This is a genomic window from Lysobacter sp. TY2-98 (assembly GCF_003367355.1).
Taxonomy (GTDB): Bacteria; Pseudomonadota; Gammaproteobacteria; order Xanthomonadales; family Xanthomonadaceae; genus Cognatilysobacter.
In genome coordinates, this window is record NZ_CP031413.1 from 114680 (window position 1) to 171348 (window position 56669).

55 protein-coding genes, 1 other RNA gene, 1 pseudogene and 1 riboswitch (2 of these 58 running past the window's edge) are annotated in these 56669 nt (G+C 68.3%); of the genes and pseudogenes, 43 read left to right on the top strand and 14 right to left on the bottom strand.

The features are described from left to right. The 12 genes and pseudogenes from DWG18_RS00575 to DWG18_RS00630 all read left to right on the top strand — a co-directional run. A protein-coding gene (locus DWG18_RS00575) for a type II secretion system F family protein (RefSeq protein WP_115644587.1) crosses the window boundary here: on the top strand, positions 1-1188 show its 3' portion. 30 nt of this gene lie to the left of the window's left edge; 1188 of the gene's 1218 nt are visible here — the last part of the coding sequence; the start codon falls outside the window, past its left edge; it ends in the stop codon at positions 1186-1188. A gap of 497 nt (positions 1189-1685) precedes the next feature. Further along, a complete protein-coding gene (gene gspG / locus DWG18_RS00580; protein WP_115644588.1) occupies positions 1686-2126 on the top strand; it encodes a type II secretion system major pseudopilin GspG in 441 nt (146 codons plus the stop codon). Further along, positions 2123-2611: a GspH/FimT family pseudopilin gene (locus DWG18_RS00585; RefSeq protein ID WP_115644589.1), complete on the top strand. Its 489-nt coding sequence runs from the start codon at positions 2123-2125 to the stop codon at positions 2609-2611. The genes gspG and DWG18_RS00585 overlap by 4 nt, the downstream gene beginning before the upstream one ends. Continuing rightward, on the top strand, positions 2611-3033 hold the full coding sequence (locus DWG18_RS15630; RefSeq protein ID WP_115644590.1) for a prepilin-type N-terminal cleavage/methylation domain-containing protein: 423 nt from the start codon (positions 2611-2613) through the stop codon (positions 3031-3033). Before DWG18_RS00585 ends, DWG18_RS15630 begins: the two co-directional genes overlap by 1 nt. Next, positions 3030-3668 (top strand): prepilin-type N-terminal cleavage/methylation domain-containing protein, encoded by a 639-nt coding sequence (locus DWG18_RS00595; protein WP_115644591.1) that lies wholly within the window; start codon positions 3030-3032, stop codon positions 3666-3668. The genes DWG18_RS15630 and DWG18_RS00595 overlap by 4 nt, the downstream gene beginning before the upstream one ends. Further along, positions 3665-4546, top strand: a complete 882-nt coding sequence (locus DWG18_RS00600; protein WP_115644592.1) for a type II secretion system protein GspK — start codon at positions 3665-3667, stop codon at positions 4544-4546. The genes DWG18_RS00595 and DWG18_RS00600 overlap by 4 nt, the downstream gene beginning before the upstream one ends. Then, positions 4543-5691, top strand: coding sequence for a PilN domain-containing protein (locus tag DWG18_RS00605; RefSeq protein ID WP_115644593.1), 1149 nt, complete (start codon positions 4543-4545; stop codon positions 5689-5691). Before DWG18_RS00600 ends, DWG18_RS00605 begins: the two co-directional genes overlap by 4 nt. Beyond that, positions 5688-6341: pseudogene (gene gspM / locus DWG18_RS00610) on the top strand (type II secretion system protein GspM); the annotation flags it as partial. The gene DWG18_RS00605 and the pseudogene gspM, both read left to right, overlap by 4 nt. A gap of 217 nt (positions 6342-6558) precedes the next feature. Beyond that, entirely contained in the window at positions 6559-7302 is a 744-nt protein-coding gene (locus DWG18_RS00615; protein WP_162823627.1) for a general secretion pathway protein GspN, read from the top strand. Positions 7303-7310: 8 nt separating this feature from the next. Beyond that, positions 7311-9593 (top strand): type II secretion system secretin GspD, encoded by a 2283-nt coding sequence (gene gspD, locus DWG18_RS00620; RefSeq protein ID WP_115644596.1) that lies wholly within the window; start codon positions 7311-7313, stop codon positions 9591-9593. A gap of 4 nt (positions 9594-9597) precedes the next feature. Continuing rightward, on the top strand, positions 9598-10467 hold the full coding sequence (locus DWG18_RS00625) for a glycosyltransferase (RefSeq protein ID WP_240318556.1): 870 nt from the start codon (positions 9598-9600) through the stop codon (positions 10465-10467). Continuing rightward, positions 10464-11300 (top strand): glycosyltransferase family 2 protein, encoded by an 837-nt coding sequence (locus DWG18_RS00630; protein WP_115644597.1) that lies wholly within the window; start codon positions 10464-10466, stop codon positions 11298-11300. Before DWG18_RS00625 ends, DWG18_RS00630 begins: the two co-directional genes overlap by 4 nt. Here the strand turns inward: DWG18_RS00630 and DWG18_RS00635 are convergent, their stop codons facing one another. From DWG18_RS00635 to ettA, 5 genes are all read right to left on the bottom strand, one after another. Further along, complete coding sequence (locus DWG18_RS00635) at positions 11301-11813, bottom strand: hypothetical protein (RefSeq protein WP_115644598.1); 513 nt, start codon at positions 11811-11813, stop codon at positions 11301-11303. Between the two features lie 76 nt (positions 11814-11889). After that, entirely contained in the window at positions 11890-12336 is a 447-nt protein-coding gene (locus tag DWG18_RS00640) for a GNAT family N-acetyltransferase (RefSeq protein ID WP_205289380.1), read from the bottom strand. Between the two features lies 1 nt (position 12337). Further along, complete coding sequence (gene pyrF, locus DWG18_RS00645) at positions 12338-13150, bottom strand: orotidine-5'-phosphate decarboxylase (RefSeq protein WP_115644600.1); 813 nt, start codon at positions 13148-13150, stop codon at positions 12338-12340. A gap of 22 nt (positions 13151-13172) precedes the next feature. After that, the gene (locus DWG18_RS00650) at positions 13173-13601 is read right to left on the bottom strand and encodes a hypothetical protein (protein ID WP_115644601.1); all 429 of its coding nucleotides are present in this window, start codon (positions 13599-13601) and stop codon (positions 13173-13175) included. Between the two features lie 53 nt (positions 13602-13654). Continuing rightward, the gene (gene ettA / locus DWG18_RS00655; protein ID WP_115644602.1) at positions 13655-15316 is read right to left on the bottom strand and encodes an energy-dependent translational throttle protein EttA; all 1662 of its coding nucleotides are present in this window, start codon (positions 15314-15316) and stop codon (positions 13655-13657) included. A 191-nt stretch (positions 15317-15507) separates the two neighbouring features. Between ettA and glyA the strand changes: the two genes are divergently transcribed. The 10 genes from glyA to thiL all read left to right on the top strand — a co-directional run bounded on the left by glyA (position 15508) and on the right by thiL (position 23901). Continuing rightward, complete coding sequence (gene glyA / locus DWG18_RS00660; RefSeq protein WP_115644603.1) at positions 15508-16770, top strand: serine hydroxymethyltransferase; 1263 nt, start codon at positions 15508-15510, stop codon at positions 16768-16770. Continuing rightward, positions 16767-17324 (top strand): energy transducer TonB, encoded by a 558-nt coding sequence (locus DWG18_RS00665; protein ID WP_115644604.1) that lies wholly within the window; start codon positions 16767-16769, stop codon positions 17322-17324. The genes glyA and DWG18_RS00665 overlap by 4 nt, the downstream gene beginning before the upstream one ends. Then, positions 17324-17848, top strand: coding sequence for a transcriptional regulator NrdR (gene nrdR, locus DWG18_RS00670; protein ID WP_115644605.1), 525 nt, complete (start codon positions 17324-17326; stop codon positions 17846-17848). Before DWG18_RS00665 ends, nrdR begins: the two co-directional genes overlap by 1 nt. A 121-nt stretch (positions 17849-17969) precedes the next feature. Beyond that, complete coding sequence (ribD, locus tag DWG18_RS00675; protein ID WP_115644606.1) at positions 17970-19064, top strand: bifunctional diaminohydroxyphosphoribosylaminopyrimidine deaminase/5-amino-6-(5-phosphoribosylamino)uracil reductase RibD; 1095 nt, start codon at positions 17970-17972, stop codon at positions 19062-19064. Beyond that, on the top strand, positions 19061-19819 hold the full coding sequence (locus DWG18_RS00680; protein WP_115644607.1) for a class I SAM-dependent methyltransferase: 759 nt from the start codon (positions 19061-19063) through the stop codon (positions 19817-19819). The genes ribD and DWG18_RS00680 overlap by 4 nt, the downstream gene beginning before the upstream one ends. Positions 19820-19895: 76 nt before the next feature. Continuing rightward, positions 19896-20040, top strand: a riboswitch (FMN riboswitch). Between the two features lie 136 nt (positions 20041-20176). Continuing rightward, on the top strand, positions 20177-20776 hold the full coding sequence (locus DWG18_RS00685; protein WP_115644608.1) for a riboflavin synthase: 600 nt from the start codon (positions 20177-20179) through the stop codon (positions 20774-20776). Further along, positions 20773-21873: a 3,4-dihydroxy-2-butanone-4-phosphate synthase gene (gene ribB, locus DWG18_RS00690; protein WP_115644609.1), complete on the top strand. Its 1101-nt coding sequence runs from the start codon at positions 20773-20775 to the stop codon at positions 21871-21873. The genes DWG18_RS00685 and ribB overlap by 4 nt, the downstream gene beginning before the upstream one ends. A 69-nt stretch (positions 21874-21942) precedes the next feature. Beyond that, positions 21943-22422: a 6,7-dimethyl-8-ribityllumazine synthase gene (ribH, locus tag DWG18_RS00695; protein ID WP_115644610.1), complete on the top strand. Its 480-nt coding sequence runs from the start codon at positions 21943-21945 to the stop codon at positions 22420-22422. Beyond that, positions 22419-22886 carry a transcription antitermination factor NusB gene (gene nusB, locus DWG18_RS00700; RefSeq protein WP_115644611.1) on the top strand — a complete coding sequence of 156 codons (468 nt, stop codon included), beginning with the start codon at positions 22419-22421 and terminating at the stop codon, positions 22884-22886. Before ribH ends, nusB begins: the two co-directional genes overlap by 4 nt. A gap of 22 nt (positions 22887-22908) precedes the next feature. Next, positions 22909-23901 carry a thiamine-phosphate kinase gene (gene thiL / locus DWG18_RS00705; RefSeq protein WP_115644612.1) on the top strand — a complete coding sequence of 331 codons (993 nt, stop codon included), beginning with the start codon at positions 22909-22911 and terminating at the stop codon, positions 23899-23901. A gap of 72 nt (positions 23902-23973) precedes the next feature. Here thiL and DWG18_RS00710 read toward each other — a convergent pair whose 3' ends face one another. From DWG18_RS00710 to DWG18_RS00730, 5 genes are read right to left on the bottom strand one after another with little or no spacing between them, the layout of a single operon-like run. After that, positions 23974-24579, bottom strand: coding sequence for a uracil-DNA glycosylase family protein (locus DWG18_RS00710; protein ID WP_115647955.1), 606 nt, complete (start codon positions 24577-24579; stop codon positions 23974-23976). Between the two features lie 47 nt (positions 24580-24626). Beyond that, complete coding sequence (locus DWG18_RS00715; protein WP_115644613.1) at positions 24627-26006, bottom strand: FAD-linked oxidase C-terminal domain-containing protein; 1380 nt, start codon at positions 26004-26006, stop codon at positions 24627-24629. Continuing rightward, positions 26003-26512: a metal-dependent hydrolase gene (locus DWG18_RS00720; RefSeq protein ID WP_115644614.1), complete on the bottom strand. Its 510-nt coding sequence runs from the start codon at positions 26510-26512 to the stop codon at positions 26003-26005. Before DWG18_RS00720 ends, DWG18_RS00715 begins: the two co-directional genes overlap by 4 nt. After that, a complete protein-coding gene (locus tag DWG18_RS00725) occupies positions 26512-26892 on the bottom strand; it encodes a YraN family protein (RefSeq protein ID WP_115644615.1) in 381 nt (126 codons plus the stop codon). Before DWG18_RS00725 ends, DWG18_RS00720 begins: the two co-directional genes overlap by 1 nt. Before the next feature lies 1 nt (position 26893). Beyond that, positions 26894-28285 (bottom strand): penicillin-binding protein activator, encoded by a 1392-nt coding sequence (locus tag DWG18_RS00730; protein ID WP_240318557.1) that lies wholly within the window; start codon positions 28283-28285, stop codon positions 26894-26896. A 61-nt stretch (positions 28286-28346) separates the two neighbouring features. Between DWG18_RS00730 and rsmI the strand changes: the two genes are divergently transcribed. The 17 genes from rsmI to lpxC all read left to right on the top strand — a co-directional run bounded on the left by rsmI (position 28347) and on the right by lpxC (position 47063). Further along, positions 28347-29174 (top strand): 16S rRNA (cytidine(1402)-2'-O)-methyltransferase, encoded by an 828-nt coding sequence (rsmI, locus tag DWG18_RS00735; RefSeq protein WP_115647956.1) that lies wholly within the window; start codon positions 28347-28349, stop codon positions 29172-29174. A gap of 56 nt (positions 29175-29230) precedes the next feature. Continuing rightward, positions 29231-29583, top strand: an RNA gene (rnpB, locus tag DWG18_RS00740) — RNase P RNA component class A. A gap of 354 nt (positions 29584-29937) precedes the next feature. After that, a complete protein-coding gene (locus DWG18_RS00745) occupies positions 29938-30384 on the top strand; it encodes a division/cell wall cluster transcriptional repressor MraZ (RefSeq protein ID WP_115644617.1) in 447 nt (148 codons plus the stop codon). 11 nt (positions 30385-30395) lie between these two features. Further along, the gene (gene rsmH, locus DWG18_RS00750) at positions 30396-31334 is read left to right on the top strand and encodes a 16S rRNA (cytosine(1402)-N(4))-methyltransferase RsmH (protein ID WP_115644618.1); all 939 of its coding nucleotides are present in this window, start codon (positions 30396-30398) and stop codon (positions 31332-31334) included. Next, a complete protein-coding gene (gene ftsL / locus DWG18_RS00755; protein ID WP_115647957.1) occupies positions 31334-31597 on the top strand; it encodes a cell division protein FtsL in 264 nt (87 codons plus the stop codon). The genes rsmH and ftsL overlap by 1 nt, the downstream gene beginning before the upstream one ends. A 113-nt stretch (positions 31598-31710) precedes the next feature. After that, entirely contained in the window at positions 31711-33504 is a 1794-nt protein-coding gene (locus tag DWG18_RS00760; protein WP_240318620.1) for a penicillin-binding protein 2, read from the top strand. After that, complete coding sequence (locus DWG18_RS00765; protein WP_115644620.1) at positions 33501-34970, top strand: UDP-N-acetylmuramoyl-L-alanyl-D-glutamate--2,6-diaminopimelate ligase; 1470 nt, start codon at positions 33501-33503, stop codon at positions 34968-34970. The genes DWG18_RS00760 and DWG18_RS00765 overlap by 4 nt, the downstream gene beginning before the upstream one ends. Continuing rightward, positions 34967-36343, top strand: a complete 1377-nt coding sequence (murF, locus tag DWG18_RS00770; RefSeq protein WP_115644621.1) for a UDP-N-acetylmuramoyl-tripeptide--D-alanyl-D-alanine ligase — start codon at positions 34967-34969, stop codon at positions 36341-36343. The genes DWG18_RS00765 and murF overlap by 4 nt, the downstream gene beginning before the upstream one ends. After that, positions 36333-37427, top strand: coding sequence for a phospho-N-acetylmuramoyl-pentapeptide-transferase (gene mraY, locus DWG18_RS00775; protein ID WP_115644622.1), 1095 nt, complete (start codon positions 36333-36335; stop codon positions 37425-37427). Before murF ends, mraY begins: the two co-directional genes overlap by 11 nt. Further along, the gene (gene ftsW, locus DWG18_RS00780; protein WP_115644623.1) at positions 37427-38743 is read left to right on the top strand and encodes a putative lipid II flippase FtsW; all 1317 of its coding nucleotides are present in this window, start codon (positions 37427-37429) and stop codon (positions 38741-38743) included. Before mraY ends, ftsW begins: the two co-directional genes overlap by 1 nt. Beyond that, positions 38740-39846, top strand: coding sequence for an undecaprenyldiphospho-muramoylpentapeptide beta-N-acetylglucosaminyltransferase (gene murG / locus DWG18_RS00785; RefSeq protein WP_240318558.1), 1107 nt, complete (start codon positions 38740-38742; stop codon positions 39844-39846). Before ftsW ends, murG begins: the two co-directional genes overlap by 4 nt. Continuing rightward, complete coding sequence (gene murC / locus DWG18_RS00790; RefSeq protein WP_115644624.1) at positions 39843-41282, top strand: UDP-N-acetylmuramate--L-alanine ligase; 1440 nt, start codon at positions 39843-39845, stop codon at positions 41280-41282. The genes murG and murC overlap by 4 nt, the downstream gene beginning before the upstream one ends. Beyond that, the gene (locus DWG18_RS00795) at positions 41279-42259 is read left to right on the top strand and encodes a D-alanine--D-alanine ligase (protein WP_115644625.1); all 981 of its coding nucleotides are present in this window, start codon (positions 41279-41281) and stop codon (positions 42257-42259) included. Before murC ends, DWG18_RS00795 begins: the two co-directional genes overlap by 4 nt. Further along, complete coding sequence (locus DWG18_RS00800; protein ID WP_115644626.1) at positions 42256-43128, top strand: cell division protein FtsQ/DivIB; 873 nt, start codon at positions 42256-42258, stop codon at positions 43126-43128. Before DWG18_RS00795 ends, DWG18_RS00800 begins: the two co-directional genes overlap by 4 nt. Next, a complete protein-coding gene (ftsA, locus tag DWG18_RS00805) occupies positions 43125-44363 on the top strand; it encodes a cell division protein FtsA (protein ID WP_115644627.1) in 1239 nt (412 codons plus the stop codon). Before DWG18_RS00800 ends, ftsA begins: the two co-directional genes overlap by 4 nt. A gap of 167 nt (positions 44364-44530) precedes the next feature. Next, entirely contained in the window at positions 44531-45760 is a 1230-nt protein-coding gene (ftsZ, locus tag DWG18_RS00810; protein WP_115644628.1) for a cell division protein FtsZ, read from the top strand. Positions 45761-46139: 379 nt separating this feature from the next. Further along, positions 46140-47063 carry a UDP-3-O-acyl-N-acetylglucosamine deacetylase gene (lpxC, locus tag DWG18_RS00815; protein WP_115644629.1) on the top strand — a complete coding sequence of 308 codons (924 nt, stop codon included), beginning with the start codon at positions 46140-46142 and terminating at the stop codon, positions 47061-47063. A gap of 259 nt (positions 47064-47322) precedes the next feature. Here lpxC and DWG18_RS00820 read toward each other — a convergent pair whose 3' ends face one another. After that, positions 47323-47769 carry a DUF721 domain-containing protein gene (locus DWG18_RS00820; RefSeq protein WP_240318559.1) on the bottom strand — a complete coding sequence of 149 codons (447 nt, stop codon included), beginning with the start codon at positions 47767-47769 and terminating at the stop codon, positions 47323-47325. Between DWG18_RS00820 and DWG18_RS00825 the strand changes: the two genes are divergently transcribed. The 4 genes from DWG18_RS00825 to coaE all read left to right on the top strand — a co-directional run bounded on the left by DWG18_RS00825 (position 47753) and on the right by coaE (position 53177). After that, positions 47753-48649: a M23 family metallopeptidase gene (locus tag DWG18_RS00825; protein WP_115644630.1), complete on the top strand. Its 897-nt coding sequence runs from the start codon at positions 47753-47755 to the stop codon at positions 48647-48649. The genes DWG18_RS00820 and DWG18_RS00825 overlap by 17 nt on opposite strands. 138 nt (positions 48650-48787) lie before the next feature. After that, positions 48788-51514: a preprotein translocase subunit SecA gene (secA, locus tag DWG18_RS00830; protein ID WP_115644631.1), complete on the top strand. Its 2727-nt coding sequence runs from the start codon at positions 48788-48790 to the stop codon at positions 51512-51514. 69 nt (positions 51515-51583) lie between these two features. After that, complete coding sequence (locus DWG18_RS00835; RefSeq protein ID WP_115644632.1) at positions 51584-52546, top strand: Nudix family hydrolase; 963 nt, start codon at positions 51584-51586, stop codon at positions 52544-52546. A 19-nt stretch (positions 52547-52565) separates the two neighbouring features. Continuing rightward, positions 52566-53177 carry a dephospho-CoA kinase gene (gene coaE, locus DWG18_RS00840; RefSeq protein ID WP_115647960.1) on the top strand — a complete coding sequence of 204 codons (612 nt, stop codon included), beginning with the start codon at positions 52566-52568 and terminating at the stop codon, positions 53175-53177. Positions 53178-53195: 18 nt separating this feature from the next. Here coaE and DWG18_RS00845 read toward each other — a convergent pair whose 3' ends face one another. The 3 genes in view from DWG18_RS00845 to pilB are tightly spaced (at most 11 nt apart) and all read right to left on the bottom strand, a layout consistent with a single transcriptional unit that may run on beyond the window. Further along, positions 53196-54059 carry an A24 family peptidase gene (locus DWG18_RS00845; RefSeq protein ID WP_115644633.1) on the bottom strand — a complete coding sequence of 288 codons (864 nt, stop codon included), beginning with the start codon at positions 54057-54059 and terminating at the stop codon, positions 53196-53198. Between the two features lie 3 nt (positions 54060-54062). Beyond that, a complete protein-coding gene (locus DWG18_RS00850; protein WP_115644634.1) occupies positions 54063-55316 on the bottom strand; it encodes a type II secretion system F family protein in 1254 nt (417 codons plus the stop codon). A gap of 11 nt (positions 55317-55327) precedes the next feature. Then, positions 55328-56669 carry the 3' portion of a type IV-A pilus assembly ATPase PilB gene (gene pilB, locus DWG18_RS00855; protein ID WP_115647961.1) on the bottom strand. It continues 359 nt past the right edge of the window, so the window shows 1342 of its 1701 coding nt (coding positions 360-1701); its start codon lies beyond the right edge, outside the window; its stop codon occupies positions 55328-55330.

Below are 56669 nucleotides of genomic sequence, written 5' to 3' on the forward strand. Positions count from 1 at the left end.
CCGCGCGGCGAAATGCTCGACGGCCAGATGGAGGCCGCGAGCGTCGACGAGGTCGCGCAGCGCCTGCAGTCGCAGGGGCATCTGCCGGTCGAAGCGAAGCTCGCGAGCGAAGGCGGCGGCCCGGCGTTCTGGAAGGGTCTGTTCAAGCCCAAGCCGTTCGCAGGCCCGCGCCTCGTGCAGTTCACGCAGCAGTTGTCGACACTGCTCGGCGCGGGTCAGCCGCTCGATCGCGCGCTGTCGATCCTGCTCGAACTGCCGGATGACGAAACCGCACGCCGCACCATTTCCGATATCCGCGAATCGGTGCGTGGCGGCACGGCGCTGTCGACCGCGCTGGATCGACAGCACGGCACGTTCTCGCGCCTCTACATCAACATGGTTCGTGCCGGCGAGGCAGGCGGCAACCTGCACGAAACGCTCGCGCGGTTGGCGGATTACCTCGAGCGCGCGCGTGCGCTACAGGGGCGCGTGGTCAACGCGCTGATCTATCCCGCGATCCTGATGGTGATGGTCACGCTGAGCATGCTGTTCCTGCTCGGCTACGTCGTGCCGCAGTTCGCGCAGATGTACGAGAGCCTCGGCGCGGAGCTGCCGGTCTTCACCAAGATCATTCTCGCGATCGGTAACTTCGTGCGCGATTTCTGGATCGTGATCGTGGCGGCGCCCGCGCTGGCGCTGTGGTGGGTTGAACGCAAGCGTCGTGACCCCGCGTTTCGCATGGCGTTCGACGCGTGGCTGCTGCGCCGCAAGTTCACCGGGCTGCTTGTCGCACGCATCGAGGTTGCGCGGCTTGCACGTACGCTGGGCACGCTGGTGCGCAATGGTGTTCCGCTGATCACCGCGCTCGGCATCGGCCGCAACGTGCTCGGCAACCGCATGCTTGCGGACGACGTCGAAAAGGCCGCGGACGAGGTGAAGAACGGCGTGGCGCTGTCGACTGCGCTGGGGCGCGGCAAGCGGTTCCCGCGTCTCGCGCTGCAGATGATCCAGGTGGGCGAGGAATCCGGCGCGCTCGACGTCATGCTGCTGCGCACGGCAGAAACGTTCGAACAGGAAACCGCGCTCGCGCTGGACCGCATGTTGGCCGCGCTGGTGCCGATCGTGACGATGGTGCTGGCGTTCGTGATCGGCACGGTGATCCTCGGCATCCTGGTGCCGATGTACGACCTCACGGGGCAGATTGGGTGAGGCTCGCCGCGCTTTGCGCGGCATTGCCGCGCAGGCGAGCCGAACGCCCGGCGTGCTAGGCGGGGCCGAGTTCGAGGAATCCCAGTCGCGATGCGATCCGTCGGCGCATCGCGGCAATGCGGCGTGGCCTGACGGAACGTCCGGCGCGCTACGCGGGGCGGGGTGAGGCGGCGTCGCCCACGCGGCGTGCAGCGTGACTCTGACGAACGCCGGCGTGCTACGCCCGCCGGAGCGCCATGGGGCGCAGCGCGACACCCGCGTCGGCATCGCCTCGCTTTGCTCCTCCAGCGCCGCGCGGGACTTCCACGCGACCGGATGCGGCCCACGCTCGTGTGATGAAAGTCGCGCGGCAGGCGCATGCTTCGGGAAACTTCGCCTCGATCGTCCGGTCCCACCCTCGGGCCCGCTACGAAAAAACCTGAACAGGCCGGCCAGAAATTTCCGCTTCACGTCACGAATTTGGTAAACAGTCGCCCTCTCCCCGGAAGCCGTCGCCCATGCGCAACCGTCGTGCACTGACCCGATCGCCTGCTCCCCGCGCGCTGCAGCGCGGCATGAGCCTCATCGAAATCATCATCGTCATCGTGCTGATCGGCATCGTGCTGACGTTCGTGGGCAACCGCATCCTCGGCGGCTCCGATCGCGCCAAGGCCAACCTCGCCAAGTCCGAGGTCACCACGCTCGCGCAGAAGATCGAGCAGTACAAGGAAGACGTGGGCAAGTACCCGACGACGCTGTCCGACCTCGCGACCGCGCCGCAGGGCGTGTCGGGCTGGCTCGGCCCGTATGCGAAGGAAGGCGAGCTCAAGGATCCGTGGGGCAACGCGATCGCGTACAAGGCACCTGGCGATGACGGCCATGCGTTCGACGTGATCATCCTCGGCAAGGACGGCAAGCCGGGCGGCACCAGCGTCGACGGCGACATCCGCAACGAATGATCCGCATCGCGCCACGACGGACGGCTGCACCCGCCGCCCGCCGTGCGCGCGGCGTCTCGCTGATCGAGATGATCATCGTGGTCGTGCTGATCGCGGTGATGAGCGTGCTCGCCGCCGGTGCGATGAGTGGCGGCTTCAAGGGCATGCAGCTGCGTTCCGCGGCGAAGGAAGTCGCGTCGCAGCTGCGCTTCACCCGCACGCGCGCGATCGCCACCGGACAGACGCAGCGCTTCGTGATCCAGCCACGCACGCACGCGTGGCAGGCGCCGGACGGTCGACATGGCTCGATTCCGGCGGAGATCGGCCTGTCCTTCATCGGCGCGCGACAAACGCGGCCGTCGCCTGACGAAGGAGCGATCCTGTTCTTCGCCGACGGCGCGTCTACAGGTGGGCGCGTGCGCCTGGTGCGTGACACGGCCGCGTTCAACATCGACGTCGCCTGGCTTACCGGTGAGGTCAAACTCGACCGCTCGGAGGCGCGCTGATGCGACGCCTTGCGCGCGGCTACACGCTGATCGAGGTGATCGTCGCGTTCGCGATCCTCGCGGTGGCGCTGACGCTCCTGCTCGGCACGCTCACCAATTCGACGAAACAGGTGCGCTGGTCGGCCGATGCCGGACGCGCGGCGATGCTCGCGCAGTCGGTGCTCGATCGCGTCGATACCGACGGCCCGCTGCGCGAGGGCGAACGCGACGGCGAGCTCGAGGACGGACGCTACCGCTGGCAGCTGCACGTCGCGCCGTATCGCACGAATGCACCGGCGAGTGCGCAACCGGTCGATCCGAACGCGCCGGTGCTTCTGTCGCTCGATCTGGTGATGCAGTGGGGCGAAGGCGGCCCGCGCGAGCGCCTGGAGCTGCATTCGCTGCGCCTGGTGCCGGCGAATCTTGGAGCGCCGCCGACGTGAGGCGCGCGCGCGGCTTCACGTTGATCGAAGTGCTGATCGCGACGGTGCTGCTCGCGGCCGGGCTCACGCTCGCGTTCGCGACGATCACCGGCGCCACCGGCGCGACGCGTCACGGCGAAGCGACCGCTGCAAGCAACGAACACATCCGCGCGGTCGAAGGCTTCCTGCGCCGACGACTCGCTGGCGCGCGCGCCGTGTCGTTCCAGATCGATCCGTCGACCGGGCAGGCGATGCGTTTCGCGGGTGACGCCGAGCGCATGCGCTTCGTGTCCGACCTGCCGGACTACATCGGGCGCGGCGGCCCGAGCGTGCATGACCTGCGCATCCAGCGCATGGCCTCGGGCGACGGTGTGCGCCTCACGCTCGGACTCGTCGCCGCGCAGCCGGGTGATGCGACGGCGGCGGTCGATCGCGAACCGGAGGTGCTGGCGGAGAACCTGCGCAGCGTCGAGTTCCACTACCGCGGCGTCGGCGAAGACGGCAAGCCGGCCGAGTGGCAGGACGACTGGACGACCACGGAACAACTTCCGTTGCTGGTCGAGATCCGCATCACCGGGGAAGACGGCAAGCCGTGGCCCGTGCTCGACGTCGCGCCGCGTCTTGCGGCGGCGTACGCCACGGGGATCACGCGATGACGCGTCGGACGCGCGGTGCCGCGCTGCTGATCGTGCTGTGGCTGATGGTGCTTCTGATCGCACTGGTCGGCGCGTTCTCGCTCACCGCGCGCACCGAAGGCATGCAGGGCCGCGCGCTGGTCGACGGCGTGCAGGCGATGCAGATCGCGCGTGCGGGCCTCGAGTATTCGCTGACGAAGGTCAATCAGCCGGATCCGCGCCAGCAATGGCGGCCGGACGGGCGCACGTACAAGTGGGCCTACGAGGATGCGAACGTCGAGATCCGCATCGTCGACGAGGACGGCAAGGTCGACCTCAACCACGCCGATCCGCCGTTGCTGATCGGGCTGTTCGACGCGGTCGGCATCGAGCATGCGCGCAGCGAAAAACTCGCGGGCGCGGTCATCGACTGGCGCGATGCGGACCAACTCACGCAGCCGTCGGGCGGCGCCGAGGACCAGGATTACGCCGCGGCCGGACTGACCTACGGCGCCAAGGACATGGACTTCGAGAGCAGCGCGGAGCTGCTGCAGATCCTCGGGTTCACGGCCGACGACTACAAACACCTCGCGCCTTACGTCACCGTGTTCAGCGGGCGCGGCCGGCCCGAGCCCGCATTCGCCGGCGCACCGGTGCTGACCGCGATGGGCATGGACGGCAAGGCGATCGTGCAGCAGCGCGATGCCTGGGATCCGTCGACCGGGCAACCGCTTCCCGGCATTCCCGGCGGCGAAAGCCAGCAGGCGTTCGGAAGCGGAACGTATAGTATCGAGAGCACGGCCCGGCTCCGTGGCGGACGCATCGCCACGCTCGGCGCCGTAGTACGCACCGGGGGCAGCGCCATTCCGGGGATGGCCTACACACCGTTGCGTTGGGAGGAGGGGGTTCCGTCACCATGACCTCGGTTCTCGAGGGCCGGACGCGCGGCCTCGCGCGGATCGCCGCCCGATTGGGCCCGCAGGCCACCAGTCTGCGCGGGCTGCTTGCCTGGTGGGGACGCGCGCTCGCCGCGTGGCTGCCGGTGCGCGTGCGCCGTGCGCTGGGTGTCGATCGCGGCCGCCTCTTGCTGATGCCGCTCGCCGACGGCGAGGTGCGCCTGCAACTGCAGCGCGACGGCGACATGCTCGATTTCGGCCGACTGCCCGTGTTGGTCGATGCACCGGGCGACGACCCGCTCGCCAACGTGCTCAGTTCCGCCGCGGTCGACCTGCCGCGCTGGCTGGTGCTGCCCGCCACCGCCACACTCGTGCGTCGCCTCGCGCTGCCGGGCGCTGCGGCCGATCGCTTGCGTGACGTCGTGCGGTTCGAACTCGATCGCCAGACGCCGTTCGCGGCCGACGAGGTGATCTACGACGCGCGCCTGGTCGGGCGTCGTCCTGATGGTCAGCTCGATGTCGAGCTCGTCGCTGCGCCGCGCGTACGCGCCGAACCTCTGCTGGCCGCGCTTGGTCCGTTGGCCGGGCGCCTTGCGGGCGTCGACGTGCTCGATGTCGACGGCACGCCGCGTGGTGTCAACCTGCTCGACCCCGCAGCGCGTCGTCACCAGCGCGATCCCTGGCAGGTGTGGAACCGCGTGCTCGCCGGCGTCGGCGTCATCGCGGTCGGCTTCGCACTGGTCACCATTCTGGACAACCGCCGCCAGGCCGCCGACGACCTCGAGCGGAAGGTGCGTGCGCGCAGCGGCCCGGCAAAGATCGCCGCGCAGCAGCGCGAGGCGCTGAACGAACTCGTCGCCGGGCAGGCGTTCCTCGACAAGCGTCGTGCCGAACAGCCGACCGCGATCGAAGTGCTGGACGAGGTCAGTCGTCGCCTGCCGGATGGCACCTACCTCGAGAAGCTGGCCATGGAAGGCGATCGCCTGACGCTGCTGGGACTCAGCAACGAAGCGCCGTCGCTGGTGAACCGCCTCGAGGGTTCGCCGCTGTGGCAGTCGCCGGCGCTCGCCGGTGCGTTGCAGCCGGATCCCGCTACCAATCGTGATCGCTTTACGTTGACCGCCGAACTCGGCCGCACGCCGGCCGCGAAGAAGGGGGCGTCGCGATGACGCCGGTCGTGACCGATCGCGAGCGCTGGATCGCGCTGGGCCTGCTCGTCGCCGTGCTGCTGATCGCGTACGGCGTGCTGATCCATCCATGGTGGACGGTGCCGATGCGCGAGGTGAGCGCGCGCATCGACCTGCTGCAGGAGCGCAATGCGCGCCTGCAGGCCGAACTCGCGCAGGCGCCGGCGGTGCAGCGTCGTCTGCAGGAAGCACAGCAGCGCCTCGCCACGCGGCCGGGCTTCCTGCCCGAGGCGACCGCCGAACTCGCCGTCGCGGGACTCGTGCAGCGCCTCGAAACCGTGGTCGCGCAGGCGAGCCCGGGCAATCGCAGCTGCCAGATCCAGAACCGGTCGCCGTTGCAGAACGAATCGGGCGAGGCGTACACGCGCGTCGCCGTGCAGGTGCGCCTGCGCTGCGGCACGCCGGAACTCGCGGCGGTGCTGCATGCGCTCGAAGCCGGCACGCCGCGCCTGTTCGTCGAGAACCTCAACATCCTCGCGCAGCGCTTCTTTGGTGGCATGGAGCCGAACGCGTCCAGCGGTGGTCTGGACGTGAGCTTCGATCTGGTCGGCTACCTGCGCCCAGCGGGCGCGATCGTCGACGGTGCGACGGTGGCACCCGCGATGTCGGCGGCGCCGATGCAGTCAGCGCCGCCGATCTCGGCCGCGCCGCCCGCGCCCGTCCCGACGGCGGTCCCGGGCCCAGGGCCGGCCGTGATGCCGGGTTCGGACGTGAACCCCGCCGCGCCGCCGCCGCCCTCGGGCATCACCGGACCCAAGATGCCGCCGCCGGGCCCGCTGCCGACGCCCGCGCCGTCCGCGACGCCGCAGGGCACGTCGGAGCCCGCGACCCCGCCTTCGGGAGGTCCCGGTGCGCCCTGACCACGTCGCCCCGCGCACTTTGTTGCTCGGCGCATTCGCCGGCTGGGCGCTGCTCGCCTGGGTGCTGGCCCTCGCCGGCATGGGCAGCCACATCACCGAGGGCAAGGGCGGTGCGATCACCGACAGCCGCCTTCCGACGCTGCCGGCCAGCGATGCCGCGGCGACGCTGGGCCCGATCGGCCAGTACGGCGAGATCGCGGCACGTCCGCTGTTCGCGACCGACCGCCGCCCGCATCCCTTCTCGCTGGTCACCGACAACGACCAGGCGGGCGCCACGTCCGAATTCGATCTCGTACTGACCAGCGTGCTCATCACGCCGCAGGCCAGCATCGCGATCCTGCAGAAGCCCGATGGTAGCGAGTCGTGGCGCGTGAAGATCGGCGACGCACCGGATTCTTTCCCCGCGTGGCGACTCGTGTCGCTGCAGCCGCGCAGCGCGGTGTTCGAAGGCCCCGAGGGCCAAAAGGAACTCACCCTGCGCGTGTACGACGGCAAGGGCGGCGCGGCGCCGACAGCGATGACGAGCGCGCCTTCCGTGCCGCCGTCGCCCGTGCCGATGCCGACCGGCGTCGCCGCCGCCGCACCACCGCCCACCGACGCCACGTCCGCGCCCGACCCGGCGCAGATCGAACAGATCCGCCAGCGCATCGAAGCCCGCCGCGAGGAAATGCGCCGGCGTGCCCAGAACGCCAACCCGCCTGCGACCGCCGTGCCGCGGCCGACGACCCGCTGAGTCCCGCGATGACCTTCTCTCCGAACGCCACCGTCTTCCGTCCGGCCCTGCGCCTGTCGACCACCGCCCTCGCGATCGCGTCGATCCTCGCCGGCTGCACCACGGTCACGCCGCCCGTCGTGCGTCGCGATGGACGCCTCGACGGCCCCGTTGCCGGCACCTCGTCTGCGCCAACCACCACTTCGACCATCAGCGACGGCGTCACCACCGCGCCGCTGGAAGCGCATGACGAAGGCCCTCGCGCGCAGATCCGTCGTGGCACCGGCACGGTCATCAACAACCGGGTCGCCAGCGCGCCGCCGTCGCGTCTGGGCGGCAGCTCCGGCGCGGCGACCTTCAACTTCGAAGGCGAATCGCTGCAGGCGGTGGTGAAAGCCATCCTCGGCGACATGCTCGGCCAGAACTACGTGATCGCGCCCAACGTGCAGGGCACGGTGACCCTCGCGACGCCGAAGCCGGTCAGCCCGGCCGAAGCGCTGAACCTGCTGGAGATGGTGCTGGGCTGGAACAACGCGCGCATGGTCTACAGCGGCGGGCGCTACAACATCGTGCCGGCCGATCAGGCGCTTGCCGGCACCGTCGCACCGCGCACCGGCCCCGCGTCGAGCGCGCGCGGTTTCGAAGCGCGCACGGTGCCGCTGAAGTTCGTGTCGGCCACGGAGATGGAGAAGATCCTCAAGCCGTACGCGCGACCGAACGCGATCGTCACCGTCGACAACGCGCGCAACGTCATCACCGTCGCCGGTACGCGCGCGGAACTCGAGAACTACCTGCGCACGATTGAAACATTCGACGTCGACTGGCTCGCGGGCATGTCGGTCGGCGTATTCCCGCTGCAGTCGGGCCGCGCGAGCCGCGTCGTCGCCGATCTGGAAAAGGTGTTCGGCGAACAGAGCAAGTCGCCGGTCGCCGGCATGTTCCGTTTCATGCCGCTGGAAGGCGCGAACGCGATCCTGGTGATCACGCCGCAGGCTGCGTACCTCGACGACATCCAGCAGTGGCTGGAGCGCATCGACGGCGCCGGCAGCGAGCCGCGCCTGTATTCGTACGAGTTGAAGTACATCAAGGCGAAGGATCTCGCGGATCGGTTGTCGGAAGTTTTCGGTGGCGGCCGCGGCGGCAGCGGTGGCACGAACGGACAGCCGTCGCTGATGCCGGGGCTGGATTCGACGGAGATTCGCGACACCGATAACGGGTCGACCGCGGCCATCGGCCAGACGCCGACCTCGGGGGACACCGGCACGGGCTCGACGGGCGGTGGCATGTCGTCGTCGCTCTCGCTGGATCCGCGCCCGAATGGCAACGGCTCGGTGACGTTCGATGTCGACGGCCAGCACGTCGGCGTGTCCGCGGTCGACGAGACCAACTCGCTGTTGGTGCGCGCTACGCCGCAGGCGTGGGCGTCGATGCGCGATGTCATCGAACGCCTCGACGTCATGCCGATGCAGGTGCAGATCGAAGCGCAGGTCGTCGAAGTGCAGCTGAGCGGCGCGCTGCAGTACGGCGTCAACTGGTTCTTCGAACAGGCGGTGAGCGATCCGGTGTCGTCCGGCGGCGCCGGTCTTCCGAACGCGGCGGGCCGCAATATCTGGGGCGATCTGAAGGGCAGCATCCGTCCCGCCGACGTCACCAACCCCGGTCTGGCGTGGACGTTCCTCGGCAAGAACGCTGCGGCTGTCATCAACGCACTCGACCAGGTCACCGACCTGCAGCTGCTGCAGACACCGTCGGTGTTCGTGCGCAACAACGCGGAAGCCACCCTCAACGTCGGCAGCCGCATTCCGATCTCGTCGGTCACGGTGGATCCGGGCACCGGTACGGGCGGCGTGACCTACAGCCAGGTGCAGTACCTCGACACCGGCATCATCCTCAAGGTGCGCCCGCGCATCACGCGCGACGGCATGGTGTTCCTCGACATCGTGCAGGAAGTGAGTTCGCCCGGCACCGTCGCCGACCGCAACGGCAACGTGCGCATCGACACACGCAAGGTGAAGACCGAAACCGCCGTGCAGAGCGGCGACACCGTGATGCTCGCCGGCCTCATCAGCGATGGCGTGCAGCGCGGTTCGTCGGGCTTCCCGGGGCTGAGCCGCATTCCGGTCGTCGGCGGCCTGTTCGGCCGGCAGAACTCGCGCACCGATCGCAACGAAGTCATCGTGCTGCTCACGCCCACCGTGGTGCGCAACCCGCAGGAAGTGCGCGACCTCACCGACGACTACACCCGCCGTTTCCGCGCGATGGAGCCGCTGCACCGCAAGCAGAAGGTGCGTGGCGGCATCGAGGTGCGCTGACACAGTGACGGACGTGGCCGAGGCGGCGCCAGGCGACGCCCTGCCCATCGTGGTGATCCCGGTGGGCGTCGACGACGTCGCGCTCGACGGTTGTCTTGCTGCACTGGAGGCGACCACGCCGGCCGGCACGCGCGTTTGGCTGGCGGACGACGCGCGCGGCGGCCCGCGCGTGCGCGCGGTCGTCGACGCATGGCTTGCGGCGACGCGCATGAGCGCCGACTACAGCCGTCGCACCCGTGCACTCGGCGAAACCGCGCATCTCGCCGAAGTGCTGCGAGCCTGCGGTGACGCCGATGTCGTGATTCTTGCGGACGATGCGCGCCCCGCATCGGGCTGGCTGGTTCGCATGGCGCGTTGCCTGCGCGAATCTCCGGATGCCACCACCATCACGCCGTGGAGCAATGCCGGCGAGACCGCAGCGTGGCCGCGCCTCGGCGATGTCGCGCCGCTGCCGGACGATCCCGCGCGCATCGCCGACGTGCTCGCCGACGTCGCGCTACCCGCCGAGCCGCTTCCCGCGGCGGTGGGACATGCCGTGCTGCTGCGCGGCGCCGCATGCCGTCGCGTCGGCGGCATCGATGCGACGAGCTACGCCTCGTGGTACGCCGCGCTCATCGATCTCTGCCTGCGCATGCAGGCGTTCGGCGGCGTCGACCTGCTGTGCATGCAGGCCTACGTCGGGCGTGTCGACGAAGGCCGACCGGCCGACGGCGATCTCGATCGCGTCGCCGCGCGCTGGCCGCACTGGAACGCGCGTCTCGCCGAATTCCTGATGGACGACCCGCTGCGCGCGCAGCGCGAACACATCTCGCGCGCCATGGCGCAGCGCGACGCCAGCGACGCGCAGGCCGACCTGTTCGGAGCGACTCCGTGAGCGACGACGGCATCGCGGTCGTCATCGTCACCCATCGCAGCGCGGAGACGATCGAACTCTGCCTGAAATGCGTGCGTGCGGCCGACGGCGTCGTGCAAATCCGCGTGGTCGACAACGCGTCGGACGACGGCACGCTCGGCGTCGTGCAGCGCATCGCCGCGGGCGAGCCGCGGCTGAAGTTCGTCGCCAACCCCGACAACCCGGGCTTCGCCGTCGCCTGCAACCAGGGCGCGCAGGACAGCGATGCACCGTGGATCGCGTTCGTGAATCCCGACTGCCTGATCGAACGGGACACGCTCGCGCGGCTCCGCGCGCGCGCGGAGCAGGTCGCTCCCGCGCTGATCGGTTCCGAACTCATCGATGAAGACGGTGTGCTCGATCCCGCAGCGCGACGTCGCGATCCCGACTTCGCCCGCATGCTGGCGGGCGAGGGTACCGACCTGTCGATCCCCTCGAACGGCGATGCCGTGCAGCGCGTGGATGCGATCTCCGGTGCGCTCATGCTGATGCCGCGCACGCTGTTCGATGCGGTGCACGGCTTCGACGAAGGCTACCGCCTGCATGCGGAGGACCTTGACCTCTGTCGCCGCGTACGCGAAGCGGGCGGCACCGTCGCGATCGCGAACGCCGTGCGCGTCGTGCACATCCGGGGCGTGTCCAGCCGCTCGCGGCCGTTCTTCGTCGAATGGCACAAGCACCGCGGCCTGTGGCGCTACTTCTCGCGCTTCGAGGCGCCGCATCGCAGCGCGCCGCTACGTGCGGTGGTGGCGATGGTCATCGCGATGCGTTTCGTCGTCGCCTCGATGCGCGCCTGGTGGCGCAGCGTCAACTGATCATCGACCGAGGCGGAACTTGAGCTGCAGGCCGAGCGTGTTCGGCGTGGAGCCGGGAATGCGGGGCAGGTAGATCAGGTTCATGCCGACGCGACGGTATTCCACCTTCGCGACGAGTCCACCGCCCGGCGCCGCATTGCCGTGGTTGTAGCCCGGGTAGCCGCTGACCAGTCCGACCATGGCGCCAAGCCGCACGTGCTCGCCCAGCGGCAGCGGCGTGTAGTGATACAGCGCGTACCACGAGTCCTCGTACACCGAATTGCGGTAGTAGCCCACGGAGGCACCGTGGCGCGGCTGCCACTGCAGTTCGACGCCGCCGCCGTAATTGTTCTGGTTGAAGTGCTCGCCAGGACCCAGGTACTCGTCGGCATCCTCGAAGTGATGCGATGCGACGTTCACGTCCACCCACCACTCGGGCGGGGGCCTCGCGGGCGACATCGCCTCCTGCGCGAGTGCGGGGAGCGCGACGGCGAACAGCAGCGGCGACATCCAGCGTGCGATGCGATGCGACATGGCGGGCTCCGTCGTTTCGACGCACGCTAGCAGCCGCCACCGCGCGGTCGCCTCACACGGAGACGGCGAAGCTGAATCAGGCGAGCGGGTAGTCGTAGCGGATGAAACCGCGGTGCACCGCGACGCGGTCGTACAACGCGCGTGCGGTGGCGTTGTGCGCCTGCGTCAGCCAGTACATGCGTGTCGCTTCGCGTTCGCTTGCCTCGTGCGCGACGGCTTCGATCAGCGCACGGGCAACGCCGCGTCCGCGCGCTGCCTCGTCGGTGAACAGGTCCTGGAGGTAACAGGTACGCTCGGCCCAGACCGTCGCGTGGAACAGGAAGTGGACGATGCCGACCAGCCGCCCATCGACCTTTGCACCGAGGCCATGCACGGCCTCGTCGTCGAGCAGGCGCGCCCACGCCGCGTCGTATTCGGCCGATGCGGTCGGCGTCGCATAGAACGCCTTGTAGCCCTCCGCGAGGCGCTGCCAGTCGTCGCGATCGCCCGGAGCGAATGGCACGATGACGATCGCGTCGGCCACGTCAGCGACTTGCGTTGATGATGTCGCGCAGCGCGCGCGCCGCGTTGGCGGCGGCGATCGCGAAGTCATCCCCATCCGATGCGTAGAGCACGGCGCGCGACGAGCTGATCATCAGACCGGTGCCGTCGGGCGTCTTCGCGTTGGAGACGACGGCCGCGGCATCGCCGCCCTGCGCACCGACACCGGGCACCAGCAGCGGAACGTCCTTCACGAGCGCACGCACTTCGGCGAGCTGTTCGGGCCACGTCGCGCCGACGACGAGCGCAACGTTGCCGTTCGCATTCCACTCGATGGCCGCCTTTTCGGCGACGTGCTGATACAGCGGGCGACCACCGACCAGCATGTCCTGCAATTCACCCGCGCCCGGATTCGAGGTGCGGCAGAGGATGATCACGCCCTTGTCGGCGCGGTCGAGGAAGGGCTGCAGCGCGTCGCGGCCCAGATACGGGTTCACCGTCACCGCGTCCGCGCCGTAGCGATCGAACGCTTCGCTCGCGTAGTGCTGCGCCGTGCTGCCGATGTCGCCGCGCTTGCTGTCGAGAATGACCGGCACGTGCGGATGCGCGGACTTGAGATGCGCGATCAGGCGTTCGAGCGCGCCCTCCGCACGCAGCGCCGCGAAGTGCGCGATCTGCGGCTTGAACGCACAGGCGTAGTCGGCGGTGGCGTCGGCGATGTCGCGGCAGAACGCGAAGACCGCGTCGGGATCGTTCGCGAATCGCGCGGGGAACTTCGCGGGTTCCGGATCCAGGCCCACGCACACCAGCGTGTTCGCGGCTTTCCAGCGGGCGCGCAGGGTGGTCATGAAGCTCATCGGTGATCTCCCGTAGTCCGAATCAGAGTCGCTTCCACACCTGCCACAGGCCGACGGCGTGCACGACGCCGATCGCGAGGCAGATGGCGGAACTCCAGAGGTTGAACGGCGTCCGCAGGGCGGGCATCGCCGCCGCGGGCAGGACGGCGAGGCCGCGCAGTACGTACACGCCGGTGATGGCAACGAGCGCAGCCGCTGTCAGCGGTAGCGGCCGAATCAGGCCTGCCGCGGATGCCGCGTACGTTGCCCACACCGCGAGCACCAGCGCGATACCCAACGTCACGACTGTCGGCACCGGGCTACGCGCCTCGGCCAGCCGCGCCATGCGTTCGCCCGCACCGAAGAACCGATACCAGTCCGGCCCACCCGCGATCACCGCGACATGCAGCACCGCCGCCAGCGCGCTGAGCGCTGCGGCCAGAACGAGCATTCGATTGACGTCCGCTGCCATGTCGAACTCCGCATGCGAGACGCCCGCCGTGAAGGCGGGCGTCGGTGTCGCGATTACTTGAGCGCCTTGAAACGCAGGCGGTGCGGCTGCGCACCTTCCGCGCCCATGCGGCGCTTTTTGTCTTCCTCGTACTCGCGGTAGTTGCCCTGGAAGAACTCGACGTGCGAGTCGCCTTCGAACGCGAGGATGTGCGTGGCGATGCGGTCGAGGAACCAGCGATCGTGCGAGATCACGAACGTGTTGCCCGGGAACTCGAGCAGCGCGTCTTCGAGCGCACGCAGCGTTTCGATGTCGAGATCGTTCGACGGTTCGTCGAGCAGCAGCACGTTGCCGCCCTGCAGCAGCGTCTTCGCCATGTGCAGGCGGCCGCGTTCACCGCCCGAGAGCTGGCTGACGATCTTCTGCTGGTCCTGGCCCTTGAAGTTGAAGCGCCCGATGTACGCGCGCGACTGGATCTCGATGCCGTTGATGTTGAGGATGTCGAGGCCGCCCGACACCTCCTGGAACACGTTGTGGTTGCCTTCCAGCGCGTCGCGGCTCTGGTCGACGTAGGCGAGCTTCACCGTCTGGCCGATGTCGATCTCGCCGGAATCCGGCTTTTCCTTGCCGATGATCATCTTGAACAGCGTCGACTTGCCGGCGCCGTTCGGGCCGATGATGCCGACGATCGCGCCTGGCGGCACCGAGAACGAGAGGTCGTCGATCAGCAGGCGATCGCCGAACTTCTTCGAGACGTTCTTGAACTCGATCACCTTGTTGCCCAGGCGCTCGCCCGGCGGAATGAAGATCTCGTTCGTTTCCTGGCGGCGCTGGTAGTCGACCGACTGCAGCTCCTCGATGCGCGCAAGACGCGCCTTGCCCTTCGAACGGCCGCCCTTGGCATTGCTGCGCGCCCATTCCAGTTCCTTCTGGATGGCCTTCTGGCGCGACTTTTCCTGGTTCTCTTCCTGCTTGAGGCGCTCGTCCTTCTGCACGAGCCACTCGGTGTAGTTGCCCTTCCACGGAATGCCGCGGCCGCGGTCGAGTTCGAGGATCCACTCGGCGGCGTTGTCGAGGAAGTAGCGATCGTGCGTCACCGCGACCACGGTGCCGGTGTAGCGCGCGAGGAACTGCTCCAGCCACTCGACCGACTCGGCGTCGAGGTGGTTGGTCGGTTCGTCGAGCAGCAGCATGTCCGGCTTCTGCAGCAGCAGGCGGCACAGCGCGACGCGGCGCTTCTCGCCGCCCGACAGCTTGCCGACGATGGCGTCCCACGGCGGCAGGCGCAGCGCATCGGCCGCCACTTCGAGCTGGTTCTCGAGCGTGTGCGCGTCACCGGCGGCGAGGATCGCTTCGAGGCGCTCCTGCTCCTTGGCGAGCGCGTCGAAATCCGCGCCTTCCTCGGCGTAGGCGGCATACACCGCTTCCAGCGCGGCCTGCGCGTTGATGATGTCGCCCAGACCTTCCTCGACGGCCTGACGCACGGTGTGCTCCGGGTTGAGCTCCGGCTCCTGCGCGAGGTAGCCGACCTTGATGCCCGGTTGCGGACGCGCCTCACCCGAGAAATCGGTGTCGACGCCCGCCATGATCTTGAGCACCGTCGACTTGCCGGCGCCGTTCAGGCCGAGCAGGCCGATCTTCGCGCCGGGGAAGAACGACAGCGAGATGTCCTTGATGATCTGGCGCTTCGGAGGAACGGTCTTGCTGACGCCGTTCATCGTGTAGATGTACTGCATGGGGCTCGGAGCTCCGGTCGAACGCGGGCGCGCGGCGCCGCGTGGGGCAGGCGACGGCCGCCTGCGCAGGGCAGGGGCCGCAAGGGATTCGGAATAGCCCGAAATTATAAGGCCCGCGGGCCCCGGGCGGACCCGGCCGGGCAGCCCGGCGGGCTAGAATTCACGTCTACCCGCACCCCTCCGGAGTCCCGATGTTCCCGCGCGATGCCCGTATCGAAGGATTCGACCCCGAACTGGCCCAGGCGATCGCGGACGAGCGCCGCCGGCAGGAGGACCACGTCGAACTGATCGCGTCCGAGAACTACGCGTCGCCGCGCGTGCTGGAAGCGCAGGGGTCGGTGCTGACCAACAAGTACGCCGAGGGTTACCCCGGGAAGCGTTATTACGGCGGCTGCGAGTACGTCGACGTCGCTGAGCAGCTCGCGATCGACCGCTGCAAGCAGCTGTTCGACGCGGACTACGCGAACGTGCAGCCGCACTCGGGCAGCCAGGCGAACCAGGCGGTCTACTTCGCGCTGTTGAATCCGGGCGACACGATCCTCGGCATGTCGCTCGCGCACGGCGGCCACCTCACGCACGGCGCGAAGGTGAACCTGTCCGGCAAGATCTACAACGCCGTGCAGTACGGCGTCGACGAGAACGGCCTGATCGACTACGCCGAGGTCGAGCGCCTCGCGCAGGAACACAAGCCGAAGATGCTGGTCGCCGGCTTCTCCGCGTATTCGCAGGTCGTCGACTGGGCGCGCATGCGCCAGATCGCCGATTCGGTCGGCGCGCTGTTCTTCGTCGACATGGCGCACATCGCAGGCCTCGTCGCCGCGGGTGTGTACCCGTCGCCGCTGCCGCACGCGCACGTCGTGACGTCGACCACGCACAAGACCTTGCGCGGTCCGCGCGGCGGCATCATCGTCGCGAAGAATCCGTCGGAAGAGCTGACGAAGAAGCTGCAGAGCATCGTCTTCCCGGGCATCCAGGGCGGCCCGCTGATGCACGTGATCGCGGCCAAGGCCGTTGCGTTCAAGGAAGCGCTGGGCGAGGAGTTCCAGGCCTACCAGGCGCAGGTCGTGAAGAACGCGCAGGCGATGGCGGACACGCTCATCAAGCGCGGCTACAAGATCGTTTCGGGCGGCACGCAGAACCACCTGATGCTGGTCGACATGATTGGCCGCGACGTCAGCGGCAAGGACGCGGAAGCCGCGCTCGGCCGCGCGCACATCACCGTGAACAAGAACTCGGTGCCGAACGATCCGCGCTCGCCGTTCGTGACCTCGGGCCTGCGCCTCGGTACGCCGGCCGTCACCACGCGTGGTTATCGCGAAGCCGAGTGCATCGCGCTCGCGAACTGGATCGCCGACGTGCTCGACAATCCGAAGGACGAGGCAGTGATCGCGCGCGTCGCGGACGCGGTGCAGTCGCAGTGCGCGCAGTTCCCGGTGTACGGGGCGCTCGCATGATGCGCGTCGCGCTGCTTTCGCTCGCCCTCCTGCCGCTCTCCGCGTTCGCGCAGGCTGCACCCGATGCCGGCACGCCGGACACCAGCGCGCCCGACGCGACGGCGCCGGGCGACGATCTGTCGTCGGGTCTGGACTACACCGATCCCGCGCTGCACCACCAGCCGATCACCTGCCGTGAAGGCGACATCGAGCGTCACGCGGGCCAGTCGCTGGGCCAGCTGTTCGGCGACGCCTGGCCGACGCCGCCGGCCGCCGCGACGAAACGCGAGCATGCTGCGATCGATCACTGGGCGAAGGTGGTGATGCCGAATGGCCTAGCGCCGAAGGACGTCACCGTCGTGGTCGCGGCGCTGGTCGGTGCGGACGGCAAGCCGCAGCGTGCGGAAGCGATCTGCGCGTCCACGGCCGGCTTCGACACGTCGGCCGTGCGTACCGTCATGCAGAGCCGCTTTACGCCGACGATGTACGACGGCGTGGCGTCGGTCGGTGCAGCGGTTGTCGTGGTCCGCTATTCGCGCGGCGCATCGGGCATGAGAACCGGTCGCCGTCCCTGATGCATTGCCCGTTCTGCCAGCACCAGGACACCCGCGTGATCGACTCGCGCGTGTCCGAAGACGGCGCGACGATCCGTCGCCGCCGCGTCTGCGAGGCCTGCGGCGAACGGTTCTCCACGCTCGAAACCATCGAGCTCAAGCTGCCGACCATCGTGAAAAGCGACGGCCGGCGCGAAGCGTTCGATGCGCGCAAGCTACGCTTCGGCTTCGATCGCGCGCTGCAGAAGCGCCCGGTCGCGGAAGAGCAGATCGAAGCCGCGGTGCGATCGGTCGTGCACCAGCTGCGGATGACCACGGAACGCGAAGTCCCGTCGCGCCGCATCGGCGAATTCGTGATGGGTGAGCTGCGCAAGCTCGACCACGTCGCCTACGTGCGATTTGCGTCGGTGTATCGCGCGTTCGAGGACGTTGCCGATTTCCGCGAGGAACTCGATCGTCTCGAGCGTGACGTCGCACCGACCGAGGGCCAGTTGCCGTTGCTCGCCGAAGACGAGCCCAAGCCCGAAAAGGGGCGCCGGCGTTGAGCCTGCGCGGACGTCGCTACGGTTTCCGGGCGTATCCCGCGCCTCCACTTCGCAAGTTCCATCGCAGGCGTGACGTTCGTGGCGCCGCGCGTTCCATTGATTTCGACAGCAGGCCCGCCGCATGACCGACGCGTTCTCCGCCCTCGACCACGCGATGATGGCGCGCGCGTTGCGCCTCGCCGAACGCGGCGCGTACACCACCAAGCCGAACCCGATGGTCGGCAGCGTGCTGGTGCGCGATGGAGAGGTGGTGGGCGAGGGCTTCCACGAACGCGCAGGTGGCCCGCATGCGGAAGTGTTCGCGCTGCGCGAGGCGGGTGATCGCGCACGCGGCGCGACGGCGTACGTCACGCTCGAACCCTGCGCGCACATGGGACGCACCGCACCGTGTGCGGATTCGCTGATCGAAGCCGGCGTCGTTCGCGTCGTCGCGGCGATGCGCGATCCGTTCCCGAAAGTGGACGGTGCGGGTTTCGAGAAGCTGCGCGCGGCCGGCATCAAGGTGCAGGCCGGCCTGATGGAAGCGCAGGCGCGCGAACTCAATCGCGGGTTCCTCTCGCGCGTCGAACGCGGACGGCCGTGGCTGCGCGTGAAGCTCGCGACGAGTCTCGACGGACGCACTGCGCTCGCCAGCGGGGATTCGAAGTGGATCAGTGGCGAGGCCTCGCGTCTCGACGTGCAGCGCTGGCGCGCACGCGCATCGGCGCTGATGACCGGTGCCGGCACCGTGCTTGCCGACGATCCGCAGCTCACCGTGCGCCTGGGCGACGACACGCCGTTCGTCGCGCCGCTGCGCGTCGTGCTCGATCCGGGTCTCGCGACGATCCATCGCGGCCACGTGCGCGACGGCGATGCACCGACGCTCTACATTCACGCGCCCGACGCGCGTCTGCCGAAGGTGAGCGGCGCGCAGATGGCGGCTGCGCCGGTGCACGAGGGGCGCTTCGATCTCGACGCCGTGCTGCGCCTGCTCGGCGAGCGCGGCATCAACGAAGTGCAGCTGGAAGCGGGTGCGACGCTCGCGGGTGCGTTCCTCGCCGCCGGGCTCGTCGACGAACTGCTGCTCTACGTCGCACCGGTACTGCTCGGCGCCGGCGCGCGTCCGCTGTTCGATGGTCTCGACGTGCAGCAGATGAGCGAACGCCTGGCACTGCGCATCGTCGACACGCGCCGCGTGGGTGACGACCTGCGGTTGCTGATGCGGCCTGCCGCGTGAGTGTGCAGGATCATTTCTCCGGCGTGGCGCAGGCCTACGCGGTGGCGCGCCCGGACTATCCGGCCGCGTTGTTCGATGCGCTTGCGGCGCACGTGCCGGCCAGTGCGCATGTATGGGAGCCGGGCTGCGGCAGCGGGCAGGCGACGCGCGATCTCGCGGCGCGCTTCGCGCACGTGCATGCGACGGATCCGAGCGCGAAGCAACTCGCGCAGCATTGGGCGAGCGATGCGCGCGTGGACAACGCCACGCTGACCGTCGAACCCGGCGAACGCACGTGGCTGATCGATGCATCGGTCGACCTGGTCGCCGTCGCGCAGGCGCTGCACTGGTTCGACGTGCCGGCGTTCTTCACCGAATGCGATCGCGTGCTGCGCCCCGGTGGCGTGCTCGCAGCGTGGGGCTATGACGATTTCGACGTGTCGCCCGACATGGCGGATGCAGTCGCATCATTTCGCGACCGCATCGAGGCGGACTGGCCGCCCGAACGTGCGTTCATCAAGCGTCACTACGCCGACTTCGACTGGCCGTTCGAGCGCATCGACGCGCCGCCGCTGACGCTGGCCGTCGACTGGAATTTCGAACGCTTCATCGGATACCTGTCGAGCTTTTCCGCCGGCGTCCAGCACCGTGCACGCACCGGGGAAGACGCCGTGGAACTTCATCGCGACGCGCTGCGCGAGGCCTGGGGCGATCCGGTCAGAGTCCGCCGCATCACCTGGCCGCTGTTCCTGCACCTGCGTCACAAGCCGGCCTGAGCCGCGGAACGCTGCGTCCGCCGGGGCGCGGGAAAACCCGGTGATAAACTGCGCGTGCCGGCTCGCCGGCTTCCATTGACGTCTTCAGGGCGGGGCGAAACTCCCCACCGGCGGTAGGCGCGATCAGCGCGAGCCCGCGAGCGCTTCCGTGACACGGAAGGTCAGCAGATCCGGTCGAATGCCGGAGCCGACGGTCACAGTCCGGATGAAAGAAGACGGCGCCTGCAAGCAGGGCTTCGGCCGTGCGTGCGTTCGCCTCGTGCCTTGGGGCGTTTTTCGCTTCGTCATCCTGCGAGAAACGTTTTCCATGTCCAATTCCATCCGCTCCATCGCCGTCTTCGTCTCGGAGGCGTGCTGATGTTCACCGGCATCATCGAAGGCGTCGGCGCAATTGCCGCCGTCGAACCGCGCGGCGGCGACGTCCGCCTGCGCGTGGCTACCGGCACGCTCCCATTCGACGACGTGCGCCTCGGTGAGAGCATCGCCGTCAACGGCGTCTGTCTCACGGTGGTCGCGTTCGACGCGGCGTCGTTCGAGGCCGATGCATCGACCGAAACGCTGTCGCTCACCACGCTCGGCCGCCTCGGCATCGGTGCGACGGTGAACCTCGAACGCGCGATGCGTCCGAACGATCGCCTCGGCGGGCATCTCGTCAGCGGCCACGTCGACGGCGTGGGCACCGTCGTGTCCGTGCATGACGACGCGCGTGCGCAGCGCTGGCGCTTTTCCGCGCCGGCCGCACTGCTGCGCTACATCGCGAAGAAGGGTTCGATCTGCGTCGACGGCGTCAGTCTGACCGTCAACGAAGTCGATGCCGACGGCTTCGAGGTGGCGCTGGTGCCGCACACCGTGTCGCATACCGCGTTCGCATCCACGCAGGCCGGTGATGCGGTGAACCTCGAGATCGACCTCGTCGCTCGTTACGTCGAGCGCCTGCTGACCGGAGAGCGCGCATGAGCTTCGCACCGATTCCCGAGCTGCTCGAAGAGATCCGCGCCGGGCGCATGGTCGTCATAGTCGACGACGAGGATCGCGAGAACGAAGGCGACCTGATCATGGCCGCGGAGCTGGTGCGGCCGCAGGACATCAACTTCATGGTCACGCATGCGCGCGGCCTGGTCTGCCTGTCGCTGACGCGCGAGCGCTGCCGCCAGCTCGGCCTGCCGCCGATGGTGCGCGACAACACCTCGCCGCACCACACCAACTTCACCGTCTCGATCGAGGCAGCGGAAGGCGTAACGACCGGTATTTCTGCGTACGACCGCGCACACACCGTGCGCACCGCCGTGCGCCCCGACGCAAGCGCCGATGATCTCAGCCAGCCCGGCCACATCTTCCCGTTGATGGCGCAACCGGGCGGCGTGCTGAGCCGCGCCGGTCACACAGAAGCGGCGAGCGATCTCGCGTTGCTCGCCGGCATGGAGCCGGCCGGCGTGCTCGTCGAAATCCTCAATCCCGATGGTTCGATGGCGCGACGCCCGGAGCTCGAGGCGTTCGCGCGCGAGCACGGTCTGAAGATGGGCTCGATCGAAGAGCTGATCCGCTACCGCCTCGAGAACGAACACACCGTCGAACGCGTGGAGACGCGCGCCATCGATACCGAGCACGGCCCGTTCACGCTTGCCGTCTACCGCGACCGCGTCAGCCATGCGCTGCACTACGCGCTCGTGCGCGGCGACGTCGATCCGGCGACGCCGACGCTGGTGCGTGTGCACATGCTCAATCCGCTCGCCGACGCGCTGCACTGGCGTCGCGCCGACTTCGGGCCGGCGGTCGGCGACGTGCTCGCGCGCATCGCCGACGAAGGCCGCGGCGCGCTGGTGCTGCTGTCGGAGTCGTCGAGCGCCGACGCGCTGCTCGCGCGTATCCGCGAACAACCGCTGGAGGACGCCGAGCGTGGCGGCCTCGCCGAATGGCGTCGCAACGGGGCCGGTGCGCAGATCCTCGCGGACCTCGGCCTGGGCCGGCTGCGGGTGATCGGCACGCCGCGCAAGCAGATCGGCCTGGCCGGCTTCGGTCTGGAAGTCGTGGAATACGTCGATCCGGCGCGCTGAGGCGCGTCTCACCGGCCGCCCGCGGCGCACCCGTTAGAATTGCCGACCCTTTCCGCGAGCCCCCGGCCCATGCCGCACCTCGAAGGCGACCTGCGCAGCCCCGCGGGCGCGCGCTACGCCATCATCGCCAGCCGCTGGAACCCGCGCATCACCGACACGCTGGTCGCCGGCGCGCGCAAGACGTTCGTCGACCACGGCGTCGACGATGCGGCGGTCGACGTGATCCGCGTGCCCGGCGCGTGGGAGATTCCGGTCGCGGCCGCGCGGGTCGCGCATGCGGGTGCGCACGTCGCGATCGTCGCGCTCGGCTGCGTGGTGCGCGGTGATACGCGCCATTACGAGCAGGTGGCGGACGGCTGTTCCGACGGCCTCATGCGCGTGTCGCTCGACCACCGGGTGCCGGTCGCCAACGGCGTGCTCGCGGTGGAGCGGTTCGAGGATGCCGAGGCGCGTGCCGGCGGCAGCCACGGCAACAAGGGCGAAGAAGCGGCGCTGGTCGCCATTGAAATGGCGCACCTGCTGACGCAGCTGCCCGGAGCGAACGAATGAACAAGCATCCCCGCCGCGACGGCATCGATCCCGTGCTCCGCTCCCGCGCGCGCCGTCGCGCGCTGCAGGCCGTCTACGCCTGGCAGCTGTCGGGCGCGCCGGTGCGCGACGTGATCGCGCAGTTCGCGCACGAGCAGGCACGCGAGATCGCCGACCTCGAGTACTTCGAAGACCTCGTGCGTGGTGTCGACGCCCATCGCGACGCACTCGACGAAGCACTCGCGCCCTTCCTCGACCGCGACATCGACCAGGTCGATCCGGTCGAGCGCGCCGTGCTGCGCATCGCCGCCTATGAACTGCGCATGCGTGTCGACGTGCCGTATCGCGTCGTCATCAACGAGGCGATCGAAACCGCCAAGCGTTTCGGCGCCGAGCACGGCCACACCTATGTCAACGGCGTGCTCGACCACGCCGCGGCGGAGTGGCGCGCGCCGGAAGTGCAAGCCCCGCGCCGGCCGCGCTGACGGTCGGCGGTCCCGCGTCCGCATGCGCACGCCGGGCGAATTCGACCTGATCGAACGGATCCGCCGTCGCGTCGTCGCGCGTGGCGACGTCGTGCTGGGTATCGGCGACGACGCCGCATTACTCGCGGTGCCGGCGGATCGACAGCTTGTCATCGCGATGGACACGCTCAATGCCGGCGTGCATTTCCCGCACGACACGCGCGCCGCGGACATTGGCTGGAAGGCGCTGGCGGTGAACCTTTCCGACCTCGCCGCGATGGGCGCGGAGCCGGCGTGGTGCACGCTGTCGCTGTCGCTTCCCGAAGCGGACGATGCGTGGCTCGACGCATTCCTCGACGGCTTCAGTGAGCTCGCAGCGATGCACCACGTGGCGTTGGTCGGCGGCGATACCACGCGCGGGCCGCTGTCGATCTGCGTCACCGTGCATGGCTTCGTCGAACCGGGGCGCGCGCTGCGACGCGATGGCGCGCAGGCAGGCGACGACGTGTGGGTGAGTGGCACGCTGGGCGATGCCGCGGCGTCGCTGGCGCTGCGCGGCATCGGTTCGGTCAACGCTCCGCGCGATGTGTCGCCGGAAGTCGCTGCAGCATTGGCTGTGCGGCTCGATCGCCCAGCGCCGCGCATCGCGCTCGGTCGCGCGCTCGCCGGTCTCGCGACGGCATGCATCGATGTCTCGGATGGTTTACTGGCTGATGCAGGCCATATCTCGCATGCGAGCGGCGTAGCGCTGGCGATCGATATCGATGCGCTTCCGGCGTCCGACACACTGCGCGATGTGTTTGAAGGCGAAGCGCGCCGTCGTCTCCAGGCGGCAGGTGGCGATGACTACGAGCTCTGCTTCACCGCACCTGCGGACGCCACGGAGCGCGTGAAAACGCTTGCACGGGAAATCGGTGTGGGTGTCGCACGCGTCGGCCGCGTTGGAGTCGGTGCGGGTGTCGTAGCGTCGACATCGGATGGACGCGCATGGTCGATCGCGCGAACGGGCTTCGACCATTTCATGCCGAGCGCGTAGATGTTGCCGCGCCAGTGGCCTGCGGGCGACGAGGAGTTCCGGAACGGCTGCGAGCGATGTCGTGTTACGACGTCAACCGGTCGGCGTCAGTAGCGCTGGGGCGCCGAGCAACCCGTGCACACGCTCCCGCAGCATCGGCAGCACGTCCGCATCGAACCACGGGTTGGCCTTGAACCACGCGACGTTGCGCGGGCTCGGATGCGGCAGCGGGACCAGGGAAGGCGCGTACTCGCGCCACGCGCGCACCGTCTCGGTCAGGGTTTGCTTGCGTCGATCGCCAAGGAAGTAGGCCTGCGCGTACTGGCCGATGAGCAGGGTGAGGCCGACATTGGGCAACAGCGGCAGCAGCTGCGGATGCCACGTCGTCCGGCATTCGCTGCGCGGTGGTGCGTCGCCGCTGCCGGCGCGACCGGGATAGCAGAAACCCATAGGCACGATGGCGATGCGTGATTCGTCGTAGAAGGCCGCGGTGTCGACCTGCAGCCAGTCGCGCAGGCGTCGGCCGCTGGCGTCGTCCCACGGCACGCCGCTGGCGTGCACGCGCGTACCCGGTGCCTGCCCGACGATGAGCAGACTCGCGCTGGTCGATGCCCGCAGCACCGGGCGCGGGCCGAGCGGCAGATGCGCTTCGCACAGGCGGCAGGCACGGATGGAGTCCAGCAGGGCGTCGAGGGCCATGTCGCTGCGATGCACGACGTCGGCGGAACTCGCGCTTTACATGCGATTCAAGGCAACAACTTGCCGGGATTGAGGATGCCGTCGGGATCGAAGGTCGCCTTGACCGCGCGCATCAGCGCGAGCGTCGCCGGGGTCACCGCCTGCGGCATGAAATCGCGCTTGGCGAGGCCGATGCCGTGCTCGCCCGACAGCGTGCCGCCCACCGCCACAGTGAGGGCGAACACCTTCGACAGCGCAGCGTCCGCGCGCATGCACTGCGACGCGTCGTCCGCCCCGTAGAGGATATTGACGTGCAGGTTGCCGTTGCCGGCGTGGCCGAAGCACACGATCGGAAGATCGGCGTCGCGCGCGATGGCCTGCACGCCGTCGACGAGGGCGGGAATGCGCGACACCGGCACCACGACATCTTCGTTGATCTTGCCGGCGGCGAGCGTGCGCAACGACGGGGAGAGCGCCTTGCGTGCGGCCCAGAGCTTCTCGCGAGCCGCCTCATCCGCTGCGCTATCGATCGAGAGCAGTCCGTCACCCGCGGCGGCTGCCGAGAGTGCCGTGACATCCGCATCGAGTCGTGACGCATCGCCGTCCGCTTCGATCATCAGCAATGCGCCGGCATCCGTCGGAAGGTCCGCACCGCCGACGTCGCGCGCGAGTCGCACGGCGTGCGCGTCGATGAACTCGAGCATCGAGGGTGTCACGGGTTGCGCCATCAATCGTGCAACCGCTGCGGCCGCGCTGGCGACGTCGCGATACACCGCGCGCAACGCGCGGCGTGCCGGCGGCGTCGGCACCAGGCGCAACGTCGCCTCGACGATCAGCGCGAGCGTGCCCTCGCTGCCGACGAGCAGGCGCTGCAGGTCGTAGCCGGTCGCCCCCTTGGTGGTCGCGCTGCCACAGACGACGAGTTCGCCGGTGCCCGTCACCGCGGTAAGTGCGAGCACGTTGTCGCGACTCGCGCCGTACTTCACCGCGCGCGGGCCGCCGGCATTGCAGGCGAGGTTGCCACCGACGGTACTGAACGCGGCGCTGGTCGGATCCGGTGGCCAGAACAGCGCGTGCGGCGCGAGCGCGGCCTGCAGGTCGCCGTTGAGCACGCCGGGTTCGACCACGGCGCAACGATCGCCCGGACGGATGTCGATGATGCGATCCATGCGTTCGAACGAGACCACGACACCACCGGCGATCGGCACTGCTGCACCGGTCGTGTTGGTTCCACGCCCGCGCGCGACGATCGGTACGCGATGCGCGCGGCAGGCGCGCACGAGCGCGACGACTTGGTCGCGCGCGCGTGGCAACGCGACGCCGTCGGGCATCGCTTCGCGGCGCGAGTTGTCGTAGCCGTAGGTCAATCGTTCCGCCGGATCGGTGCGCCAGCCGTCGCCGAGAAGGGCGGCGAGTTGTCCGTCGAGCGCGGCGGGGAGGGCGCTCATTTTCGATGTGCCCGACGTGCAGCGAGCGCGACCATGAGCGCAGGTGCGACCACCCACACCAGCTCGGACGCCACCACCGTCAGCCCGCGAGCGCTGAGGAATGCTGCACCGATGGGCGAAACCTCGATCGGCCGCCATGGCGCGAACACGCGCGCATCGCTCAGCGGCCAGCCGATCATCACGCCCGGGCCGCCATTGGTGAGAAGGTCGAGCAAGGGATGCGACAGCGCGCAGGCCAGCACGAACAGGCCCGCGCGTGCCGCACGCACCTGCAACCAGCGCGAACCCAGCACCGCGATGCCGGCGACGACCAGCGCGAACGCGAGCGAATGCGTGACGCCGCGGTGCGCCAACAACGTGCCGCGCTCGATGCCGAACAGCGCGCCGATCGTGTCGGCGTCGGGCAGCATCGAGGCGATCAGCCCCGTGACGAGCAGGCGCGGCGGAAATGCACGCGGAATGCGCGAGGCGAGCGGAATGGCGAAGTGGCCGACGACGCTCGGCATCAGCAGTCGTCGGCGCGGAATGCGTCGCGCAACCACGACAGCACGGGACGCTCGATGTCGCCGCTCGCTTCGACCACATCGAAGCGGCACGGCGCGTCCGCCCAGCGCGGGTGTGCGGCGAGGAACGCGCTCGCGGCCCGGACGAGCTTGCGACGCTTGGCGTGCGTGATGGATTGCGCGCCACCGCCGAAGCGGTCATCGGCACGGAAGCGCACTTCGACGAACACCAGCGTCGCGCCGTCGCGCATCACCAGGTCCAGTTCGCCGAAGCGGTAGTTCGCATTCGCAGCGACCGGTGAAAGTCCTGCACGAACCAGATGGTCGCGGGCCGCGGCTTCCACGCGCGCGCCGCGCGAGCGCGTGGAGGCGACCGGGGTCACGTCAGCGCGCGGCGTCGGCCAGCGGCGCGGGGTCGCCGTTCGCGAAGGTCGACCACGCCGGCGTGCGCTGCACGTTGCCGAAGCCGTCGAGATGCAGCACGCCGGTCGCGCCTTCGACCGCGGCGCCGGCGTCGCGACCCAGCGAGTCGAGATACGCGGTGAGCAGCCAGGCGTCGAAGCCGAACGCGAACAGTCGGCCGGCCGGTCCCTTCGCGCTGGGCAAGCGGGCGCCGGTGGCTTCGGCGGTGCCGAGGCCGCGCACGCTGCGCGTCACCCACGACTCGCTGGGGAACGCGATGCCGTCGAGCACGCGGTCGTCTTCCGCCTTGCCGGTGCCCGACAGGATCTGTGACGTCGCCGCGCGCGGCTTGTCGCCGATGCCCGCGGCCTGCAGGCGCGGCACGATCGCGCGCGCGACGTTGCCCTTGGTCGCGATGAACACCGCATCGATCTGCTTGCCGGCGACGACGGGCGCGAAGTCGGTCGCATCGTCATCGGCGACTGCGACGACGCTGCCGCCACGCGCCGCGAGGCGTTCGCGGAAGCTGGCGACGGCGCGACGCTGCGTGTCATCGCCCGCGGCGATCACCAGCACATTGCGTGCATTGCGATGCAACAGATAGTCGGCCGCAGCAAGACCTTCGTCTTCCGGCGACAGCGAGAAGCTCGACTGGCCCTTCGGCGTCGACTGCGTGCCGCGATTGAGCGCGAGCATCGGTACGCCGAGCTCCGCGCGACCGAACAGCGCGCTCACTTCGTCGCGGCCAAGCGGACCGACGACGAAGTCGTTGCCGTCGGCGGTCGCGCGGTCGTAGGCGGACATCGCGCCCGCTGCGCTACCGGCCGTGTCGTAGAAGCGCACCTCCGGACGACGACGCGTTTCGCCGTAGTAGCCGGCGAGGAAACCGTCGCGCACTGGGCGCGCGGCCACCGACAGCGAGCCCGACAGCGGCAACAGCACCGCGAGCTTCACCGGGGGGCGGTAACCGTCGCGTTCGGCGGGCGGGCGATTGTCGAAATTCCACCCGCGGGCGAATGCGTGCGGCAGCGGCAGGCCGCGACGCAGCAGGGCGCGGCCCGCGTAGCCGTAGAGCGGGTCGTCGGCGGCGAGGCGCGCGGCTTCGCGCTGCAGCGTCGCGTCATCGAGTTGTGCGAGCAGGCGATCGATCTGCGCGTCGGTGTCGTGGCGCTGCGTGCCGGTCTGCGTCGACGCCGCGATGGCGAGCTGTGACGCCTGCAGCATGGCGTCGCGGGTCGCGGCATTCGTGGTGTCGGTCGGCGCCGTGGAGCGCGTGGGCGTCGGCACGCAACCGACGGCGAGCGCGGTCGCGAGCAGCAGCGTGGCGATACGGGGGATCGAGCGGAACGTGACGCGGGGGACGGCGTTGGGCATGCGCGCGGGCATCGACGTGGACCGGGTTACGATTCTACTCGCGCCCCTGTGCAGGACCACGATGCAGACCCCAGGCACGCTCCACGTCGTCGCCACCCCGATCGGCAACCTCGGCGACTTCGGTGCCCGCGCGCAGGACGTGCTCCGCTCCGTCGACGCCATCTGCGCCGAGGACACGCGGCATACGCGCCAGCTTCTCGCGCACTTCGGCATCGAAAAGGCATTGATCGCGCTGCACCAGCACAACGAGGAGGCGCAGGTCGCCCAGCTGGTCGGCCGCCTACGCGAGGGCCAGTCGCTGGCCTTGGTCAGCGACGCAGGCACCCCGCTCGTGAGTGACCCCGGCTTTCGGCTGGTGCGTGCGGTGCGCGAGGCGGGGCTGCGCGTGTCCCCGGTCCCGGGCGCGTGTGCGGCGATCGCGGCGCTGAGCGTGGCGGGCATCGCGTCCGACCGCTTCGCCTTCGAGGGTTTCCTGCCAGCCAAGGCGGGAGCGCGCCGCGAGCGTCTGTCAGCGCTGCTGGCCGAGCCGCGCACGCTGATCTTCTACGAGGCCTCGCATCGCATCGAGGAGACGCTGGCGGATTTCGCCGCGGTGTTCGGGTCGCGCCGCGCGGTGATCGCGCGGGAGCTGACCAAGCTGTTCGAGACCGTGCTCGACGGCGACCTCGCGCAGCTGCACGCGGTTGTCGCGGCCGATCCCAACCAGCGGAAGGGGGAGTTCGTGCTGATCGTCGAGGGCGCGCCGGAAGACGAGGACGCCACGCTGGCCGAAGGTCGCCGGGTCTACGCCAAGCTTTGCGACCACATGAAGCCCTCGCAGGCGGCGAAGGTCGCGGCCGAGATCACCGGCGCGCCGCGCAAGGCCCTCTACGGCGGCGAAACGGCCTGATCGCGACGCGCGGATTCAGGCCGCCCGTTCGCGACGCCGCTAAACTTCGCCACGGCGGAGTCGGCCAGGCAGTCGCGTCATCTTCGGATGCCGAGGAAAGTCCGGGCTCCACAGGGTACGGTGCCAGGTAACGCCTGGGCGGCGCGAGCCGACGGAAAGTGCAACAGAGAGCAGACCGCCGAACGGCGCCGAAAGGCGTGCGTGGTAAGGGTGAAACGGTGCGGTAAGAGCGCACCGCGAGTCCGGCAACGGACCGGCACGGCAAACCCCACCGGGAGCAAGACCAAATAGGGAGGCGATGCCGCGACCCGCGGTGCCTCCGGGTAGGTTGCTTGAGCGCAGGCGGTGACGCCTCGCCGAGAGGAATGACTGTCCACGACAGAACCCGGCTTACCGGCCGGCTCCGCCACTTTCCTTTTCCATCAACGACTTGCCACAAGCGACGCTAGCCGCGTGCGCCGACGAATGGTCGCGTCCGTGAAGCCGGCTGTGGCGCCTGTGGACACTCGGTGACGATCCCGAGCCAAGTGCCTGTTGTCTCAGGATTTGAGACAAAACAGCAGCTTGTGGATAAAGCTTGAACAAGTCTCTCAAGTTCGCCGCAAGTCGTTGACTTCACTTAGGAAAATGACCGCGCCGGATTGTTGACAACCCCCAAGGTGGGGCATAAGGTGGCTCTCCGTGGGGAAACCGGGTTTTTCGTGGTTTTCCTTAGCCATCAAGCCCGCGTGAAGACGGGTGACGACCGGAAGGGGACAGGTCCGTGTTTCAGGGCGAATCCGCCATCACCATCGATGACAAAGGCCGGCTGGCGGTTCCTACCGCGTACCGCGACGTCATCGCGCGTGAGTGCGGCGGTCGCCTGGTCGTGACCTACAACCCGTTCGAAGCGGGCTCGCTCTACCTCTATCCGCAGGCCGTCTGGGAGCGCGTGCGCGACCAGGTCAACGCGTTGCCGCGGACCAAGCGTCAGAACCGTTTCCTGCAGCTGAAGCTCGTCGGCGCCGCCGCTTTCGTCGAGCCCGACGCCAACGGCCGCATTTCCCTACCGGCCAGTCAGCGTGCTGCCGTCGGCATCGAAAAGCGCGCCGTGCTGCTGGGCATGGGCGACAAGTTCGAACTGTGGAGCGAGCAGGCCCACCTCGCGCAGATCCGTCAGACGTTGTCCGACGACGATCTGGGCGACGACCTGCTGGGTCTCGAGTTGTGACCGCGGGTGGCATGGAGCGCGGTGCGCTCGCAGGCCACCTCCCGGTGATGTACGCGCAGGTCCTGGACGGCCTGCGTGTCGTTGGGGATGGAACGTATCTGGACGGCACGTTCGGTCGCGGCGGGCATGCCCGCGGCGTACTGGAACAACTGGGCCCGGAAGGTCGCCTGCTCGTGATGGACAAGGATCCCGACGCGATCGCCGTCGCCGAACGTGAGTTCGGTGGCGATCCGCGCGTGTCCATATTCCGCGGCAGCTTCGCGCAGCTCGCGCAGTGGGATGCCACCGCAGCGGGACTCGACGGCGTGCTGTTCGATCTCGGCGTGTCGTCGCCGCAGCTCGACGTCGCCGAGCGCGGCTTCTCGTTCGGCAAGGACGGCCCGCTCGACATGCGCATGGATCCCGAGTCGGGCATCAGCGCGGCCGAATGGCTCAACACCGCGTCGGACAGGGAAATCGCCGACGTCCTGTACACCTTCGGCGAGGAGCGCCAGAGCCGACGCATCGCCCGCGCGATCGTCGCGCGTCGTGCGCAGGCGCCATTCGCGCGAACCGCCGAACTCGCGGAACTCATCGCGTCGGTGATTCCGCGCGGTGATTCGAAGATCCATCCGGCGACGCGTTCGTTCCAGGCGATCCGCATCTTCATCAATCGTGAACTCGGCGATCTGGAAGACGGTCTCGACGCCGCGATGGCGCGTCTGAAGCCTGGCGGTCGCCTCGCGGTGATCAGCTTCCACTCGCTGGAAGATCGCATCGTCAAGCAGTTCATCGCCAAGCACGCGAAGGCGCCGGCGGGCAATCGCCGCATGCCGGTCGAAGTCGCATTCACGCCGACGCTGCGCGATGTCGGCGGTGCGATCAAGGCGGACGACGCGGAGCTCGCGGTGAATCCGCGTGCGCGCAGTGCCGTTCTGCGCGTCGCTGAAAAGATCGGGGAGGCTGCATGATCCTGCGCGTCCTCCTCGCCGTGCTCGTGGTCGCCAACGTCGTGACCGCGCTGGCGATCGTCGAGACGCGCCAGCGTCATCGCCAGCTGTTCGTACAGGTCTCCAAGCTCGAGCGCGCGCGTGACGAGCTCAACATCGAGTTCGGCCGCCTGCAGCTCGAGCAGGCGACGTGGGCCGAGTCCAATCGCATCGACCAGGTTGCGCGTGATCGGCTCGGCATGAAGTTCCCCGAAGGCAACGACATCGTGGTGATCCGCCCATGAGTATTCCGGGCGACCGCCGCCGCGATCGCAACGCCAACAGCCGCGGCAGCGATGTCGCGCGCCGGTTGCGCGCACTGCTCGGTGGGGCGGGTGGCGCGCGCGGTCGTTCGCGCATGGACGTGCGCATGCGCCTGCTGTGCATCGCCGCGGCGATGGGGCTGTGCTCGTTCGCGCTGGTCGCCCGCGCGTTCTACATCCAGGTGCTCGATCGCGACTTCTACGTCGCGCAGGGCGAGGCGCGTTCGTTGCGCGAGATCCCGATCGCGACGTCGCGCGGCATGATCACCGACCGCAACGGCGAGCCGCTCGCGGTATCGACGCCGGTCGAATCGGTCTGGGGCAATCCGCAGGAACTGCTGAAGAATCCCGATCGCCTGCCGCAGCTCGCCGATGCGCTGGGTGTGCCGGTCGACGTGCTGCAGCGCAAGCTCAGCCAGAAGGCCGGCAAGGAATTCCTCTACCTCAAGCGCCGCATCAATCCGGACGAGGCGAAGAAGATCCTCGCGCTCGGCGTTCCGGGTGTGGCCAGCCAGCGCGAATACCGTCGCTTCTACCCGCAGGGTGAAGCGATGGCGCACGTGCTGGGCTTCACGAATGTCGACGACGAAGGCCAGGAGGGCCTCGAGCTCGCGTTCGATGAATGGCTGCGCGGCAAGCCCGGCGCGAAGCGCGTGCTGCGCGATGGCCACGGTCGCATCATCGAGAACGTCGATCTGGTGCGCGCGGCCGAGCCCGGTCGCGATCTCACGCTGACCATCGACCGTCGCATGCAGTTCCTCGCCTACCGCGAACTGCGCAAGGCGTTGATGGAGCATGGCGCATCAAGTGGTTCGATCGTCACCCTCGACGTCACCACCGGCGAAGTGCTGGCGATGGCGAACCTGCCGACGTTCAATCCGAATGCCGTGTCGACGTCCGACCGCGAGGCCCATCGCAACCGCGCGATCACCGACGTGTTCGAACCCGGCTCGACGATGAAGCCGATCACCATTGCTGCCGCGCTCACCGCCGGCGTAGTGACGCCGACGACGCCGATCGATCTCTCGCCGGGCTGGATGAAGCTCGGCAAGTACACGATCCGCGATCACAGCAACTACGGCCTGCAGACCGTCACGGGCGTCATCACCAAGAGCTCGAACATCGGCGCGTCGAAGATCTCGGCCAAGCTACAGGATCGCTACTTCTACGAGTTCATCAAGCGCTTCGGCTATGGCAGCAAGCCGGGCAGTGGCTTCCCAGGCGAAGTGTCGGGTGTGCTCGCGCCGCCGTCGCGCTGGAATGGTCTGCAGAAGGCGACGATCTCGTACGGCTACGGCCTGTCGGCGACGCCGCTGCAGATCGCCGTCGCCTACGCCGCGATCGCGAATCACGGTGTATTGACCACGCCGACCTTCGTGAAGGGCGAACACGGCCAGACGCGTCAGGTGCTCGATCCGAAGGTCGCGCATGAAGTCATCAAGATGATGCAGACGGTGACGGAGCCGGGCGGCACCGCGACGCAGGGCGCGATCCTCGGTTATCACGTCGCCGGCAAGACCGGCACGGCGCGCAAGTTCAATGGTCGCGGCGGTTACTCGCAGCGCTATCTCTCGTACTTCGCCGGCATTGTGCCGGTCGACAACCCGCGCTTCGCGACCGTCGTCGTCGTCAACGATCCGGACCCGAGCAAGGGCTACTTCGGCGGCCTCGTCTCCGCGCCGGTGTTCAAGTCGGTGATGGAAGGCTCGCTGCGCCTGATGGACGTGCCGCCGGACGACATCGAGACCTGGCTCGCCGCGCAGGACAAGCTCACGCACGGAAACAGCGTCGCCACCGCGCCAGCGCCGACCCCGGCGCCGATGCCGGCACCCGTCGCATCGGACGACGATGTCGACATCCCCTTCGAAGCCGCACCGGTGACGCCATGACGCGCACGATGCGACTCGCCGAACTGCTTCCCGACGTCGACGGCATCCCCGTCGACTTGGTCGTTTCCGGTCTCGTGCAGGACAGCCGCGAAGTCACGCCGGGCGATGCGTTCGTCGCGATCGGTGGCTTTGGCGCGCACGGCCTCGGTTTCGTGGATGCGGCGAAGGCGCGCGGCGCGTCCGCGGTGCTGTTCGAGCCGCCGGCGCCGGCCGAGGTTCCCGCTCCGGTCGACGCCATCGCGGTACCCGACCTGCGCACGCGTCTCGGCGAAATGGCACACCGTTTCCACGGTCGCGCCACCGAATCGATGACCGTCGTCGGCGTCACCGGTACCAACGGCAAGACCTCGACGGTGCAGCTGATCGCGCAGGCGTGGACTCTTCGCGGCGTCACCGCTGGCACCGTCGGCACGCTGGGCGCGGGCCTCTACGGCCGCACCGAACCGACCGGTTTCACTACGCCGCTGGTGTTGAAGCTGCACCAGCTGATCGGCGCGATGCGTGACGAAGGCGCGGACGCGCTCGCGATGGAAGTCAGCTCGCATGCGCTCGACCAGGGCCGTGTCGACGGCGTGCGTTTCGACGTTGCGGTGTTCACCAACCTCACCCGGGACCACCTCGACTACCACGGCACCATGGCGGCGTACGGCGCGGCAAAAGCGCGCCTTTTCGGCTGGTCGGGTCTCGCGTCGGCGGTGGTCAATCTCGACGACGACTACGGCCGCCAGCTGTTCGATGCGCTTCCGTCGACGGTGCGCGGTGTCGGCGTGAGTTCGCGCGCGGCGGCCGGTGCGACGCTTCGCGCGGCCGACGTCTCACTCGACGCCACTGGCATCACGTTCGAGCTCGTTGGCGGCGATGCGAGGGCGCCCGTGCATTCGCCGCTCCTCGGCCGCTTCAATGTCGACAACCTGCTCGCGGTCGCTGGCGTCCTGCACGCACTAGGCGCGGATGTCGCCGATGTCGCCGGGACGCTGTCGCGTCTCCAGCCGATCCACGGCCGCATGAACCGCCTCGGCGCCGCCGGCCAGCCGCTGGTGGTCATCGACTACGCACACACGCCGGACGCGCTCGAACAGGCGCTGTCGACACTCCGCGCGCACACGCGCGGTCGTCTCATCTGCGTGTTCGGGTGCGGTGGCGAACGCGACACCGGCAAGCGTCCGCAGATGGGCGCGATCGCCGAGCGTCTGGCCGACGTCGCGATCGTCACCGACGACAACCCGCGCGGCGAGGACGGCGATGCGATCGTCGCCGGCATCCTCGACGGTTTTTCCGATCGCGCGCGCGCCATCGTGCTGCGCGATCGCCGCGTCGCCATCCAGCGCGCGATTGGTGACGCGAACGCCGACGACGTCGTGCTCGTCGCCGGCAAGGGCCACGAGCCCTACCAGGAAGTCGCGGGCGTGAAGCATCCGTTCGACGACACCGAAGTGGCGCGCGAAGCGCTGGAGGTGCACGCATGAGGCCGCTGCGTCTATCCGATATCGCCGCGATGACCGCGGGCCGTGTCGTCGGCGAGGACATCGTCGTCGACCGTCTGCTCACCGATACCCGGGGGCTCAGCTCCGTCGAGCCGTCGGTATGCGCGTCCAGCCTGTTCGTCGCGCTGAAGGGCGCGAATTTCGATGGGCACGACCATGTGTCCGCTGCGGCAGACGCCGGCATCGGCGCCGCGCTGGTGTCGCGCATCACCGGCGACCTGCCGCAGGTGCTGGTCGGTGATACGCAGCTCGCGCTTGCCGATCTCGCGCGCGGCGTGCAGGCGTCGCGTTCGACGAAGGTGGTCGCGATCACCGGCAGCAACGGCAAGACCAGCGTGAAGACGCTCACGCTCGCCATCCTCGAACAGGCCGGTCGCACCTACGGCAATCCCGGTAATCGCAACAACGAGATCGGCCTGCCGCTCGCGGTGATCGATGCGCCGGAAGACGCGCAGTTCGCCGTCTACGAAATGGGCGCCGGCCAGCCGGGCGACATCGCGTATCTCACCGCGATCGCGCGGCCCGACGTGTCCATCGTCAACAACATCGCGCCCGCGCACCTGGAGCGCATGGGCTCGTTGCTCGGCGTCGCCGACACCAAGGCCGCGATTTACGACGCGCTGCCGGCCGACGGCGTTGCGGTGATCAACGCCGACGACAGCTTCGCGCCGTTCTTCGCCGAGCGTGCGGCGGGGCGTCGTCATATCCGCTTCGGCCTCGAGACCAGCGCCGACGTCACCGCGCGCGACATCGCACTCAGCGAGAACGGTTCGAGTTTCACGATCGTCACGCCGCAGGGCGAGGCGTCAGTCGAACTCGCGATGCCGGGCCGTCACAACGTGCGCAATGCATTGGCCGCAGCGTCGCTCGCGATCGGCGCCGGCGTTCCGCTGTCGACGATCGCGTCGGGTCTGTCGGCCGCGCGACCTGTCGCAGGCCGCCTGGTCACGCATCGCCTGCGCAGCGGCGCGACGCTGATCGACGACAGCTACAACGCGAATCCGGGTTCGCTCGCCGCTGCGATCGATACGCTCGCGGCGATGCCGGGTGCGTCGTGGCTGGTGCTGGGTGACATGCGCGAACTCGGCGACGACGCCGTCGCGCTGCATGCCCAGGCCGGTACGCGCGCCCGTGAAGCCGGCATCGCGCGTCTCTACGCCCTGGGCCCGCTGAGCGCGGCCGCCGCCGAGGCGTTCGGTGCGAATGCGCGCCACTTCGCTACCCATGAATCACTCGCCGAAGCGCTGCGCGCGGACCTGTCCGCCGACGTGCGCGTGCTCGTCAAGGGCTCCCGCGGCAGCGCGATGGATCGCATCGTCGCTGCGCTACTGAACGGACACTCGCATGCTGCTTGAACTCACCCGCTGGCTCGAACAGCTGCAGAGCCACTTCGGGCTTTTCAGCTACCTCACGTTCCGCGGCATCCTCAGCGCGCTGACGTCGCTGTTCCTCTCGCTCTGGTGGGGGCCGGCGGTCATTCGCCGCCTCGGCCAGCTCAAGGCGGGCGGCCAGCCGATCCGCAAGGACGGCCCGCAGTCGCACTTCTCGAAGGCGGGCACGCCGACGATGGGCGGCGCGCTGATCCTGCTGACGGTGCTCGCGTCGGTGCTGCTGTGGGGTGACCTGCGCAACCGCTACGTGTGGCTGGTGCTGGCGGTGATGGTTGCGTTCGGCGCGATCGGCTGGTGGGACGACTGGATCAAGATCGTCAAGCGCGATCCCAATGGCATGCGGTCGCGCACCAAGTATTTCCTGCAGTCGGTGTTCGGCCTTGCTGCCGGCCTGTTCCTCTACTACTACGCCAACCCGGGCGTGGCCGCGGCGACGACGTTCTACATCCCGCTCTTCAAGCAGGTCGCGCTGCCGCTGGTGAGCGTGTCCTTCGTCTTCATCGCCTATCTGTGGATCGTCGGCTTCTCGAACGCGGTGAACCTCACCGACGGCCTCGACGGCCTCGCGATCATGCCGACGGTGCTCGTCGCCTGCGCCCTGGGCGTGTTTGCGTATGCGTCGGGCAACGCGGTGTTCTCGAACTACCTGCAGATCCCGCAGATCCCGGGCGCGGGCGAACTCATCGTCATCTGCGCGGCGATCGCGGGCGCGGGCCTGGGCTTCCTGTGGTTCAACACCTATCCCGCGATGGTGTTCATGGGCGACATCGGCGCGCTCGCGCTCGGCGCCGTGCTCGGCACGATCGCGGTGATCGTCCGCCAGGAACTCGTGCTGGTGATCATGGGCGGCATCTTCGTCATCGAGACGCTCTCGGTGATGATCCAGGTCGCCAGCTTCAAGCTCACCGGCAAGCGCGTCTTCAAGATGGCACCGATCCACCATCACTTCGAGCTCAAGGGCTGGCCCGAGCCGCGCGTCATCGTGCGCTTCTGGATCATCTCGGTGGTGCTCGTCCTCATCGGCCTCGCGACGTTGAAGGTGCGCTGATGGACATGTCTTCCCGCCAGGCCACGCGCCTCGACGCCATCACCGGTCGTTTCGATTCGTGGCTGCTCGGCCTGATCGGCGCGCTGCTGTGCCTGGGCGTGGTGATGGTGGGTTCGAGCTCGGTCGCGCAGGCGGCGAGCCCGACGTATTACCTGACGCGCCACCTCGTGTTCCTGTTCGCCGGTTCCGTCGCCGCGATGGCGATGATGCGCATCGAGCTCAAGACCATCGAGCGCTATGCGCAGTGGATGCCGATCGTCGGCCTCGTGCTGCTGCTGGTGGTCGCGGTGCCGGGCCTTGGCGTGACGGTGAAGGGCGCGCGTCGCTGGATCAATCTCGGCTTCACCAACTTCCAGCCCGTGGAAGCGGTCAAGCTCATGATGGTCGTGTGGCTCGCGGCCTACCTCAAGCGCTTCAGCGAAGAGGTGAGTGCATCGTGGCGCGCGATCATCAAGGTGATCGGCGTCGCCTGCGCGTTCGCGGGCGTGCTGCTGGCCGTGCAGAAGGACTTCGGTTCGTCGGCGCTGATCCTCGCGATGACGGCGGGCATGCTGGTGCTCGGTGGTGCGAACCTGCCGCGCCTGGTCGGCCCGCTGTTCGCGCTGCTGCCCGCACTCGGCGCGATGATCCTGCTCGAGCCGTACCGCGTGCGTCGCCTCACCTCGTTCACCGATCCGTTCGCCGATCCGTTCGGTGACGGCTACCAGCTCGCGAACGCGCTGATGGCGGTGGGCCGCGGCGAATGGTTCGGTGCAGGGCTAGGCGCGTCCGTGCACAAGCTCTCGTACCTACCCGAAGCGCACACCGACTTCATCATGGCGGTGATCGCCGAGGAACTCGGCTTCGTCGGCGTGTGCCTCGTCATCGCGCTGTATGCCGGCCTCGTCGCCCGCGCGATGTGGGTCGGCCTGCAGTGCGTGGAGATGCGCCGTCACTTCGCGGGCTATTGCGCGTTCGGCATCGCGCTGTGGATCGGCATCCAGAGCACGGTGTCGATCGGCGTGAACCTCGGTCTGCTCCCGACCAAGGGCCTGACGCTGCCGCTGATCTCCTACGGCGGCTCGTCGTTCGCGATGACGCTGGGTGCGATGGGGCTGCTGTTGCGCATCTCGTACGAGCTTGAGCGCGCCCGTCGCCAGGTGGCGCTGCGTCGCGATGCATTCGGTGCGCCGGCAGCGGCAGGTCAGTCCGATATGCCGGCCGCGCGTCCGATGGCGGCAGCGCCAGTGTCGCCTGCGCCCATCGGCCGCAACGACACGCGCGGCACCAACCGCCTGCGTCCGCGCGTCGAACCGGTGTTCGGACGCAGCGCATGACCGACGTTCGCGCCAACGCGCATGCAGAGATCGGCGTGATGATCCTCGCCGGCGGCACGGGCGGGCACATCTTCCCGGGCCTTGCCGTTGCGCACGAGCTGCGCCGCCGCGGCGTTGCCGTGGGCTGGCTCGGCAGCGAAGGCGGGATGGAAACGCGGCTGGTGCCCCCGCACGGCATCGACGTCGACACGATCGCGATCCGCGGCGTGCGCGGCAAAGGCGCGGCAACGCTGCTCGCCGCGCCGTTCAAGCTGATGTCGGCGGTGTCGGCTGCACGCGCGATCCTGTCGCGCCGTCGTCCGCGGGCGGTAATCAGCTTCGGGGGCTTCGCCGCGGGCCCGGGCGGCCTCGCTGCGCGCCTCGCCGGCATTCCGCTGTTCGTGCACGAACAGAACCGCGCGCCGGGCATGACCAATCGCGTGTTGTCGAAGATGGCGCGCCGCGTGCTGACGGGATTCCCGGGCAGCTTCGCGAAGGAAGAAGTCGTCGGGAATCCGGTGCGTACCGAGATCGCCGACGTCGCGCCGCCATCGACGCGCTTCGAATTCCGTGACGGCCCGCTGCGCCTGCTGGTGCTCGGCGGTAGCCAGGGTGCTGCGGCGTTGAATCGCGCGGTGCCCACCGCGATCGCCGCACAGCGCGATCGCACGCGCTGGCAGGTGCGGCATCAGTGCGGCGAACGCATGCTCGATGCGGCGATCGCGTCGTATCGCGAGGCTGGCGTCGACGCCAGCGTCGAGCCTTTCATTGCCGACATGGCCGCTGCTTACGCGTGGGCCGATCTCGTGGTCTGCCGCGCCGGTGCGCTCACGCTCGCGGAAGTCTGCGCGGTCGGCGTGGCCAGCGTGCTCGTGCCGTTCCCGCAGGCGGTAGACGACCACCAGACCAAGAACGCGCAGTTCCTCGTCGAGCGCGGCGCCGCGCGCCTGCTGCCGCAGGACGAGCACCTCGCCGCGAAGCTCGCCGACACCCTCGAATCCTTCGCCTCGCGCGCCGAGCTGCGGCCGATGGCCGACGCCGCACGCGCGCTGGCCCGGCCCGACGCCGCATCGCACGTCGCCGACCTTGTTATGGAACAGATCGCCATGGATCGCGCCGCATGATCGCAACGCATCGCCACCGCCTGCTCGACAACGCCGACAAGGGCGGCGCGCGCGTGCATTTCGTCGGCATCGGCGGCGTCGGCATGAGCGGCATCGCCGAGGTCATGTGCACGCTGGGCTACCAGGTGTCCGGCTCGGATAACGCCGACAACGCGGTGACGCGCCGTCTCGCGCGCCTCGGCATCACCGTGCATCGCGGCCATGATGCGAAGAACGTCGACGGCGTCGAATGCCTCGTCGTGTCGAGCGCGATCAAGGCCGACAACCCCGAACTGATGGCCGCGCGCGAGCAGCGCATTCCGATCGTGCCGCGCGCCGAGATGCTCGCCGAGCTGATGCGGTTCAAGCGTGGCATCGCGATCGCCGGCACGCACGGCAAGACCACCACGACGTCGCTCACCGCCAGCGTGCTGGGCGAGGGTGGGATCGACCCGACGTTCGTGATCGGCGGTCAGCTGCTCGCGGCCGGCGCGAACGCGAAGCTCGGCGGTGGCGACTGGCTGGTCGCCGAAGCGGACGAGTCCGACGGCAGCTTCCTGCGCCTGAACCCGCAGATCGCCGTCGTCACCAACATCGATGCCGACCACCTCGAGAACTACGGCGGCGACTTCGCCAAGGTCCAGGCGGCGTTCGACGAGTTCCTGCATCGCCTGCCGTTCTACGGCCTTGCCGTGCTGTGCATCGACGATGCGGAAGTGGCGGCGCTCGCGAAGAATGCGACGCGTCATGTGCTCACGTACGGGTTCTCGGAGGAGGCCGACGTGCGCGCCGAGAACGTCGTGCAGCAGGGCGCGCGCATGCGTTTCACGTTGTGCATGCCCGACGGCACGCGCTGCGAGACGACGCTCGCACTGCCGGGTCGCCACAACGTGCAGAACGCACTCGCGGCGGCGGCAGTGGGTTGGCAGCTCGGGGTCGAGCAGGCGGCAATCTGCCGCGCGCTGGAAAACTTCGCGGGCATCGGCCGCCGCTTCAACCTGCTCGCGCAGGTACCGGTCACCGGCGGTGGCACGGTCACGCTGGTCGACGACTACGGCCATCACCCCAAGGAACTGGAAGCGGTGTTCAAGGCGGCACGTGGCGGGTGGGGCGACAAGCGCCTTGTCGTCGCGTTCCAGCCGCATCGCTACAGCCGCACGCGCGACCTGTTCGACGACTTCGCGCAGGTGCTGTCGGAAGTTGACGTGCTGGTGCTGACCGAGGTGTATCCGGCCGGCGAAGCACCGATTGCGGGCGCCGATGCGAAATCGCTGGCCCGCGCGATTCGCGCGCGTGGCCGCACCGAACCTGTCGTCGTGTCGCGTGCTGCGGATCTCGCGCGCGTGCTGCCCGACGTTCTCAAGTCCGATGACCTGCTGCTCATGATGGGCGCGGGCGACATCGGCCACGCCGCGCAGCAGATCGCGGCCCACGGTTTCGAAGGAGCGGATTCGTGAGCATCGCCATCGTCCCGTCGCGCGTCACCGATCCGGCCGTGTTCGGCCGCGTCGCCGTGCTCATGGGCGGCACCAGTTCCGAGCGCGAAGTCTCGCTCGACTCCGGTCGCAACGTGCTGGAGGCACTGCAGTCGAAGGGCGTGAATGCATTCGGCGTCGACGGCATTCCGGCGCTGGTCGATGCGATCCGCGACGGCCGCGTCGACCGCGTGTTCAACATCCTCCACGGCAACAAGGGCGGTGGCGAGGACGGCGTGCTGCAGGGCCTGCTCGAAGCGCTGCGCATTCCGTACACCGGTTCGGGCGTGCTCGGCTCCGCGCTGTCGATGGACAAGATCCGCACCAAGCAGGTGTGGTTGAGCGTGGGCCTGCCGACGCCGCGCTACATCCGCCTGAAGAAGGGCGACGACGTGCATGCCGCGGGACGGAGCCTTGGCCTGCCCGTGATCGTGAAGCCGTCGTGCGAAGGCTCGAGCGTCGGCGTGTCGCGCGTGCACGACAACGCGGGCCTCGACGAAGCCGTCGAACTCGCCGCGCGCTATCCGGGCGAGATGCTGATGGAGCAGCTCGTCGTCGGCGACGAACTTACCGTCGCGGTCATCGCGAACGGCGACGACTTCGTCGCGCTGCCGTCGATCCGCATCGTCCCCAAGGGCGAGTGGTACGACTACAACGCCAAGTACATCGCCGAGGACACGCAGTATCTGTGTCCGGGTCTCGAAGGCGACGGCGAGGCGGAGATCCGTCGCATCGCCGTCGAAGCGTTCAAGGCCGCGGGCTGTGAAGGCTGGGGTCGCGTCGACGTCATGCGCGATCGCCGCGCCGGCCAGTTCTTCCTGCTCGAAGTGAACACCGCGCCCGGCATGACCAGCCATTCGTTGGTGCCCAAGGCCGCGCGCCAGGTCGGCATCGAATTCGCCGACCTGTGCTGGCGCGTGCTCGAGTCGAGCCTCGCGCGCGGAGGTGCCGCGGCGTGAACCCGATGCTCCGTCTCGCCGGCTGGCTGATCGCGGTGGCGCTCGTCGCGCTGCCGGTGGTCGCCGTGCTGCGCGGATGGATCGGCGCCGAGCGCTGGCCGCTCACGCATCTACGCGCGACGGGCCGTTTCGAACATGTCGACCCGAAGCTCGTGCAGGCGGCGTTGCTGCCGTACGCGAAGCACGGTTATTTCGCCGTCGATCTTCAGGGGGCGCAGGCCGCGGTCGCGAAGCTGCCGTGGGTCGACCAGGCGCAGGTGCGCAAGCGCTGGCCGGACGTCCTCGAGGTGTCGATCACCGAGCACCGCCCGTTCGCGCGCTGGGGCAGGGATCGCCTGCTGTCCGACCGCGGCGCGTTGTTTGACGCGCGTGGTGCGCAGGTGCCGCCCGGTCTGCCGAATTTCGCCGGTCCGGATGCGCGCACGCGCGACGTGGTCGAGCTGTACCAGCAGTCGCGCACGCTGTTCGCACCGATCGGCATGCAGGTCGACACCGTCGTGCTCGATCCGCGCGGCAGCTGGACGCTCACGCTGCTCGATCGCGCCCACGGCGGCATTCCGACGCAGGTCATCGTCGGCCGCGCCGAAGCACGCGCCCGCATTGGGCGTTTCGTGCGCCTGATGCCGCAGCTGCTCGTCAATCCCGAGCGCCACATCGAGCGCGCCGACCTTCGCTACACCAACGGTTTCGCACTCGTGTGGAGCACGCCGCAGGCGCCCGCACCGGCGAAGCCCGCGACCGCCGCTGCCGTGATCCCGGCCACGCCCTGGGCCGCCGCAATCGACACGCTCAAGCGCGCCCTCTCCGCGACGCAGGCGCCGCGCGCCGCGTTCGTCCTCCCCCGATTCCCCACTTCGTCTCTCACATGAACCGCAAGGGCGACAAATCCCTCATCGTCGGCCTCGACATCGGCACCTCCAAGGTGACGGCGCTGGTCGGCGAATACCTGCCCGGCCAGCCGATCGAAGTGATCGGACTCGGCTCGCACGAGTCGCGCGGCATGCGCCGCGGCGTCGTCGTCGACATCGATTCGACCGTGCAGTCGATCCAGCGCGCGATCGAGGAGGCCGAGCTCATGGCCGGCTGCGAGATCCGCTCGGTCTACGCCTCGATCTCCGGCAGCCACATCCAGTGCCGCAATTCGCAGGGCATCGCGCCGATCCGCGACAACAGCGAAGTCACGTACGCCGATCTCGATCGCGTCCTCGACGCGGCGAAGGCGGTCGCGATCCCGGCCGACCAGAAGATCCTGCACGCGATCCCGCGCGACTACGTGCTCGACGACTCGCAGGAAGGCATCCGCAACCCGGTCGGCATGACCGGCGTGCGGCTCGAGGTGCATGCGCACCTGGTGATCTGCGCGCAGTCGGCCGCCGCGAACATCAGCAAGTGCGTGCAGAAGTGCGGGCTGGCGGTCGACGACCTGATCCTGTCGGTGCTGGCTTCCTCGCAGGCGGTGCTGACGCCGGACGAGCGCGAACTCGGCGTGGTCTGCGTCGATATCGGCGCTGGCACCACCGACATCGCAGTGTTCGTGCAGGGCGCGATCGCGCACAGCGCGAGCCTGCCGATCGCCGGCGACAAGGTCACCGAGGACATCGCGCACATGCTGCGCACGCCGACGCCGGAAGCCGAACAGATCAAGGTCCGCTACGCCTGCGCGCTGTCGCAGATGGCGACGGCGGAAGAGTCGATCCAGGTGCCGAGCGTGGGTGACCGTCCGCCGCGTCGCATGCCGCGCGCATCGCTCGCGCAGGCGGTGCAGGCGCGTTACGAGGAAATCTTCGAGATGGTGCAGGCCGAGCTGCGCCGTTCCGGCTTCGAGCAGCACGTCCGCGCCGGCATGGTGCTGACGGGCGGCGCATCGAAGATGGAAGGCGTGGTCGAACTCGCCGAAGAGATGCTGCAGATGCCGGTGCGCGTGGGGATTCCGCAGCACGTCACCGGGTTGGGTGAAGTGGTGGGCAACCCGGTGCATGGCACCGGCGTGGGCCTGCTGCTGATGGGAAGCCAGATCGAAAACCCGCGTCGGCCGATGTTGCCGACGGGTCGTGCGGGCGGCTTCCTGAGCAAGTTGAAGAACTGGTATCGCGGCGAGTTCTGAAGGCAGAACGCGTCGTTGGTCGCGGGCGGGCGAAGAAGCAAAAAAAAGTTGAAGAAATTTTCGTAGCGACGACACACAGCGTTTCGTACATCAGCAACAATACACATCAAATAAAGCAGGCATCGGGGACGAAACGAATGCCTGCACCAACAATGAGGACAACGGACATGCAATTCGAACTGGTCGAGAAGATGGCGCCGAATGCGGTCATCAAGGTCGTCGGCGTGGGCGGCGGTGGCGGTAATGCCGTGGCGCACATGGTCAACGCGAGCGTCGACGGCGTGGAGTTCATCACCGCCAACACCGACGCGCAGGCAATCAAGAACTGCGGCGCGAAGCTGCAGCTGCAGCTCGGTGGCAACGTCACCAAGGGCCTCGGTGCCGGCGCGAATCCGGAAGTCGGCCGCCAGGCCGCGCTCGAAGATCGCGATCGCATCATGGACGCGCTGCAGGGCGCCGACATGGTGTTCATCACCGCTGGCATGGGTGGCGGCACCGGTACGGGCGCCGCGCCGGTCGTCGCGCAGCTCGCGAAGGAGATGGGCATCCTGACCGTCGCCGTCGTGACCAAGCCGTTCCCGTTCGAAGGCCGCCGCCGCATGCAGGTGGCGCTCAAGGGCATCGACGAGCTGAGCCAGCACTGCGACTCGCTGATCACCATCCCGAATGAAAAGCTGATCACCGTGCTCGGTCGCAACGCGACGATGATCCAGGCATTCCGTGCCGCCAACGACGTGCTGCTCGGCGCCGTGCAGGGCATCGCCGACCTCATCGTCCGTCCGGGCCTGATCAACGTCGACTTCGCCGACGTGCGCACCGTCATGAGTGAGATGGGTCTCGCGATGATGGGCACCGGCGCCGCGCGCGGCGACGATCGTGCGCAGGCCGCGGCCGAAGCCGCGATCCAGAACCCGCTGCTCGACGACGTCAATCTGTCGGGCGCGAACGGCATCCTCGTCAACATCACCGCCGGCCCGGATTTCACGATGGCCGAGTTCGACGAAGTCGGCCGCACGGTCGAGCAGTTCGCGTCCGAAGACGCGACCGTCGTCATCGGTACCGTGCTCGATCCGGACATGCAGGACGAAGTGCGCGTCACCGTCGTCGCGACGGGTCTCAATCGCGCGGTCACGCGTTCGAGCAACTTCGAGCCGCAGCGTCGTCCGCAGATGCAGGTCGTCGCCACCAAGCGCGACGGCACCACCGGCATGCCGATCGAGGACATCACCAACGCGTACTCGCCGAACGTGTCGAACAGCGTGCCGAGCTTCACCAGCGGCCTGCGCACGCGTGTCGATGCCGCGCCGTCGGCACCGGCGTCGCAGCCGGCGGTCGCGGACTTCGGCGGTGACAGCTACCTCGACATCCCGGCCTTCCTGCGTCGCCAGGCCGACTGAGGTTCCGTACGCGCCGACCGCGATGCGGTCGGTCGCGGCATCCCGTCATCGGTGCACGGCACCGGTGCGGGCGCGTCACCGCCGATGCCGCGCGCATCGGGTGCTGCAGTGCGTCGCATCCGTGCGACGTCGAATACTTCGGTCGCCGTCCGTCGACCGTCGCTTGGGGTGGGATGCCTTCGGGCATCCCACCGTTTTCCGTTCGGGCTTACCGGTGGTCGGATCGTCAGCGCCGCGAACCCGTGACATGACCTCGCGTTCACGCCGGGTGCCGCTTATGTCCCGTCGGTGAAACAGCCCATGCCGGCTTTTCCGTTCAGGTTCAGCCGACCCCGTGTTAACTTTTTCGTCCGGTACGTACCAGGCTCGACCACGCCCCATGCCCCGCCAGCGAACTCTCAAGAACACCATCCGCGCGACCGGAGTCGGTCTGCACAGCGGTGAAAAGGTGTTCATGACGCTGCGCCCGGCGCCCATCGACACCGGCATCGTGTTCCGGCGCACCGATCTCGATCCCGTTGCCGAAGTGCCGGGGCGTGCGGATCTCGTTACCGAGACGATCCTCTGCACCGGCCTGAGCTGCGGCGCCGCGAAGATCCAGACCGTCGAGCACCTGCTGTCCGCGCTCGCGGGTCTCGGCATCGACAACTGCTACATCGAGCTGTCCGCGGCGGAAGTGCCGATCATGGACGGCTCCGCGGGCCCCTTCGTTTTCCTTCTGCAATCGGCGGGCATCGCCGAGCAGGAAAAGCCGAAGCGCTTCATCCGCGTGACGCGCGAGGTCGAAGTGCGCGACGGCGACAAGTTCGCGCGCTTCTCGCCGCATGACGGCTTCCGCATCGGCTTCACCGTCCAGTTCGACCATCCGGCGATCCCCGCCTCGCAATCGCGTGCGGTCGTCGACTTCTCGACCGAGGCCTACATCCGCGAAGTGAGCCGCGCGCGTACGTTCGGCTTCATGCGCGATCTCGAGTACATGCGCGAGCGCAACCTCGGCCTCGGCGGCTCGATGGACAACGCGATCGTCCTCGACGAGTTCCGCGTGCTCAACGACGACGGCCTGCGTTACGCCGACGAATTCGTGCGCCACAAGATCCTCGACGCGGTGGGCGACCTCTATCTCGCCGGCCACCCCATCATCGGCGCCTACGAGGGCTACAAGTCCGGCCACGCGCTCAACAATAAGCTGGTGCGTGCGCTTCTCGCCGAGCAGGGCGCGTGGGAAGAGGTGACGTTCACCGATTCCGAGCCGACGCCGGTCGCGTTCGGCACGCCGGGTCTGCCGGCGCTCGGGACGATCTGAGCGGGCTCGTCCTTTCCAATCAACGACTTGCATCGCGCGGCGCGGCCTTTAGGGTCGCGCCGCAGTCGTTTTGGGGGTGCGCCTCACGACCGTTCGTCGTCACGCCGGTGAATTTCCGGTGACGAATAACCCCGTCTTAACGAAACCGTCGCCTCGCTTACCGGGGTGTTAACACCCCTCGGTCATCCGCTGCGTACGATGCCGCCACCTCGCCGTCCGGCATACCACGCCGTACGGGAGGCGCATCACGCGTACGGGACTATTCGACGTCCCTCAGCGATGCCAACGCCGCCTGCAGCGCCTTCTGCGCTTCGGCGGACATGGGACGAGGTGCCCTGACCGGTCGGTCGGTGGACGTCCCCGGCGATGTCCTGATCACGACGTCGTCCGCAGCAAGCCCGAGGGAACGGGCCGCATGAAGGAGTTCCGGACCGGCCAGCCGCAGCTTGGCCTGCCAGACCGGAGCGTCGACGACAAACACGAGCCTCCCGCGATCGTAGTTCGCGAGCCGCGCATGCGCGGCCAGCCCCGCGGGCAGGCATGGGCGTAATCGACCGTCCAGGTCATCGAGCCACAGGGCTCGACGCACGGGGTCGCCGCCCGGACCCTCCAGCAGCGCATCGAGCGGTGCACGGGCGGGACCGGTGGCCTTCTTCCGGGATCTGGGCGTGGAATCTGACATCGGACCTATGACCGTTTCGACCATCGTAAATCCCCGCGATCTCATCAGCGATGCGCTCGCCTTCCTCGGCGAACGCGCGGCCCGGCGCCCGGCGCTGGCGCTTTCCGTCTTCATGGCCGGCGGCCTTGCGCTGCTGGCCGCGGGCGGTGTCGCCGGCTCGGCGATCTCCCGTCAGCACTACCAGCAACAGATCGCGCGGCAATCGCCCGCGCAGGCGCAGCGCGAAATCAACGCGCTCGCAGCGCGCGTCGGCGAGCTGCAGGCCCAGGCCAACCGTCTCAATGCGCTAGGTGACCGACTGACCCGCATGGGTGGCCTCAAGGACGGCGAATTCGACTTCGACCGCCCGGTGGGCGTCGGCGGCGCGGGTCCGGTCCACGACATGCCCAAGGCCGAGCTGGGCCAGAGCCTCGACCTGCTCTCGCGACAGCTGCGCAGCTCGGGCGATCAGCTCACCGTGCTCGACACCCTGCTGACCGACCGCCAGCTCACGCTCGCCTCCGTGCCCTCGCGCGCGCCGGTGCGCGACAGCTACGTCACCTCCGGCTTCGGCGATCGCGCCGACCCGATCGCGGGCGGCGGCGAGTTCCACAAGGGCATCGATTTCTCCGCCAACACCGGCGACCCGGTGCTGGCGGTCGCGGACGGCGTGGTCAGCTTCGTCGGCCAGCGCTCGGGCTACGGCAATGTGGTCGAAATCGACCACGGCAATGGCTACGTGACGCGCTACGCGCACAACTCGCAACTCGAGCGTCGCCAAGGCGAACTCGTCCGTGCGGGCGATGAAATCGCCAAGGCAGGCTCGACCGGCCGCTCCACCGGCGCCCACGTGCATCTGGAAGTCTGGCAGGACGGTCGCGTGGTGAATCCGCGTCCCTTCCTTCAGGACGCGCTGCGCGGCTGACCGGCAACCGGCTGGCTTGCAAACGCCGCCGACCGCCTCCAGCTACAATCCGCGATGCCGTAAAAGGGCGCCCAGCGCCCTTTTTTATTGGTGGCGACGTTCGAACGTCGCTGCAGCCCCTTTTTCAACCGGTCCGTCATGCTCAACAGCCTGCTCACCCGTGTCTTCGGCAGCCGCAACGAACGTCTCCTGCGCCAGTTGCAGCGCTCCGTCGACAAGATCAACGCCCTCGAGCCGCAGATCCAGAAGCTCAGCGACGAGGAGCTGAAGGCGAAGACGCCGGAGTTCCAGCAGCGCATCGCCAACGGCGAATCGCTCGACAAGATCCTTCCCGAAGCCTTCGCGGTCTGCCGCGAGGCCTCGGTGCGCGTGCTCGGCATGCGTCATTTCGACGTGCAGCTGATCGGCGGCATGGTGCTGCACCTGGGCAAGATCGCCGAGATGCGCACCGGCGAAGGCAAGACGCTGACCGCGACGCTGCCGGTCTACCTCAACGCGTTGGAAGGCAAGGGCGTCCACGTCGTCACCGTCAACGACTACCTCGCCCGCCGCGACGCCGCGCAGATGGGCAAGCTCTACGGCTGGCTCGGCCTGACCACCAGCGTCGTCTATCCGGGCATGCCGCATTCGGACAAGAGCGCCGCCTACGCCGCGGACATCACCTACGCGACCAACAACGAGATCGGCTTCGACTACCTGCGCGACAACATGGCGCTGTCGAAGGCCGACCGCGTGCAGCGTGGCCTCAATTTCGCGATCGTCGACGAAGTCGACTCGATCCTGATCGACGAAGCACGCACGCCGCTCATCATTTCCGGCCCGGCCGACGAATCGCCGGAGCTCTACATCAAGGTCAACCGCATCGTCCCGAGCTTCGTCCGTCAGGCGACGGAAGAGGGCGAGGGCGACTTCTGGGTCGACGAGAAGGCCAAGCAGGTGCACCTGTCCGAAGCGGGCCAGGAGCACGCGGAAGAGTTGCTGCGCCAAGCCGGCATCCTCGGCGAGGACGACGAGCTGTACGACCCGCGCCATCTCAGCGTCGTGCACCACCTCAATGCGGCGATGCGCGCGCATTCGATCTATCAGCGTGACGTCGACTACATCGTGCGCGACGGCGAAGTCGTCATCGTCGACGAGTTCACCGGCCGCACGCTGCCGGGTCGTCGCTGGTCCGACGGCCTGCACCAGGCGGTCGAGGCGAAGGAAGGCGTGCCGGTCCAGCGCGAGAACCAGACGCTCGCATCGATCACCTTCCAGAACCTGTTCCGCATGTACAACAAGCTGGCCGGCATGACCGGTACGGCCGATACGGAAGCCTACGAGTTCCAGAGCATCTACGGCCTGGAAGTCACGGTGATCCCGACCAACCGCGCGATGATCCGCAAGGACCATCCGGACGCGGTCTTCCTCAACCGCAACGGCAAGTTCCGTGCGGTGATCAACGAGATCAAGACCGCGCACGAGAAGAAGCAGCCGGTGCTGGTCGGCACGACGTCGATCGAAGTGTCGGAAATGCTCAGCAAGCAGCTGACCGAAGCGGGTATCCCCCACGAAGTGCTCAACGCGAAGCAGCACGAGCGCGAGGCGCACATCGTCGCGCAGGCGGGTCGCCCGGCGGCGATCACGATCGCCACGAACATGGCCGGCCGCGGTACCGACATCGTGCTGGGCGGTTCGCTGGAAGCCGAACTCGCCGCGCTCGAAGCGAACGGCACGGAAGTCGACGAAGTCACGAAGCAGCGTCTGAAGTCGGAATGGCAGGCGCGGCATGAAGCGGTCAAGGCCGCCGGCGGTCTGCACATCATCGGCACCGAACGCCACGAGTCGCGCCGCATCGACAACCAGCTGCGCGGCCGCTCGGGCCGCCAGGGCGACCCCGGTTCGTCGCGCTTCTACCTGTCGCTCGAAGACAACCTGATGCGCATCTTCGCGGCCGACTGGGTGCAGCGCGTCATGGCGCGCATGGGCCTGAAGGAAGACGACATCATCGAGTCGCCGCTGGTCACGAAGCAGATCGCGAATGCGCAGCGGAAGGTCGAGGCGCACAACTTCGACATCCGCAAGAACCTGCTCGAGTTCGACGACGTCAACAACGACCAGCGCAAGGTCATCTACGGCCAGCGTGACGAGCTGCTCGAAGCCGAGGACATCGCCGAGAACATCGCGGCGATCCGTGGCGACGTGGTGGCCGAAACGGTCGAACGCTTCGTGCCGCCGAATTCGATCGACGAGCAGTGGGACCTGCGCGGCCTTGAGTCGACGATCGCCGAGGACTTCGGCGTGCAGCTCGACCTGGACGCGCTGGTGAAGGCGTCGCCGGAACTCGACGCCGAAGGCGTGCTGACGCACGTCGAGGACGCGGTGACCAAGCACTTCAGCGATCGCGAGCAGATGCTGGGCAGCGAGACCGCCCGCATGCTCGAGAAGCACATCATGCTCAACGTGCTCGACCAGAGCTGGAAGGAGCACCTCGCGCGCATGGACTACCTGCGCCAGGGCATCCACCTGCGCGGTTACGCGCAGAAGCAGCCCAAGCAGGAATACAAGCGCGAAGCCTTCGAACTGTTCTCCGAGATGCTGGAGAAGGTGAAGCGTGAAGTCGTGACGCTGCTGGCCCGCGTGCGCATCCGCACCGAGGAAGAGATCGCGCAGGAAGAAGCCGCCGCGCGCGCGCAGCTCGAGGCGCAGGCGCGCCAGATGCAGTTTCAGCACGCCGATGTCGGCGGCTTCAGTGCCGACGAGGAAGCGGGCGACGTGCTCGCGGCCAGCGCCGCCGCCGCGGCCGCCGGCACGATCGGTCGGAATGATCCCTGCCCGTGTGGCAGCGGCAAGAAGTACAAGCACTGCCACGGCCAGCTCGCCTGATCGGCCATCGCACGAGCGGTAATCCTCACCGGCGCGGCCTCAGGGTCGCGCCGGTGTCGTGTCCGGCCCATGGCTGAGCCGCGGCGATCGATCCACGTCGTCGCTGGCGTGATCCGCGACGTGCGCGGCCGCGTCTTGCTTGCGCGTCGGACCGAAGGCCGCGACCTCGCCGGCCTTTGGGAATTTCCGGGGGGCAAGTGCGAGCCAGGCGAGACGCCGGAACAGGCACTCGCCCGTGAACTGCACGAGGAGCTCGGCATCGATGTGCGCGTCGGCGCGCCACTCATCCGCGTTCCGCAGCAGTACCCCGACAAGGCGCTGGTGCTGGATGTCCGCATCGTCGAGTCGTGGACCGGAACCGCGCGCGGCCGCGAAGGGCAGGCGCTGGCCTGGGTGCCGATCGACAAGCTCGTCCGTTACGACATGCCGCCGGCGGACCGACCTGTCGTCGCCGCACTGCTGCAGCCGCCGCTGTACGCGGTGACGCCAGCGCTGGGCGAGGAGGTCGCGCCATGGCTCGACGCGCTGTCGCGGGCCTTGGAGGCCGGGGCCCGGCGTGTGCAGCTTCGTTCGCCGCAGGCACCGGTCGCCCGATGGGCGCAGGCGGTCGGCGCCGCTGTGGCGCTCTGCCGAGCGGCGGGCGCCGAGGTGCTGCTCAATGGCGAGATCGCGCGCGCGCGTGAGCTGGGCGTCGGCGTGCATCTGCGGGCCGCGCAGCTGGCCGACATCGGGGCTCGCCCGTTACCTGCGGACGTGTCGGTGGCCGCGTCCTGCCACGACGCCGCGGACCTCGCGGCCGCCGAGCGTCTGGGTTGCGACTTCGCGGTGCTCGGCCATGTCGCGCCGACGCCGTCCCATCCCGATCGCCTGCCGATCGGGTGGGCAGGTTTTGCGGCGTTGCGCGAAACCGCATCGCTGCCCATCTACGCGATCGGCGGCGTCGGCCCGTCCGACGTCGAGTTCGCGCGCGCGCACGGTGCCCAAGGCGTGGCCGGCATCCGCGGCTTCTTCGGCCCGGCGCCGCTCGGCTAGGCTGGCAGCGGAGGTGGCCATGCAGCCCTACGTGATCGGCCTGACTGGCGGCGTTGCCTCGGGCAAGTCGGAACTCACCCGCCTGTTCGAGGCCCGCGGCATCACGATCGTCGATGCGGACATCATCGCGCGCGAGGTCGTCGCGGCGGGAAGCCCGGGCCTTGCGGCGGTGGTCGCCCGCTTCGGCGCGGACGTGCTGCAGGCGGACGGCCAGCTGGATCGGGCGGCCCTGCGGCGCCACGTGTTCGAAGCGCCCGATGCCCGCGCCGCGCTGGAAGCCATCGTCCATCCGCGGGTGCGAAGCGCGATCGAGCAGCGATGCCGCGAGGCGACGTCGCCCTACGTGATCGCGGCGATTCCCTTGCTCGCCGAAGGCGGCGGCCGCGCGGCGTATCCGTATCTGGCGAGGATCCTGGTCGTCGATGCCCCGGTCGACGTCCAGCGCGAACGCCTCATCGCACGCGACGGCATCGACGCCGCGTTGGCCGATCGAATGATCAACGCACAGGCCAATCGCGCGCAGCGGCTGGCGATCGCGGACGACGTGGTGGTCAATGGGAACGAGCGCGAGGCGCTCGGGGCCCTCATCGAGGCGCTCGATGCGCGCTATCGGCGATTCGCGGGCGCGTAGCTCACGCCAAACTGTGGCTCAGCGCAGGTGGGCAAACCGCAGGTAGCCGTCGACCAGCGCCTCGCCCCAGAAGAAGACGATCCAGCCGGCGACGGCCAGGTAGGGACCGAACGGGATCGGTGTCGCGCGATCGCGTCCCTTCACCGCCAGCCAGATCGATCCCACGATCGCGCCTACCAGCGACGAGATCAGGATCGTCGGCAGCACGCCGCGCAGCCCGCACCAGGCCCCGATCGCGGCCAGCAGCTTGAAATCGCCATGGCCCATGCCTTCCTTGCCGGTGAGCTGCTTGAACAGCCACCACACCGACCACAGGCTCGCGTAACCCACCGCCGCGCCGATCAACGCCGGTTTGGCGGCGATGTAGAGGTGGTCCGACGCCGCGATCAGGCCCAGCCACATCAGGGGCAGGGTCAGCGAGTCCGGCAGAAGCTGCGTGCGCAGGTCGATGCCGGACATCGAGATCAGGAAGCCGGTGAACACCATCGCGCCGAAGCCCTGCCAGCCGAAGCCGAAGCGTGCAACGCACGCGACGAACAGCAGCATCGTTAGGAGTTCGACCAGCGGGTACTGCGCCGAGATGGGCGCCTTGCAGTAACGGCACCGCCCACGTAACGCCAGCCAGCTGAAGAGCGGGATGTTCTCGTACCAGCTCAGCACGTGTTTGCAATGCGGACAGTGCGAGCGCTCGACGACGATGCCGGGAGGCGACGGGTCGTAGACCTCGTCGAGCCCGAGTACCTCGCGCGAGTCGCGCTTCCATGTCCACTCCAGCCGCGCCGGCAACCGGAGGATCACCACGTTGAGAAAACTGCCGACGAGCAGGCCGAAGCCTGCTACGAGCGGATAGCCGAGTTGTGGATTCTGATCGAGGAACGCCACCGGTCAGCCGACGACCGAGGCCAGCTTGAAGATCGGCAGGTACATCGCGACCACCATGCCACCGACCACGACGCCGAGGAACACCATGATCATCGGTTCCAGCAGGCTCGACAGCGCGTCGACCGCATTGTTGACCTCCTGCTCATAGAACTCCGCGACCTTGAACAGCATCGTATCGAGCGCGCCAGCCTCTTCGCCGATCGCGGTCATCTGGATGACCATGTGTGGAAACAGATTCGTCTGCTTCATCGCGACATTGACTGGATAGCCGACGGCGACGTCGTCACGCATGCGCAGCACCGCTTGTTCGTAGACGATGTTGCCCGTGGCGCCCGCCACGGTATCCATTGCCTCGACAAGCGGGACGCCCGCGCGGAAGGTGACGCCGAGCGTGCGCGAGAAACGCGCAATCGCCGAGTTGTGCATGATCTGGCCGATGACCGGCACCTTCAAGATCAGGCGATCGAGGAAGTGTTGGAAGGCCACCGACCGCTTCTTGGCTGCGATGAACGCGACCACCGCACCGATGGCACCGACCAGCATCAACCACCACCACGCCACCATGAATCGACTCAGGTTCACGACCATCTGAGTGAATGCAGGTAGATCCGCACCGAAACTCTTGAATACGTCTTCGAATTGGGGAACGACGAATACCAGCAAAATCGCGCTGACGAGAAGGGCCACGGCAACGACCATGATCGGATAGAACATGGCCTTCTTGATCTTGCTCTTAAGCGCTTCAAGGTTTTCCTTGTACGTCGCAACGGTGTCGAGCACCGTCTCGAGTACGCCTGCCGATTCGCCGGCGCGCACAAGATTCTGGTAAAGCTCATCGAAATAGACCGGATGCTTGCCCAACGCCTCCGAGAATGACTGGCCGCCCTGGATGTCGGCGCGGATCGTGTTGACCAGCTTCTGAATTCGCGGGTTCTTGTTGCCGTTCGCGATGATTTCCAGTGCGCCAACGATCGGAACGCCCGACTTCATCATGGTCGCGATCTGACGACTGAAGATCGCAATGTCACGTGCCTTGATCGCACTGCCGGCGGCGCCGAACAGGGGTTTTCCCTTCGGCTTCACCGTCTGCGGAGTGATGCCCTGGCGACGCAGCTCCGCCTTGACGAGGTTGATGTTCTTCGCGGGCGTCTCGCCCTTCATCACCACGCCACGCTTGTCCTTGCCGACCCAGGTGAAGGTCTGCATTCCGTCACCGGCGCGGGCGGTGGTCTTGGCTGTCGAGCGGCTCGCGGACATGGCTCAGTCCCTTAATCCTTTGTGACGCGGTTGATTTCGGCAAGGCTGGTGACGCCGTTCCGGACCTTCAGCAGGGCCGACTGGCGCAGGTCCCGGATCCCGGAGCGCTGCGCTGCAGCCGCGATCTGCATGGCGTTGCCGCCCTCGAGGATGATCGCCTGAATCTCTTCGGTCATCGGCATGACCTGATAGATGCCCGTCCGCCCCTTGTAACCTTCCGTGCAGTCGGGGCAACCGACAGCTTCGTACACCGTGAAGCCCGTCGCGATTTCTTCGGGCGTGAACCCTTCGGCGATGAGCGCGTGCTCAGGCAGCTGCGAGGGCCGCTTGCAGTCATGCAGGCGCCGGGCGAGGCGTTGGGCGATGACCAGCGACACCGAGGAGATGATGTTGAAGGGCGCGATGCCCATGTTCATCAGGCGCGACACGGTCTGCGGCGCGTCGTTCGTATGCAGCGTCGACAGCACCATGTGGCCGGTCTGCGCTGCCTTGACGGCGATCTCGGCGGTTTCGAGGTCGCGGATTTCGCCGACCATGATCACGTCCGGGTCCTGGCGCAGGAAGCTGCGCAACGCGGCCGCGAAGGTCATGCCGCGCTTCTGGTTCTGCTGCACCTGGTTGATGCCCGGCACGCGGATTTCGACCGGGTCCTCGACCGTTGAGATGTTGCGCGTCTCGTCGTTGAGGATATTCAGCGCCGTATAGAGAGACACCGTCTTACCCGAGCCGGTCGGGCCGGTCACGAGGACCATCCCGTACGGCTTGGCGATCGCCGACAGGAACAGGTCGCGCTGGTCGTCCTCGTAGCCGAGCTTGTCGATACCGAGCTTCGCCGCGCTGCCGTCGAGGATACGGAGCACCACTTTCTCGCCGAACAGGGTTGGCAGGGTGCTGGCGCGGAAGTCGATCTGCTTGGTCTTGGACAGGTTGAGCTTGATGCGGCCGTCCTGGGGAACCCGCTTCTCGGCGATGTCCAGCTGCGCCATCACCTTCAGGCGCGCGGCGATACGCGTACCGAGCTTCTGCGGCGCCTTCGCGGCCTGCTTGAGGATGCCGTCAATGCGCATGCGCACGCGGTAGTCCGTCTCGTACGGCTCGAAATGGATGTCCGACGCGCCGCGACGGATCGCATCGACCAGCACCTTGTTCACGAAGCGCACCACCGGCGTGTCGTCACCCTTGGCGTCGACGCCGGAGTCGCCACTCGCGCCAAGATCGTCGTCCTTGCCGACTTCCAGGTTTTCCAGGCCTTCGTCGTCGTCGCCGCCCTCACTCAGGCTATCCGACGTCTCAGCCCACCGATCAAGGCACCTCGTGATGGTGTCCGCGTCGACCAGAATCGCTTCGACTGCG

Coding starts and splice junctions, on each gene's coding strand:
- gspG (WP_115644588.1), top strand. CDS start 1,686: ATGCGCAACCGTCGTGCACTGACCCGATCGCCTGCTCCCCGCGCGCTG.
- DWG18_RS00585 (WP_115644589.1), top strand. CDS start 2,123: ATGATCCGCATCGCGCCACGACGGACGGCTGCACCCGCCGCCCGCCGT.
- DWG18_RS15630 (WP_115644590.1), top strand. CDS start 2,611: ATGCGACGCCTTGCGCGCGGCTACACGCTGATCGAGGTGATCGTCGCG.
- DWG18_RS00600 (WP_115644592.1), top strand. CDS start 3,665: ATGACGCGTCGGACGCGCGGTGCCGCGCTGCTGATCGTGCTGTGGCTG.
- DWG18_RS00605 (WP_115644593.1), top strand. CDS start 4,543: ATGACCTCGGTTCTCGAGGGCCGGACGCGCGGCCTCGCGCGGATCGCC.
- gspD (WP_115644596.1), top strand. CDS start 7,311: ATGACCTTCTCTCCGAACGCCACCGTCTTCCGTCCGGCCCTGCGCCTG.
- DWG18_RS00635 (WP_115644598.1), bottom strand. CDS start 11,813: ATGTCGCATCGCATCGCACGCTGGATGTCGCCGCTGCTGTTCGCCGTC.
- pyrF (WP_115644600.1), bottom strand. CDS start 13,150: ATGAGCTTCATGACCACCCTGCGCGCCCGCTGGAAAGCCGCGAACACG.
- DWG18_RS00650 (WP_115644601.1), bottom strand. CDS start 13,601: ATGGCAGCGGACGTCAATCGAATGCTCGTTCTGGCCGCAGCGCTCAGC.
- ettA (WP_115644602.1), bottom strand. CDS start 15,316: ATGCAGTACATCTACACGATGAACGGCGTCAGCAAGACCGTTCCTCCG.
- glyA (WP_115644603.1), top strand. CDS start 15,508: ATGTTCCCGCGCGATGCCCGTATCGAAGGATTCGACCCCGAACTGGCC.
- DWG18_RS00665 (WP_115644604.1), top strand. CDS start 16,767: ATGATGCGCGTCGCGCTGCTTTCGCTCGCCCTCCTGCCGCTCTCCGCG.
- nrdR (WP_115644605.1), top strand. CDS start 17,324: ATGCATTGCCCGTTCTGCCAGCACCAGGACACCCGCGTGATCGACTCG.
- ribD (WP_115644606.1), top strand. CDS start 17,970: ATGACCGACGCGTTCTCCGCCCTCGACCACGCGATGATGGCGCGCGCG.
- DWG18_RS00685 (WP_115644608.1), top strand. CDS start 20,177: ATGTTCACCGGCATCATCGAAGGCGTCGGCGCAATTGCCGCCGTCGAA.
- ribB (WP_115644609.1), top strand. CDS start 20,773: ATGAGCTTCGCACCGATTCCCGAGCTGCTCGAAGAGATCCGCGCCGGG.
- ribH (WP_115644610.1), top strand. CDS start 21,943: ATGCCGCACCTCGAAGGCGACCTGCGCAGCCCCGCGGGCGCGCGCTAC.
- nusB (WP_115644611.1), top strand. CDS start 22,419: ATGAACAAGCATCCCCGCCGCGACGGCATCGATCCCGTGCTCCGCTCC.
- thiL (WP_115644612.1), top strand. CDS start 22,909: ATGCGCACGCCGGGCGAATTCGACCTGATCGAACGGATCCGCCGTCGC.
- DWG18_RS00710 (WP_115647955.1), bottom strand. CDS start 24,579: ATGGCCCTCGACGCCCTGCTGGACTCCATCCGTGCCTGCCGCCTGTGC.
- DWG18_RS00715 (WP_115644613.1), bottom strand. CDS start 26,006: ATGAGCGCCCTCCCCGCCGCGCTCGACGGACAACTCGCCGCCCTTCTC.
- DWG18_RS00720 (WP_115644614.1), bottom strand. CDS start 26,512: ATGCCGAGCGTCGTCGGCCACTTCGCCATTCCGCTCGCCTCGCGCATT.
- DWG18_RS00730 (WP_240318557.1), bottom strand. CDS start 28,285: ATGCCCAACGCCGTCCCCCGCGTCACGTTCCGCTCGATCCCCCGTATC.
- rsmI (WP_115647956.1), top strand. CDS start 28,347: ATGCAGACCCCAGGCACGCTCCACGTCGTCGCCACCCCGATCGGCAAC.
- rsmH (WP_115644618.1), top strand. CDS start 30,396: ATGGAGCGCGGTGCGCTCGCAGGCCACCTCCCGGTGATGTACGCGCAG.
- DWG18_RS00760 (WP_240318620.1), top strand. CDS start 31,711: ATGGACGTGCGCATGCGCCTGCTGTGCATCGCCGCGGCGATGGGGCTG.
- DWG18_RS00765 (WP_115644620.1), top strand. CDS start 33,501: ATGACGCGCACGATGCGACTCGCCGAACTGCTTCCCGACGTCGACGGC.
- murF (WP_115644621.1), top strand. CDS start 34,967: ATGAGGCCGCTGCGTCTATCCGATATCGCCGCGATGACCGCGGGCCGT.
- mraY (WP_115644622.1), top strand. CDS start 36,333: ATGCTGCTTGAACTCACCCGCTGGCTCGAACAGCTGCAGAGCCACTTC.
- ftsW (WP_115644623.1), top strand. CDS start 37,427: ATGGACATGTCTTCCCGCCAGGCCACGCGCCTCGACGCCATCACCGGT.
- murG (WP_240318558.1), top strand. CDS start 38,740: ATGACCGACGTTCGCGCCAACGCGCATGCAGAGATCGGCGTGATGATC.
- murC (WP_115644624.1), top strand. CDS start 39,843: ATGATCGCAACGCATCGCCACCGCCTGCTCGACAACGCCGACAAGGGC.
- ftsA (WP_115644627.1), top strand. CDS start 43,125: ATGAACCGCAAGGGCGACAAATCCCTCATCGTCGGCCTCGACATCGGC.
- ftsZ (WP_115644628.1), top strand. CDS start 44,531: ATGCAATTCGAACTGGTCGAGAAGATGGCGCCGAATGCGGTCATCAAG.
- lpxC (WP_115644629.1), top strand. CDS start 46,140: ATGCCCCGCCAGCGAACTCTCAAGAACACCATCCGCGCGACCGGAGTC.
- DWG18_RS00825 (WP_115644630.1), top strand. CDS start 47,753: ATGACCGTTTCGACCATCGTAAATCCCCGCGATCTCATCAGCGATGCG.
- DWG18_RS00820 (WP_240318559.1), bottom strand. CDS start 47,769: ATGGTCGAAACGGTCATAGGTCCGATGTCAGATTCCACGCCCAGATCC.
- secA (WP_115644631.1), top strand. CDS start 48,788: ATGCTCAACAGCCTGCTCACCCGTGTCTTCGGCAGCCGCAACGAACGT.
- DWG18_RS00835 (WP_115644632.1), top strand. CDS start 51,584: ATGGCTGAGCCGCGGCGATCGATCCACGTCGTCGCTGGCGTGATCCGC.
- coaE (WP_115647960.1), top strand. CDS start 52,566: ATGCAGCCCTACGTGATCGGCCTGACTGGCGGCGTTGCCTCGGGCAAG.
- DWG18_RS00850 (WP_115644634.1), bottom strand. CDS start 55,316: ATGTCCGCGAGCCGCTCGACAGCCAAGACCACCGCCCGCGCCGGTGAC.